The sequence below is a fragment of the Thermoflexibacter ruber genome (genome assembly GCF_900113045.1).
GTDB lineage: Bacteria > Bacteroidota > Bacteroidia > Cytophagales > Thermoflexibacteraceae > Thermoflexibacter > Thermoflexibacter ruber.
In genome coordinates, this window is record NZ_FONY01000033.1 from 1 (window position 1) to 57,671 (window position 57,671).

The following is a 57,671-nucleotide window of genomic DNA, read 5'->3' on the forward strand; positions in this document are numbered from 1 at the left end:
GTAGCTTGTGCGGTGAGGCTTGTGCCTGCGGGGTAGTTGCCAGCGATGTTATTGACTGTACCTCCATTTTCTGCACTGATTTGTAAGGTATATTGGGGTGGGAGAGAGTTTTCTATTCTTATGATTTCTATGGCTGATACAAGAGGTCTATCTACGCTGGCACTAAAAGTAATGTTTAATGTACCATCACTTAGGTTTACAGTAGCTTCTCTTACTATAGCCGTAGGAGGCGAAGCAATAGCATTAAGGTCAATATTTTGCAAATTAGTAGGATTCGTTCCTTCTATACTAACACTAAATACTCTTTTGCCTGTACTGCCAGTAACTTGTACTCCCCAGTAAACCTCTGCAAAATGTAGTCGGACTTTGTATGTGCCATTCGGTAGATTAGGGTAGGCAAAACTAAAAGGGGTAAGGTTTGCACTTCCTGTGTAATAGCTAATAAAAAGCGCATCGCCGTCAGTAGCAAGAATATCTCCGGCTATGGTAGTGCTTTGATCTGCTCCTCCAGAGAAAAACTGACTTGCAGACCAAGACTTTCCAGATGCTATGATTGCCGTTCCGCTTGCGTTGATTCTTTGAATAACTTTGCCTTGTAAGATTTCCCAAGTAAAATTAACGGTATCTCTCAAATTATGATTAGCCGCATCTTTGGCAATGATTCTAACCTGATACGGGCTATTTAGGTAAGTATTTTTTGCAATAGTACCGCTTATCTTTCCCGATAAAGTATCGATAGATAAGCCGTTAGGTAGATTGATAGCCTGATAGACTACAGTACGATAATGATAAGCATTTACTTGGAGGTCAATATTTTCTTCTTCTTGATGAGTCTGATTAGCTATTGCTTCCAAATTTGGAGCGAAATCACCGACACTTAAAGAAATTAGCAATTTGGCTGTTTTATAGCCCTGAGCGGTAGCTATAATTTCATAAGTATAAATGCCTTTACTTAGCCCTTGTGTGTTAAAAGTTAATTCAAACTCAACTGCACTTTCATCTACCATATTTCCTGCATCTTTTTTTACAGAAAGCCAAGAGGGGAGGTTAGATAAATTAACTTCATAATTGGCGGTGCCTGTTACAGTCCATAGCCAAGCAGATTTTTTGCGAATAATTCCAGAGTCTAAGCCGATATTTATATTTTCAGGAAGAAAACCTAATTCATAGACGGGAGTTCTATTAAAATTTTTGATGTATGTATTTTTAATTGGGGCAGAGCCACCTGACGTTGTACTTCCATTTGAAACAATTAGCTTATCTCCTATTACTTTGGCAGAAGGAGCAAGCAGTTTCATGATGGCATTATTTTCATTGCGAAGTGTATCTATCTGCTTCCATGTATTAGTCTTAGGCAAATACTCCATGACAGTTTCTCCTGAAAACTCACCTCCTACGGTAATAATTCGCCCATCAATAGTAAAGGTACCTGGTTCTGCATGAGAATTTGCTTTGGGAAAATCTGCTAAACGAGTCCATTTATTGAGGTAAGGGTCATAAGAAAAGACCCAAGCAATATCATTATTATTGCAATCATGTCCTAATTGACCTGCAATAGAGTAAATCTTGCCTTTGGCAGTAGTTACAGCTCCGTGGATTCGCTCAAAACCGCTTGGGAAAGGAGCTCGCACGCTTTGCCAACCTGCACTTTGATTGTCAAGGTCAAGTATGTAGTGGGTTTGCGTCATTATACAAAACTGATTGACATTGTTAGGCAAATGCGTGCCTCCAGCAAATAAGTACAATTTACGCCCTAATTTAGCCAAAGAACCAGAAGCTAATTTGATAGGCAAAGGAACTCCCTCAGACCAAGTATTTGTACTGATGGAGTATCTCCAAACTTTATCGGTTACTGCTTTAGTACCTTCTAATCTGCCTCCCACTATCCACACTGTATCGCTTACTAAGGCTATTCCGTAATGTGTAAGCCCAGAAGGTTTCCCGTTTTGGTTGGGGATAGAGGCAATCTGAGTCCATTGATTGGTAAAAGGGTCATAGACTTCTGAAGTATTATTGAGTGTCAGATTTTCTAAAAGTCCATTAAAGATATAAATTTTGTTTTGATAAACGATGCTGGCAGCCTCAAAGCGATTACTTGCTGCATCAGCCCTTCGAGTCCACTTCGGATAATCACCAGGAGGGGAGGCTATTTCAGGAGAAAACATTTCCATGGAGGTAAGCTCGGGACTACCTCCTCTATTGCCTGAACCTGCTGCAATAAAGACTTTCTCTGCGTGAAGAATGGCTTGCGTGCCATGTCTTCCACGCTTTAGAGGAGCATACTGTTTCCAAGTAAGATTTTCTAAATCTAAGGCTTCTACTTCACTATGTGCAGTGGTTTGAGCAGTACTTTCTCCACCAATGACCAATAAATCATTTCCTACAACCACATTTGATGCTCCTGCTCTTTGAGTAGGTATGGGTGGAATACTCAAAAACTCCTCTGGGGGTAGATTGCTGTCAGTGAGCCATTTATTTTGAGCAAAATCATATACATCTACCTCGGGGACTGTATTGGCAAAAACATTAGCATTTCTATTAGTCCTACGCCCTCCCACTACAAAAAGTTTGTTATCTTTTACGACGGCGTGAAAGTGGTCGCGGGCACGTGGGGCGTTGGGTAGAGTTTGCCATGTATCTGTGACGGGGTCGTATTCATCAAACCAATTTACCCAACCTCCTGTATGTCCCTGCGTTTGTCCACTGACAAGGTATATTTTATTGTTGTGTAAGACTGCCCCTGCCGAGCCTCTTGGTCGAGGAATGGCTGAGCCTTTCTGCCATGTATTGGTAGTGGGGTTATAAGTGTAAATAAATCCTACGGGTTTTTCTCCTATAAAACCACCACTATTATCCGTATAGCTTCCTGTGAATGCTCCTATGACATATATGAGGTTATTCCAAGTAACAGCTTGGAAGTGATGTAGTTCTATAGGAGGTGCTGCGCCTTGACTCCAGCTATCTGTTTGCGTATCATAGATGCGTATCGATTTGATTCCTCTACCCCCCAATAGATAAAGTTTATTGCCTACTTTGACAAAAGCATTTTCATGGCGTTCCGCACCAGTAGGCGCAGCTGTACGCATGAACCATGTACCTTGGCAAAAAAGTTGGTAGGGGTTATAAAAAAATGAAATACAGAAAAGGCATAATAATAGCCTATTATTTCTAAGCATAATACTGATAATTTAGGAAGTGTAAAGAAAGTTTTGAAAAGTGATATAAAGTTACAAACACAAGGGGCATACAAAAATAAAGTAAAAAATTTTCATAATTGCATAAATAAATCATAAAAATCTAATTTTTAGTCAAGTACAACTACTGCTATCAAGTAGTATGGTTTTTTCTTTTGCTATTGTCGGTTTTTTGAGCAGACTGCTGCCAATTTGTGTCATTGGACACTTCATTGTAGTTAGTAAATATACTTTTAACATAAAATTTTACTCTTATTAATATTTTTTCTTTAATTTGATATTCAATAACATTTTTTTTAATTTAAAACTAAAAATCACATGAGAAATCTTATCAAGAGTGAATCTTCATTCATTCATTTGCTATACTTTTGCTGATATTTTTCTTGTCAGCGTGTCAAAATCAACGAGAGGTTAGAGAAACTATGCAAACTGTTTCTAAAAATGACAAAGATATTGCTTTGACAGCTTATATGAAACAGAACGGCATTGGTTTTCTTTTTATTTCACAGGAACAGAGGGAATTAGCAAAAAAAAACTTGACTTTATAGCAAAATTTTTAGCACCATTTTTAAAAGATGAGCAGTTTGTTGATTTATTTATTAGCGAATCAAAGAAAAATTTAGTAAAAGAGGGAATACCTGGTATATTAGTGAGTGATTTTCTTAAATTTTATGAAGCAAAAACTGGTAAGTCACTGATTTATGTAAATACTCAAAATAAAGTTAATAATGTAGATACAAATAAGTTTCTTGCTTTAGTAGAAGGTTTTGAACTGCAATCAGATAAAGAAACTATTATCATTAAACCTCAAATGTATATGGCTGTCTTAGATGATAGATTTTTTAAAACTTATGAAAAACCGAAAGGAATATTTGCTGCTCATTTTATTGAAACTAATGAAAGTATTAATTTTTATACTATTAATGATAAAGGATATTTACCTACAAATTTTAAATTTAAGAAAGACTTGTCTTTTACTTCAAATATATTCGTAGGAGGTTTTTATGACCAGCGAGATAGATATTTCCTATTTAAAGAGAGTGAAGACAATATCATAAATATGATGAATGCTACGTGTAGTTGTTTTAACAGCCGTCCGAGTCCTATTTGTTTTAATGGGCATTGCTTACCTGGGGCTCAAGTTCAGGATGTGGTTATGTAGAAGAAATTATTCCTCCTGATGGAGGAGAACCTTATGAAGAATGCATACCTTATTGTTGTGAAATCGCTAGATAAATTGTTTTGATGGGTAAATAAGGAGCTAACTCAAAGCTTCTATTTCCCTTCTCACTCATAAATATAATATTCTAACATTTCTTATGAAATTATTATTGATATTGCTTGTCCTATCACATCTACACTGTTTAGGTCAAAATAATAATAATGTGATAGTTTTAGACTCTCTACTAATCCCACTTAAAGATAAATTATTTAGCAATATTCCTCTTATTCAAAAGAAGAATGACAAATTTTTTATTTATGACTTTGTAAGTGAAAGGTTATTAATAGCAGATATAAATCTCAATCCTCTGAAAGATGCCATTTTAAGTCCTGGTAAGGCTCTATTAGTTAATAGTAGTAAGGAGGTAAAATTGTTATATAGAAATATGTACGTAGGCGAAAAAACAATTTACCTATTAAGTTCAAGTATAGATAGATACTCCTACGAATTATTTAAGCAGCCACGTCATAAACTTTCTTATAAAAATCCTAATGATTCTTTCAGGACTATAGCTGTGCCTGATGTGGGTTTTTTAGTGCAAGAAAGTAATAAAAAGAATTATTATTTGGTTAGAATTTATACTCCCTCAACTAAATCTAATCTTGTAGATGTATGTAACAAAGACTTTTACCAAAGACCTATGTATGCGATTTTTGAGAAAAATATGGTAGATACTGCATATACATCTATAGAGAGAATGATAATCCCTCACGATAAGATTTACCAAGAAAAATTGCCTCTTGGGTATACTTATATGCAAACTATTACTTTTGGGAAAAAGGGTCATCTTATCACTACAGAAGGAGCAAGTGAAAAAATACGGATTTATAATATCGAGGGCAAGGAAATAGAAGTATTGGGAGAGAAAGGTAAATATATGACCAAGAATGATACTTTTCCATATTTATTTTATACACAAGATACAAGCAGAGGTTTTTTGCAAAAGGTTGAGAAATTCATGGAACGTAACGCATCCAGGAACCCTGTATATGGTCAAGCCTACTATGATGCCCAAAGTGATAAGATTTATAGGGAATACAGCCCTTCAGTTGTAGAAGAAGAAAGAAGGAGGCGATATATGCAGATTTATCAAAAGAAAAAACTAAGGACAGATATTCCATTTCCCACTGAATACAGGATTATTAGCATAGAAAATAATATTATTTGGACGTATAAAGTAAATCCTGATGGTGAAACTCCACCTCAATTCATCTACAAACTGAAAATTTTAGGAATATGAAAGAATTAATAACTTTGCTCTGTTTGTTTTTATACTTGTTGATTTCAAATAAATCATTAAGCCAATCCAAAATCAATTTTTTAAATTATGAACCAGATAGCATTGCCTACCAAGCTCAAAAACAAGGTAAATCAATTTTCTTATATGCAACTTTAAAAGGCTGTATGCCTTGTAAAGTATTAGAATATCAGGTATTTAGTGATACAACCCTTGCTAACTTTGTCAATCAAAATATGATTGCTGCTAAGTTAAATATTACTGACAAATTTGGCAAGGAAGAATACTTAAAGTGCCTTGATATAGCTAAAAGTCATCATATTAGAGTATATCCCACTATAGTCATTCTCGATAAAAATGGAAAAGAAGTACAAAGGGCTTTTGGTATAGTTACAGCCCAAGGAATTATCAAACTTTTGCAAGAAACTTTTTAATATTAGCTTTTCCAATAAAAGAAAGCCTATTTTGCAAAATAGCACGTTAAGACATCACAAAATTAAAACTCTTTCACTGCCTTAAAAATTGCATCTTTGACTAATTTTTCGTGAGTCCAAGGAATGAAATGGTCTGTATTGGGGATTCTGATCATCTCTACTTTGGCATTGACAAGCATTTTATGAGCAAAGTCAGCGTTGGCAATAGGCACAAGCGAGTCTTTTTCCCCATGAATATAAATCACAGGTTTATTAATATTTCCCCAATAAGGAATGATTTTTTCCAAATCTTCTTTTAAATGTCTAATTTCTCGATTAGAAACGAGCAATCCTCTCGGAAGTAACCAATTAATCAGTAACCACTCAGCAGGATATTGAAACCATTTTGTTTTCTCTAACTCTGGAGCTATGGAGGGGGCTAAAAATATAAGCCCTCTGACTAAGTCAGGATAATCCATAGCTAAGCGTGCTATGACGGGACCGCCGTAAGAATGCCCTACTAAAATCATAGATTTGCCTGATTTGTTAGTTTCTAAGATAGGTTTGATAAGTGCGGCTTGTTTTGCCAAATCTCTTTCTGCTTTCCCAAAATTGGACTTTCCAAAACCCGGTCTATCTACCGCAATGAGCCGCATTTTTTCTACCATACTTGAATCTCCTAAGTAGTCAATGAAAGCGTCCCAAGCCCCTGGAGAGCCATGAATAAGCAGTACGGTGGGCAAGGTATCTGCTCCAATACTTACATAGTGCATCGTTCTTTTCCCTACTTGGTAGGTATGGAATTCTGGCTTGTATTGCTTATTTTGAAAGTATTTAGCCACCTTCTTATCACTCATACGAAATTGCAAACAAGAGGAGAACATTTGCGTAAAAGCAAGAAAAATAGAAAAAACGACTAAATTTTTTAAACTTAGAAACTGTTTGATGTAAGTTTTAAAAACCCTATGGATTAGCATTGGATTTGTGTATAAAAACTGAATGAAAACAAATATACTGATTTTTTATCAAAACAAACCTATTTTAATTCTGAACAAAAAATGATTTTTCTAAAAGACTTAGAATGTGTTTGTGAAATACTTTATACCTTTGTAACATTAAGTTTAACATTAAAAAAACAAAGCATAAACAACGAAAAAATATGATAGTAGGCGTTCCAAAAGAAATTAAAAATAATGAAAATCGCGTGGCACTTACGCCCGCAGGTGCAGATGAGTTAGTAGAACGAGGGCATACGGTATATGTGCAAACTGGAGCAGGCGAAAACAGTGGATTTACTGATGAGGAATACAAAGAAGTAGGAGCAGAGATTTTGGCTACAGCCAAAGAAGTATTTGATATTGCAGAGATGATAGTCAAAGTAAAAGAGCCTATCGAGCAGGAATATGATTTGATTAAACCCAACCAATTGGTTTTCACCTATTTTCACTTTGCCTCTTCGGAAGAACTCACTCATGCCATGATTAAAAGCAATGCAGTTTGCTTGGCTTATGAAACCGTAGAACGTCCTGACCGTAGCTTGCCCTTGCTAATCCCCATGTCAGAGGTGGCAGGAAGGATGTCTGTACAACAGGGAGCGAAATACTTAGAAAAGCCCATCAAAGGACGTGGGATTCTTTTAGGAGGTGTACCGGGTGTAAAAGCGGCAAATGTATTGATTTTAGGCGGTGGAATTGTAGGGACTCATGCTGCAAAAATGGCAGCAGGTTTAGGAGCCAATGTTACACTCATGGACATTAGCCTTCCGCGCCTTCGCCAGTTGGACGACATCATGCCTGCCAATGTAACTACTGTAATGTCAAGTAGATATAATATTATTCAAGAAATTAAGCAATCAGATTTGATTATTGGAGCGGTGCTTATACCAGGTGCCAAAGCCCCTAAACTCATTACGCGCGATATGCTCAAATATATGCACGCAGGTACGGTTATGGTAGATGTAGCGATAGACCAAGGGGGGTGTTTTGAAACAAGCCGTCCTACCACTCACGAAAACCCTACTTACATCATAGACGATGTAGTTCACTACTGCGTAGCTAATATGCCCGGTGCGGTGCCTTATACCTCTACTGTTGCCCTTACCAATGCTACCTTGCCTTACGTAATCCAACTGGCAAATAATGGCTGGAGAAAAGCTTGCAAAGAAAGTAAAGATTTACTGTTAGGTTTGAATGTAGTAAATGGAAAAGTGGTTTACAAAGGAGTAGCAGAGGCATGGAATTTGCCCTATACAGAGGTAAGCGAAGTTTTGGCTTAATCTACTTTGATTTGACCTTATAGTGTTTTCAAACTTTATAAGGTCAATTTTTTACAGATTAATGATTTTTTAGTTTGTATATTAAGTCTATTTTGCAGCATCAAGTAAAGTCATCTCATGCCTATCGTCATTTTATTAGCTTTTTTACTTTCTATATCTCTCTGTCCTAAACCTATCAAGGCGCAAGATAGACCTACTAAAAATCCTATAATTGATAGCCTTTCTGCTTTGCTTACTACTACCAAAGCAAAAGAAAGGGTTGAGGTATTAAATGCCCTGGCATGGGAATGGAGAAACATAGACCCTGCCAGAGCTGTAGGGTATGTTGATGAATCTATTATTCTGAGTCAAAAAATAGGGTATCAAAAAGGATTAGCGTATGCTTATCGCACTAAGTCAAGCATACATTGGAATAGAGGAGATTATACTTTGGCTGTGGAGAATGCTTTGGAGGGACTTCAACTATTTGAAGACATCAATGACTCCTTGGGCATAGCAAATACTTACCTGACTTTGGGAAATATATACAATCGACAACGCAACATACCATATAGCTATGAGTACTACCAAAAAGCTTTAGCAATCTTTACCCCTCTTGGCGAAAAATTGAGAGCTGCCGCCTGCTTGAATAATTTGGCTAACTTACTCTCTTCCAAAGGAGAATACAAACAAGCATCGGAGTATATTGCACGTTCTTTGGCAATTAACAGAGCGATTCATTCACCACAAGGTAAAATCAATCTGGCACATAACCTGAACAACTTAGGCTTTTTGTATTATAAGAGAGAAAAACTTGATTCCGCTCTGTTGGTAATGAAAGAATTTGAAAAAGTAATAGACGAAATTGGTTACAACACCTCAGAAATTCTTATACAAGAAGCTTTTTTAACCTTATCATTTATTTATTTGCAAAAAAAAGAAATAAAGCAAGCCCTGGAATATGCTCAAAAATCCTTGCAAACTTCTGAAAAAATTGCACATAAGTCAGGTATGAGAGATGCCTATAAGCAGTTAGCTACTATCTACTCTGCCCGAAACCAAATCAATCAGGCGTATTGGTATCAAAAAAAATATATTGCTATGAGTGATTCTATTTTGGGCGAAGAGAGTATAGCAAAAATAGCAGAAGCACAAGCCCAATACGAGATGAATGCAAAAGAAAGGCAAATCTTAAACCTAAGAAATGAAAAAATTATTCAAGATGTAAAAATCAGACAACAACAATATTTAGGATATTTTTTAGCTCTATTCTTAGTTTTTATAGGCGTTATTGCTTTTTCATTTTATAGAAATCACCAACAGCAGAAAAAAATCAATCTACTCTTGAATGAAAAAAATCAAGCAATTAGTGAGCAAAAACAAGAGTTAGAAAAAATGAATAAAACCAAAGATAAGTTCTTTTCTATCATAGCTCACGACCTAAAAAGCCCTATTAACTCGCTTAAAGGATTTACAAGTATGCTGGCGAACTATGCTCAAGAAATGAATCCAGAGGAAATTAAGAAAATAGCATCAGACCTTCAATACGCTGTTAATCACACACTTGAACTTGCTGATAACTTGCTGACTTGGGCAAGATTACAAATGGAAAACGTAGCCTATAAACCCGCAGTCATTGACCTTGTAAAAGTAATCGATGAGCAAATCATGCTTTCCCTACCTGCGGCTCAAGCCAAAGCTAATCAATTAGAAAGCCACATTTCTGCTAACTTGAAAGTTATAGCAGATACAGACCATTTACATTTTGTTCTTAGAAATCTCATCAATAATGCCATCAAATTTACTCAAAATGGAAAGATAGAGTTGAGTGCGGAAGTAAAAGATGGCAAAGTACAAGTTGCTGTCAGGGATACAGGGGTAGGAATAAGCCCTGATTTTATTCCTCATATTTTTGATGTAGGCTATAAAAGCAGTACCAAAGGAACAGCAGGAGAAAAAGGCACAGGTTTGGGATTACCTCTTTGCAAAGAATTTATAGAAAAAAATGGAGGAGAAATTTGGGTAGAAAGTACACCCAACCAAGGTAGCACTTTCTTTTTTACACTTCCTGCTTCCTAAAAAATTGAAAACTTTACCTTTCTATCCAAACTTCCCCTGCACGTAGTTTTTAGTACGTTCATGTTGAGGGTTTTCAAAAAGTTGTTTAGTGTCAGCATATTCTATCAATTCTCCTAAGTAGAAAAAAGCGGTTTTGTGGCTAATGCGATAGGCTTGTTGCATATTGTGCGTAACAATCACTACGGTAAAAGTCTTTCTCAGTTCTTCTATGAGTTGCTCTATTTGTAAGGTAGAAAGAGGGTCTAAGGCAGAAGTTGGCTCGTCCATGAGTATAATCTCGGGTTTTACGGCAATAGTGCGGGCTATGCACAGGCGTTGCTGTTGCCCACCAGAAAGGGCTAAAGCACTCTTTTTCAAGTCATTTTTTACCTCGTCCCAGAGTGCCGCTTGCTTCAAAGATTGTTCTACTGTTTCCTCTACCTCAGCCTTTTTATGAATGCCGTTTACTCGCAAGCCATAAGCCACATTTTCAAAAATGCTTTTTGGAAAAGGAGTAGGTTTTTGGAAAACCATGCCTACTTTTTTTCGTAATTCATTGACATCTAATTTTTTATCATAAATATTTTGCCCATCTATGATGATTTCGCCTTTGATGCTTGTGCCATCTATCAAGTCATTCATGCGATTAAGGGTACGCAGGTAAGTCGACTTTCCACAGCCCGAAGGTCCTATCAGAGCCACCACTTCGTTGCGACCAATCTCAATATTTACGTCTTTTAACGCATGAAAATTGCCGTAGTGCAGATGTAGATTTTTTGTTTGTATTAGGCTCATTTTGTACTACTTACTTTAAGTCTTTTTCTAAGAAAATTTGCCAATAAATTCAAAATAAAAATAAGGCTTACTAACACCAAAGCTGTTCCAAAAGCTACATCACGAGAGGCTTGCAAGTTGATGCCACTCGTAGAAAGCACGTAAAGATGATAAGGCAAAGCCATGACAGGTTTGTCTATTGAAAAGTCAATAGTAGGGAGAAAATACGCCACTGCCGTAAAAATAATAGGAGCTGTTTCCCCAGCTACCCTACCCACCGACAAAATTAGTCCTGTAATGATATTAGGCATCGCTGTAGGCAAAACGATTTTCCAGATAGTTTGCCACTTCGTTGCTCCCATAGCATAGCTTGCCAAGCGAAAATTATATTCTACTTGCTTGAGAGATTCTTCTGTAGTCCGAATGACAATCGGCAAAATCATAATTGCCAAAGTAAATGCTCCAGAAATTACGCTTACTCCCCAGCCCAAAGTATTCACAAAAATAGATAAGCCAAATAAGCCGAAAACTACCGAAGGAATACCCGCTAAGTTGTTGGTAATAATAGTGATAAATCTTTTTACTTTTCCGTCTTTGAGGTACTCGTTCATGTAAATTCCTGATAAAATTCCCACAGGAAAGGCAATCAAGGCACTGTAAAATATTAAGAGAAAAGTACCAATAATTGCCGTTACAATTCCCCCTTTCAACATTCCTTCTTTGGGGGCAGCAGTCAAAAACTCCCAGCTGATAATGCCAATGCCTCTCAAGAAAATGAAAAGAAAAACGGTCAATAAAATACCTACTACCAAACCCGCTAAGATTCGGAAAACAGTAAAAGCAAGAGCTTGTTTGATATTTTTTGCGTTTTGCATATCCTATTTTTTCCTTGTAACTAATTCAGCTATCCAATTGATTAAGAAGGTAATGATAAAAAGAATACTCCCTAAGAGAAACAGTGCCTCGTAGTGTATGCCTCCTTGCTGTGCCTCGCCCAGTTCCGAAGCAATCGTTGCGGTAATGGTACGTACAGGTTCTAAAAAACTTGTAGGAATGACTGCCGCATTGCCCGTAACCATGAGTACAGCCATAGTTTCGCCGATTGCCCTACCTATGCCTAAGATACAAGCAGAAATAACCCCCGATTTAGCATAAGGTACGATTACCCTTGCAATAGACTGCCAGTGATTGGCTCCTAAGGCAAAACTTGCCTCTTTCAACTCTTTAGGTACACTGCGAATCGCATCTTCGGAAAGAGTAATAATAGTAGGTAAAGCCATGATTCCCAACAAAATACTTCCTGCTAAGGCAGTTTCCCCTACAGGAAGATTAAATAAATTTTGCAAAAGAGGAACGATATACACCAAGCCAAAAAATCCAAAAACCACCGAAGGAATCCCTGCTAACAACTCAATAAAGGGTTTCAATAGCTCTCTTACTCGTTTTTCTGCAATTTCTGCCATGTAGATAGCTACACCAATGCCAATAGGTAAGGCAAAAAGCATCGCTCCCAAACTTACCCAGAGCGTGCCTAAAATGATAGCTAATACGCCCAACTGAGGGGAAGGGGTAGCCGTAGGATACCAGTCTTTTCCGCTGATAAAACTCCAGAAAGAAATAGGAGCGATTTCCAAATGCACTAAAGAAGTAGCTAAGTATTTTTCAGGAAAAACAGCGATTACACCTTTGTTCTCTTGGACAAACTCTTTAATTTTTTCAGGTAATAAGCTAAAAGATTCACCTAAGTCCTTTTCTGTGAAGTATTTATCTATGTTAGAAAGACTAAAAACTACAATTTTTTCATCTGCTCCCCCCAATTCTTTCCAATTAGTAATGTCTTTTTCAAAAATTTGTCTTATCTCTTGGGCAGTAATTTCCCTTACCTTATTCTCGGCATTAATAACTATGCCGTAACCTTCTTCTAAGGGTTTTTTATTAAATAGTCCACTTCCTTCACGAAACAAAAAAACCACTATCACTACTACCACAAGGGTAGTAATCCAACCACTTCCATAAATGAATCCCTCTATGATTTTTTCTCCTAAATACTTGATTCTCATTCAATACAATTATTTTGCTTTGATGACAGCAGGAATATACCCCTTGTGGGCTAAGGCTTTTTGCCCAATGTCTGATAAAACAAAAGTAGTAAAAGCCTTTACCTTATTTTCATCATTTTTGGTATGAAAGAAGTATAACTCTCTGATAATGGGATATTTCTTATCAACTGCATTTTTGAAACTTGGTGTAATAAAATTAGTCCCATCAAAAGAAACGGCTATAGGCTTTACAATGTCTTCTAAATAAGCCAGTCCTATGTAACCTATCGCTCCTTTGGTTTGGCTCACAGACTGCACAATGCCCGCCGTAGCAGGGGAAGAGATTGCCGTATTAGTAAATTCTTTTCCGTCTAACACATATTCTTTCATGAACTCATAAGTCCCTGAACTTGATTCTCTTGTATAAGGCACTATTTTCAAGTCCTCGCCTCCTACTTCCTTCCAATTGGTGATTTTCCCTGTAAAAATTCCTTCCAACTGCTGCCTTGTCAAGTTGCTTACTTTGTTGGAAGGGTGAACGATAATAGAAAGTGCATCGAAGCCTATGACAATTTCTTTGATTCCTTTTTTTGCTTCCTCGAAAGAGATTTTTTCCCCCATTTTCATTGCTCTCGAGGACATCGCTATATCGGTAGAGCCGCTTTTGAGGGCATTAATACCTGTCCCACTTCCTCCACCAGTAACAGCTACGGGTACGCCTCCTTGCTTAGTGGTAAAAATTTCCGCTAATTCCTGTACTAAGGGAAGCATAGTATCACTTCCTTTGACTTTGATTTGGGCAAAAGACAGGTTAGCTGTATATAGAAAATATAAAATAGCTACAAATTGGAAAAATTGCTTCATTTGGTAAACTAAAATTTGATAAAATAAAAATGAAAATTTTTGGGACATCAATTAAAATGCAAAGTTAGGGAAGCAATAAAAGATGGAGGTAAAGAAGGCATGAATAAACCTTTAAAAAAGCCCATCTAATGTTAAGAAATTAAGAATTTTTTAAAAGATAAAACTGCCTTAGAGAGCCTTCTGAGGGGTATTTGTCTAAAAACACATACCTTTATATTCACCTAAACTAAAAATTAATTTAATTTTGACAAAATATCTATTTAGCTTTGCAAGGTTTTTGTCTTAGCAAACCAACAAATAATTAATAACCAAAAACTTACAATATGTTTGAGTTAGAAACTACTCTCCTCATTCTTTTACTTATTACCCTTCTTGCCGCTTTCGGTTTTGAGTTTGTCAATGGATTTCACGATACTGCTAATGCTGTAGCAACAGTTATTTATACTAATTCTCTTTCTCCTGTGCCTGCGGTAGTGTGGTCGGGCTTTTGCAACATGATGGGAGTGCTTTTAGGTGGGATTGGAGTAGCTATGGGCATAGTAGATTTATTACCTTCTGACCTCCAAGTAGGGCTAAGTGCGAGGGAGGGCATCCTTATGGTTATGGCTTTACTTACAAGTGCCATTGCTTGGAACTTAGGAACTTGGTATTATGGAATCCCCTGCTCAAGTTCCCATACTTTGATAGGCTCTATCATTGGCGTAGGCTTAGCTTACTCTATGTTGCCTAACCAAGCCTTTGGTTCAGGAATCAATTGGAGTAAAGCAGGCGAAATAGGTATTTCTCTACTTGTTTCTCCTCTCATTGGCTTTACTTTCTCGGCTTTGCTACTTATTTTAGCTAAAAAATTTATTAAAAATCCTGCTTTGTTTAGAGAACCCGAGAAGGACAAACGCCCCCCAGCTTGGATTAGAGGAATCTTGATGCTGACTTGTACAGCCGTAAGTTTTGCGCATGGGAACAATGATGGTCAAAAAGGCGTAGGTTTAGTCATGCTTATTCTTATATGCAGTTTACCGACCATTTACGCTATCAATTTACAATCAGATAATTACAAAGAGCTACCTGCTTTGGTGCAAACGATAGAAAAAAAAGTAAATAAGCCTGATTTGCAGATAGAAACCCATAAACTGACCGCAGTAAATAAAAATCTTTCTAACCTCAAGGAGTTATTGAAAAGCGAAAGCAATAAAAATGCTCAATTCATTCGTGTAGAAATAGCTAATTTGATAAAATCGCTCAAAGGGTCTAAAAATCAATCTCCAAAACTTAAAGAGGCAAGTGAAAAAGTGCAATCCACCATCCACTATGCTCCTTTTTGGGTAATTCTTGCAATTTCGCTTTGCTTAGGTATAGGCACAATGATAGGTTACAAACGAATAGTGGTTACTATTGGGGAAAAAATAGGAAAAACACACATGACCTATTCGCAAGGGGCGGCGGCAGAAACCGTAGCGGCAGGAACGATTGCACTTTCTTCCTTCTTTTCTGTACCCGTTAGCACTACCCAAGTGCTTTCCTCTGGCGTAGCAGGAACGATGCTTGCCAATGACGGCACACAAAACTTGCAGATGGGAACGCTTAGAAGTATTTTCTTAGCTTGGGTACTTACTTTTCCTGTTACTGTGGCACTTTCAGTTACTTTTTTCTTTGTCTATAGATTGCTGTTTTTATAAGATGAAAACCTGTCAAATTTCCAAAATCTGACAGGTTTAACTTTTGAGAAATTTGCTTATTTTTTTAAAACTCAGCACTCTTTGGTGTACGAGGGAAAGGAATCACATCGCGAATATTGCTCATACCTGTTACAAACATCAGCAATCGCTCAAAACCCAAGCCAAAGCCTGAGTGGGGCGCACTGCCAAATCTACGCAAGTCTAAATACCACCACAGCGACTCTTCAGGCATATTCAATTCCTTGATTCTTTGTTCTAATTTTTCTAATATTTCCTCTCTTTGCGACCCCCCTATGATTTCTCCAATACCGGGGAACAGTACGTCCATAGCTCTTACCGTTTCTCTCCCAACTTCCTCATTTTCATTTTGTTTCATGTAAAAAGCCTTAATGTTTTTGGGATAATTGTAAAGAATGACAGGTTGTTTGAAGTGCTTTTCTACCAAGTATCTTTCATGCTCAGATTGCAAGTCTATGCCCCATTTTACTTCGTATTGGAACTTGCCTTTTTTATGGTGATTAGAAGAAAGCAAAATGTCAATCGCTTCAGTATAAGTAATTCGTTTAAAGTCATTTTCTACCACAAATCTGAGCTTTTCTACCAAACCCATTTCGCTTCTTTCTTCTGCTTTTTTTTGGCTTTCCTCTTTGGCAAGTCTTTCATCTAAAAACTTTAAATCATCAGGATAGTTTTCTAAGGCAAAGCGTACCAAATACTGGATAAACTCCTGAGCTAAGTCCATATTGTCCTCTAATTCATAAAAAGCCATTTCGGGTTCTATCATCCAAAACTCGGCTAAGTGGCGTGCTGTATTGGAGTTTTCTGCCCTAAATGTAGGTCCAAAAGTGTAAACTTCGCCCATTGCCAAAGCACCGATTTCTCCTTCTAATTGCCCAGAAACAGTCAGGTTAGTTTGACGACCAAAAAAGTCTGCGGAGAAATCCACTTCTCCTGTTTCTGTCAAAGGTGGATTTTTGGCATCTAAGGTAGTTACCCTGAACATTTCCCCTGCCCCTTCGGCATCGGAAGCGGTAATTATCGGGGAATGAAGATAATAAAAGCCTTTCTGATGAAAAAATTGGTGAATGGCAAAAGCCAAGCCATGACGCAGACGCAAGACAGTGCTAAAAGTCTTGGTACGAGGGCGGAAGTGAGCATTTTCCCTTAAAAACTCCATGCTGTGGGCTTTGGGTTGCATGGGATATTTTTCAGGGTCTGCTGCCCCCAGAACCTCTATGCTTTCTGCCTGAATCTCTACACTTTGCCCAGAGCCTTGCGATGGAATCAGTTTGCCATCCACAGAAAGACAAGCTCCTGTATGTACGAACTTGATGCTGTCTTCGCCTAACTTTTCTAAGTCCACGACTATCTGCATATCGTGAATGGTAGAGCCATCGTTGAGTTGGATAAAAGCAACCCCTTTGCTTCCTCTTTTCGTTCTTACCCAACCTTTTACGTTGATTGCTGACTGATACGCCTGACTTTTTAAGGCTTCTACTATTTTTGTGCGTTTCATGTTTTTTGCTTTGTATTTTGAGTTTGTGTATATCAAGTAGGTCTTTTTAGTTTTAACCCATTAAATGCAATTTTTGAGTACTTCTATCATTTTTTCCATTTCTTCTTTATTCCTTAGCCTAATTTCATAGCGTTCAGAACCCAAACTACCCTTTTTCTTTTGTCCCTCTCTTACCCTATCTTCTACCAAAAGACCATTAATATTTGTTAAATCAATATTTGTATTAATCTGCAATATTTGTTTACTCGCCACTTTTCCCGCATAGCCTATGGCAGAGAAAGTATGTTCTTTAAATTCAACTTTCAACAAAACTTGTTTAGGAGTAATTTTTACCTCCCCTAATGTTTTAAGCCAATGATAAAAAACGAGAAAAACATCTTTACTTTCCTGTTTCAAGTTGAAAAAACGGTCAATTTCATATAAGTCAGGGTCTTGATTGACTATTTCTTTTACTAAACGAACTTTTTTGCTATCAATATTCTCTATTTTCTCATCGTCAGGGTCGTTATTGAGGTAGTCAATAAAAATCAAATCTTCTTCGAACCAGAAATATTTAATAAGTGTAATGTTGTTTTCTTTATTTTTCTTAACCCTATCTATCTGTGTGGTGGAAAATTTTTTAGCAATTAGCACAATTTCTATTTGCTTTAAATCCATTTCTTGAAATTTGGGCAAATCAATATTGTATTGCTGTGTAGTTTTAAGATATACGTCAGCGAAATTATCTTCTATATACTCTTTATAATCACCTACTTGTTCGGTTATATTTTTGTCATACTCTTTTTTGAGTTCAAAGACAACAAATCTTTTAGATTTTGGATTATAAGCCAAGATGTCAATTCTTCCACCTGTGCCAATGCTTCTTACTCCCCCTTTTAAAGGAAATTCGCTTGATATGAGGGTAAGATTGGGAAACAAAACCTTCCAATTTTCACAAATAAATTTATTCAGCTCACTTTCAGGCTTATTAATTTGTTTCAAAAATTTTTTCCCAACAGATGAAAATAATTTAGGCATCTTTTTCTTAGTAATCAATTATTTATGTACCCAATTCCTTCCAAAAAACTTGCAAAACAAGTATTTTTCTTGGACTTTCGCAAATTTGCAAAATTGACAAATCTTTTTTATCTTGCTATTTCATTGAATTTGCGAAGATAATGAAACAAGCAGAAGTCATAGATATTCAGACTATACAAGATACTTCCCTTCCTGAAATAACCATGCTTCCTTTGCCCTCGCAAGAGGAATTGGCCGCTCAGGAGCGTGCTGAGAAAGAGCGAAAAGAAATATTGAAGCGGTATAGGCTTATTTTGCGTCATGCTCGTCCTCGCTTAAAAGAAGGAGATGCCAAGAAAATCAAAAAAGCCTTTGAAATTGCCTTAGAAGCACACAAAGACGTAAGGAGAAAGTCTGGAGAGCCATACATTTATCATCCTCTGGAAGTAGCGCGCATCGTGGTAGATGAGATGGGTTTAGGGGCGACTTCTATCGTTTGCGCTCTTTTACACGATGTGGTAGAAGATACAGAAATGGAGTTGAAAGACATTGAGGGGCAGTTTGGGACAAAAATCGCCAAAATCATAGACGGGCTGACCAAAATCAAAGATGCCTCAGATAAAAGTCTTTCGATGCAAGCAGAGAACTTCAAAAAAATGCTTTTGACCATTTCTGAGGACATCAGAGTAGTATTCATCAAAATTGCTGACCGCTTGCACAATATGCGTACTTTGGAGAGTATGCCCAGAGATAAGCAGTTGAAAATCAAGTCAGAAACAGAATATGTCTATGCTCCCTTAGCCCATCGCTTAGGACTTTACACGATTAAATCTGAGTTAGAAGATTTGTGTTTAAAATTTTCAGATAGTGCTACTTATCATGCAATAGAGGACAAGATTAAGAAAACCCAAGCAGCGAGAGACCGATTTATCAAAGAATTTATCAAGCCCATAGAGGAAGCCTTGCATAGGTACAATTTTAACTTTACTATCAAAAGTCGCTTAAAATCTATCTTTTCCATTTGGAACAAAATGCAAAAGCAAGGTATTCCCTTTGAGGAAGTCTATGATTTGTTTGCGATTCGCGTAATTGTAGATGTGCCTTTGGAAGAGGAAAAAGCGGCTTGTTGGCGTATTTATTCTATCATCACGGACTTTTACCAGCCCAACCCTAATCGGCTCAGAGATTGGATAAGTTTTCCAAAATCAACAGGCTATGAATCCTTGCATGTTACTGTCATGAGTAATATAGGGCAATGGGTAGAAGTGCAGATTCGCACCAAACGCATGGACGATATTGCAGAAATGGGCTTGGCGGCGCATTGGAAATACAAGGAAAAAAATGGGGTAAGCAATCACGAATCGGGCATAGAGGAGTGGCTGAAGAAAGTACGAGAAACCTTAGAGCAAAACGATGTCAATGCCTTAGAGTTTTTAGATGAGTTTCGCCGCAATCTTTTTACCGAAGAGGTGTATGTTTTTACGCCCAAAGGAGATTTGAAAACCCTGCCAATGGGCGCAACCATTTTAGATTTTGCTTTTGAAATCCATACGGAAGTGGGCGCGCGATGCTTAGGTGCAAAGGTAAACCAACGCTTAGTTCCACTTAACTACCGCTTAAAAAGTGGCGACCAAGTAGAGATTTTGACTTCTACAAAAATCAAGGCGAATGAAGACTGGCTCAAACTCGTAGTTACGACAAAGGCACGCAATAAAATCAGAGAATACATCAAGGAAGGGAAAAAAGAAATCATCAAAGAAGGCAAAGAGATAGTAATGAGAAAGTTGAAGCAAATGAAACTCGCTTTTTCTCATGAAGTTTTATTACAATTATTAGATTATTTTAATAGTAAGTCAGAATCAGAGTTTTTTTATGCTGTAGGGAAAGGTACGATAGACCACACCCTCATCAAGAAATTCCAAGACAAATCTGAAGAAGAAAAAGTAAACAGAACTCTTCCTCAACCTAATACAGATGTATTCAAAGCAGATAAAAAAACAGGAAAAAAGGAACTTAAAGAAATAGTAATAGGTAGGCAAGGCGACAAGATAGCATATTCATTATCGCAGTGTTGCAATCCTATACCCGGCGATGAGATTTTTGGTATAGTTACTGTAAGCAAGGGTATCAAGATTCATCGTACCAACTGCCCCAATGCCGTCAATATCATGGCTTCCTTTGGCGACCGCATCATCAAGGCGCGGTGGGCAGACGATAAATCTCAAGTATTTGATGTAACACTGAAAATCATTGGTACAGACCGCTTAGGTTTAGTTAGTGATGTTACAAGGGTAATTTCTAATCAACTCAAAGTCAATATTACTTCGCTTTCTTTTGAAGTACATGCAGGAGTATTTGAGGGAACTATCTCGCTTTCTGTTTATGATACTAAGCAAGCCGATGACATGACCGAACAGCTCAATAAAATAGAAGGCGTAGTAAAGGTTACAAGGTATAATTATTAAACTTTTTTAACTCTATAAACCAATGAATCAACAACTTGCAAATCAATTCGCAGAATTTGAAAGTAAACGAAAGACTTTGCTCTCTCAACTGCAAGCAGTAGCAGAAAAAAAACTACATGTAGAGCCTCACGGGAAATGGTCTATTATTCAAAATATGAATCATTTAATTCTTTCTGAAAGTGGCATACTTACATATTTGAAAAAGAAAATACAAGGAGTAGATACTTTGAAAGAGGCAGGTTTGGCAAGTTGGTTTGCCTATCAGTTAGTTCTTCTTTATTCTGCTTTGCCTTTCAAAAGAAAAGCCCCCAAAGGCATTGACCAGCCCTCTAATGAAGAAGATTTGGCGACCATCTCTGCAAAGTGGGATAAACTAAGGGAAAGTTGGAGAGAATTTATCAGCCAAGTGCCAGAAAATCAATTGAAAATAGCTATTTTCAAACACCCATTCCTCAGTACTCGCTTAAACATTTATCAAACAATCGGCTTTATGGAAGCACATTTTGAAAGACATTCCAGACAGATAGAAAATATTTTAAAATCCTAATCCTAACTTCTTATGAAGAAAATAGCATTTTTATTTGTATTTATTTTTTGCTTTCAAATGAGTTACGGGCAGAAAGTAAAAAATGAGAACATTCCCTTAGCTGTAAAAGATGCTTTCCAAGTACTTTATCCCAATGCTGACAAGGTAAATTGGGGAAAAGAAGGGCAAAATTATGAAGCAAGTCTGAAGATGGATGGAAAAGAAATCTCTGTCGTTTTTGATTCTGCTGGTAAGCTACTTGGAAAAGAGGAAGATATTGAAATAAGTGAACTTCCTGCTAATGCGAGAGAGTACCTTAGCAAAAGCTTTCCTAAGAGCAAAATCCGTGAAGTAGAAAAAAAGACAAATGCTCAAGGAATCATTATTTACGAAGTAGAGATAAAAGGAAAAGAGTTAATTTTTGATGCAAATGGTAATTTTGTCAAAGAAACCAAAGATTGATATTATTTATCAATTTACGACATAATTTAATATAAATCATTCATTTTAAACATCTTTACATGAAAGCACTCCTTTGCAAAGAGTTTGGAACTCCCGATAAACTGCTCATAGAAGAAATAGCCTCACCGAAGGCGGGAGCAGGTCAAGTAGTCATTAGTGTAAAAGCGTGCAGTGCTAACTTTCCTGATGTGCTGATGATTCAGAACTTGTACCAATTCAAACCACCCTTGCCCTTTTCTGTGGGTGGAGAGGTAGCAGGTATTATCAAAGAAGTAGGTGAGGGTGTCAAACATCTGAGTATAGGGGATAAAGTCATTGCGCTTTGTGGTTGGGGCGGCTTTGCAGAAGAAGTAGTGGTAGATGCTCGCCGATGCGTTCCTCTGCCTGTTTCTATGGATTTTACTGTTGGGGCTTCATTATTGTATAATTATGGAACTTCTTATCATGCCTTGAAGGATAGAGCAGGTTTAAAATCAGGAGAAACTCTGCTGGTACTTGGTGCGGCAGGAGGAGTAGGGCTGGCGGCTGTGGAGTTGGGCAAACTCATGGGGGCAAAAGTTATTGCAGCGGCAAGTACAGAGGAAAAATTGGCAGTTTGCAAAGAAAAAGGAGCAGATTTTCTGATAAACTACTCAAAAGAAGATTTGAAAGAAAAAATCAAAGAGATTACAGAGGGTAGGGGAGTAGAGCTGGTATATGACCCTATTGGCGATAGATATACTGAACCTGCCTTGCGTTCTATGGCTTGGAAGGGACGTTATTTAGTAGTAGGTTTTGCAGGGGGCGAAATTCCGAAAGTTCCTCTGAACTTAGCTTTGTTAAAAGGATGTGCGATTGTGGGGGTATTTTGGGGGAGTTTTACAGAAAAAGAAACACAGAAAAGTAGAGAAAATCTTATCGAGTTAGCCAATTTTTATGCAGAAGGAAAAATCAATCCACACATCTACAAGACGTATAGCCTAAACGAGGCACCGCAAGCCTTGTGGGATTTGATGAATAGGAAGGTGATAGGCAAGGCGGTAATCTTGATAGACCAGCCTTCTGTTGTTGCTGCAAATCTTTCTGCTCCAAAGAACGAAAAGCAAGAAGTTCCCTATACGCAAACCGAAAAAGGAGTGATTTTTCATCAACTTTCAGGTCTCAAATCGTTCAAAGGCAAAGCGTTAGGAACATCTGATTGGCTGGTAGTAAGTCAAGAAATGATAAATAATTTTGCTAAGGCTACCCTTGACTCCCAGTGGATTCACTTAGACGAGGAGAGAGCCAGAAAAGAATCTCCTTTTGGGAAAACTATTGCACACGGCTTGCTTACTCTTTCACTTATGCCTCAGTTTTTGTATCAACTATTGCAAATCGAGGAGGCAAAAATGTCAGTGAATTACGGTTCAAATAAGGTTCGCTTTATTACCCCTGTGCCTGCGGGAAGTCGTATTCGTATGAAAGCTACTTTGAAAGAAGTGGAAGAAGCAGCACAAGGTATCAAACTATTTATTGATGCAAGCATAGAATTAGAGGGTGCGGAAAAACCTGCTTGCGTGGCGGAACTCATCAGTTTAGTCTATTAGTATGTTCCTTTGTACTTATGGTCGCCATGTTTGTGCATAGTTCTTTTCAATGGAATTTGCATACCGTTAGTACTTTCTAACCAGTCATAAATCTCCCCTGTAAGTTGCTTAATCAGCGGTTCGTGTTCAGGACTTTTGATGAGGTTATTCATCTCCTCTGGGTCTTTTTCCAAGTCAAAAAACTCATTGGTATCCCAAACTCCATGATAGCGAATGAGTTTGTAGCGGTCAGTGCGGACAGCGTGCATCGTTGGGGTTTGAGGAAAACTGTATTCCCAATAGTATTCGTAAAAAATCTTTTTTCTCCAATCAGAAACCTCTTTGCCTTGCACTATGGGCAATACAGAACTACCGTGCATCTGTGTAGGCTTTTTTATTCCTGCTAACTCGAGGATAGTAGGGGCGATGTCAATATTTTGAATCATTTGTGGGGTTTTGCTTCCTGCTTTGATGAGTTTTGGGTATCTCATAAGCAAAGGAACACGCATAGACTCCTCGTAAGCGTGTCTTTTGTCTATCAAGCCATGCTCGCCAAAACTAAAACCATTATCGCCCATGTAAATTAGGAAAGTATTTTCTGTTAATCCATTCTTATCTAAATAGTTTAATACCTCTCCTATGCTTTCGTCTAAACTATGCAGAGTTTCGCAATAATCATATACGAAGTCCTCAAAAGTAGTAGCCCCATGATAAAGGTAATCTACCCCATGCCAACTGTATCTTTGGTTTTTTACCCATTCTGGAATAAGCATATTTTGTTGGTTCTCGGCACTTTTTAATATCTCGGGTTTAGTCAAACTAAAAGTGGTGGGGTAATTAATTTTCTGACCATGATATTTGTTTTTATGCTTGCGGGCAGGGCGGAACTCCGAGTGAACTGATTTGTGAGAAAGGTAAAGGAAAAAGGGCTTATTTTTATCTCTTTTATCTATCCAGTCCAATGCGTACTGATTCAATACATCTGTGATATAAGCACTATCTCCATGTGCTACTTTTTTCCCATCTACATTGAGTGTTGGGTTGTAGTAAACGCCTTGCCCTTTGAAACTTACCCAATGATTGAAGCCTTTGCGTGGCTGGTCGTCGTCATGCCCCATGTGCCATTTCCCTACGAAAGCTGTCTGATAGCCTGCCTTTTGCAGGTATTGAGGAAAATAAGTCAAGTTAGGAGGTTCAGGGGCATAATTGTCCACAATGGTATGGGCATGGGTAAACATTCCTGTCAAGATACTTGCACGAGAAGGGGAACAGAGTGCCGTAGTTACAAAAGCATTTTGACAGTGCGTTCCTTCTTTGGCAATGCGGTCTAAGTTAGGTGTTTGTAGCCAAGGTACACTATTGTTCATAAAACTCATGAAATCATAGCGATGGTCATCGGATAAGATAAAGATAACATTACAAGGTTTTTCTATCTTTTTAATTTGCGCTATTTTGTTATTTTCCTTAGCTACAAAGGCAAATTGTGAAAAAATAATGAGCAAAAAAGTAAAGTAACGCATAGAATTTTTGAGTTTAGGTTTTCTTCTTATGTTAGTTTTTACACAAGTTAGCTGGTGGTGCTTTCAAATGTATGATAATTTTATGTGTTGAAAAAATCTGCTCTCATCGGTATGATTCTGTGTCATCAGTGTTCCAAAATAGAATACCAATCATACGGATTTAGCTGATAAACACAGGTTTTTATTAATAAGTATGTCCAAAAATTTTATTTTGGTAAGTTCCATATTTGCTTGCTTCCTTATATACCCAAATAATGCAAGTTAGTATTTTTTTGCCTATTAAAGAAGTTTGTTTGCTTTATCTAAAACTAATATTTTCACAAAAATTATACGCAAAATTAGTATTTAATTTTTGTATTTTTGGCTTTGGTTTAAAGCATATTATTAAAACAATAGTACACATGAAATATATTTACTCATTGGCTTTCTTGTTTTTCTTACTTCCCTTCACTCCAAGTAAGGCTCAGGTAGTAAGTACAAAAAAGCACAAAATTGTGATGCAGTTAGTAAGTAACGATACTTCGGTTTATCGCATGCTTATCAGGCAGTTAGGCAATATTAAGAAAGCTGCCCCCAACGCCAAAGTAGAAGTGGTGTGCCATGGTGGAGGCATTTATATCTTAGACAAAGAAAAAACAATTTATACCTCTGAAATAGAAGAATATGCAAAAAATGGTGTAACTTGGGTGGCTTGCGAAAATACCATGCGAGAACGCAAAATTCCAAAGGAAAAATTGCTATCTATCAGTTCTACTGTTCCCTCAGGAATTTTTGAAGTAGTATTGAAACAAGAGGCAGGTTGGAGTTATCTAAAAATAGGATATTAGCTTAAATTACAAGTTGCTTATGCTCAATAGCACCATTTTAATCATAGATGATGAACAAAGCTACTTAGACATCATTACCAACACACTTAAAAGCAAGAATCACAGGGTTTTACAGGCTTTGAATGGGCGAATGGGGTGCAAGGTAGCAGAGCGATTTCTCCCTGACATAATCATCATGGACTGGGAAATGCCTGAGATGAACGGCATTGAGGCAATAAAATATTTGAAACAACAGCCTGCCACCCAAGAAATTCCTATCATCATGGCTACGGGAGTAATGACGGCTGTAAAGCATTTGGAAACTGCCTTAGAAGCGGGAGCTATAGACTATATTAGAAAACCCATAGATCCCATAGAACTCTATGCACGCATCAATGCTACCCTAAAACTCTCCCGCTCTTATAAGGAAATCAAAGACCAAAAAATAAGTCTGGAAGACCTCAATCGCGAAAAAGACGGCATGATAGGCATTGTTGCTCACGACTTGCGCGCACCCCTGAACCGCATCATGGGCTTGACTGAAATTCTCAAAATGAGTAATACCTTTGAAAAAGAGCAAGCGAATTATATAGAAATGATAGAAAAAATGTGCCATTCAGGAATTTCACTGATTCGCGACTTGCTGGTTATCAACAATGTAGAATACGAAAGCCAAAAGCTAAACCTTAAAGAAATTGCTCTTTATGACTTTATAGCTGATTTATTGAAAAACTATGAGTCCCACGCACAGCAAAAGCAAATTAAGATTCATTTAGAAAAAATAGATATTTCTATCTTTTTAGAAACTGACGAGTCTTTCTTAGGTCGTATTCTGGACAACCTCATTTCCAATGCGTTAAAGTTTTCTCATAGAGGAAAAAATGTATATATCTCTATAAAAAATACAGACACCAAAGTTCAAATTGCTATCAAAGACGAAGGGCAAGGCATTAGCCCGGAAGACCAACAAAAGATGTTCAAGAAATTTCAAAAACTCTCCGCAAGACCTACGGGGGGGGAAGAGTCCACAGGTTTAGGTTTGGCTATCGTCAAATCTTTGGTAGATAAACTAAATGGTAATATTCAATTTATCAGCAACTTAGGAGAAGGGACAGAGTTTATCATTGAATTTGATAGAGTGTTTGCAAAAGGATAATATAGTTTTTAATAGATTGTAAAATCTGCTATCAGAAAAGAAGGAACTTAACAACTTCTAATTCCTTTCTAATCCAATTTTCGAGGTAATTTATAAAATCTGATATAACTTTATCACAAGTTTTTAGGTGGATGCAATAGTAAAGGAACGCAAGGACTTCGACAACAAGCTATGGGTCTTTGCGTTTACCTTTTTATGGATTGTGTGATTGATTTTTCAGAGATTACCTTTTCGTAAAAATAAATTTTTCCAGTATATTTTTTTGATTTTCAGGTATTTTCATCAAATTAGAAATGAGCCAGCCCGTGTTATTCCCTGTGCGATTAAAGTTGGACACTTCAAAATACCAATTATTGATTTGCAAAAAATGAAACTTTACTTCTGCTACAGTTTCAAATCTCAGCGTATTTTTTTTCATTTCATAGAAAAAAATACTTAGCATATCAGGCTGATAGCCTTTTTTGGTATAAAGTTCTACATCTCGGAGTGTTTCAAATGCCCTAATCAGGTTCATAAAATCTATTTCATGGCTTTGTGGGTGTAAGAATTTCTTACTTGCCCCAGTAGTATCACCAAGAAAAAGATTGTTAAATGCAGGGAAATACACATTAGAAAGTACCCACTTGCTTCCTAAACCTTCTTTTTGTAGTTCTAAGAAAAGAGTAACTACTTCAGGTTTACCCAAGTAAGTAAAATTGGCACGAACCTCAGCAAACCATCTTCCTCCATGAAAATCTAAAAATTGACCTGACTCTTTGGAAGTAACCGCTTGGATAAATTCATTGCGAAGATTAGTTGTAAATGATTGATTTTCGTTATTGAATAGCAAGTTAATGTACTTTTTTCTTTGTTCTGTTTCGCGGTACATTTTGTCTGTACTAAAATAGGGTTTGCCATTCCTGTCTTCCTCATTATTGAAGCGGCGGAAAAATTGGCTCATTTGCTTGGTAGCGGCATAAAACGGGGTTTCATCTCCTAAATAGGTGCCTAATTGCTGGGCATGACTTTCTAAATGAAAAGTCAGTAATATAAGCACAAAATAAGCAATGGGGTTTATTTTCATACCTTGGATTATTTTCAGTAATGAGTTACTTTGTCTAATTTTCTACTTTATTGTATAAAAGTGAAAATGTAAACGTAGCAAGTACTTACTTATGCAAAGTTAAATCAAATTAAGCAAAATTGTGCTGTAAAATTTTTATTTTATCTAAGTATTTGTTAATCATGTAGATATGCTTCTGCTTCTATTTCTACCAAATACTCCTCACCAATGAGTTCTGCCTTAACCAAAGTATTGACAGGTCGAATATCTTTGAACCTTACCCCGTGTGCTTTGGCTACAGCTTCCCAATCATTGATGTTACGAATAAAAATACGTGTGCGAATGACATCTTCTAATTTACTTCCTAAGGATTGCAAAGCACCCTCTATTTTGTCTATGATAAAATGAGTTTGTGAGGCAGGGTCTTTGCCCCCAATGACTTGATTCCCATGTGTAGCGGTAGTTCCTGAAACGACTATTCTGTTACCTTGTTTGATAGCGCGACAGTAACCTGCCATGTCCTCCCAAACAGTTCCACTCATTACTTGAATACGTCCGTCTTTTCCTATCTTAGTGGTGTAGGGTAGGGGAGAGTCTTGCCCTATGTGATGACTTAAATCCCCTGAGGCAGTCAAGAAAGGAGGCTTTCTGTACTCGTCCCCACAATCCCCTGCAATTGGACGCAAGTTTTGCAATGTAGCTTCTATTTTTTGTTTTTCCTTTTCAGATAAAGTATTTTCTAAAATTCGCAAGTTAGATTGGATATGCTCTCTTTGGCTCGGTCTTGCCCCGATGATAACTCCACCTACTCCCTCTTGCTCTAATATATAAAGGCTTGCTATGTTGGCTATATCCAAAGACTTGCCTCCAGCAATATCATCTAATACTTGAAGTAAATCTTGAAAATCTCCCCAACTTCCTGCTTGGTCTATGAAACGCTTGTATTTCATTTCTGACCATGTAGAGAGCGTAGTACTGGTAGGTTCAGGTTTGTTTAGCCATTTTTCGCTCAAAAAGCCACCTGCTATTGTGCCAAAAGCCAATACTTTTACTCCATATTGCTGGCATAAACTTAACATTGTTTGTTTGGCTCTTTGGTCTAAAAGGGAGAAAGAAATTTGATTAGAAACAACTTGAATCCTGCTATCCAAGACCATTTTCAAATGTGCAGAATCAAAATTAGTCAAGCCAAGTTCGTTGATAAGTCCTTCTTTTTTAAGTTCTTGTAAATAAAATAAGTGGTCTAACCAAACAGGATTGGCATAGTTCCACGCATGATATTGCAGTAGGTCTAACTGCTCCACCTGTAATCTTTTCAAAGAGGTTTGCACAGCCTCTCTTACCTCCTGCTTATTAAACCTACCTAACTGAGGCACCCATTTGGTTAGGAGTTGTATTTGATTTTTAGGAACATATTTTTTATGTAAAGTACCCGCAATGAGTTCGGCAGAGCCGTAGTGGTCTGCCATATCAAAGGTAGTAAGACCTGCCTCCACATAGGGAATCAAAGCCCGTGCTGCTTCATCTATGTCTAACTTGTTGCCGTTTCGCTCCATGTCAGCGACTTGCCACAAGCCTGTAATTACATTAGAAATAGAAAGATGGGGGGATAGTGATGTGATTTTCATATTATTAGATAATTTAACTTCAACAAAAAATGGAATGTAATTTATTTACATTCCATCGCTTTTTATGTATTTTAATTTCCTTTCTCTATCTTATTTTTGAAGTACTCATAGGTGAGCTTTAATCCTTCTGCTCTATCAACTTTTGGCTCCCACCCCAAAATTTCCCTTGCTTTGGTAATATCGGGACATCTTTGTTTAGGGTCATCTTGTGGGAGCGGGTGGTAAACCAATTTCTGCTTTGTACCTGTCAGTTTGATGATTTCTTCTCCAAACTCTTTGATAGTAATTTCACTTGGGTTGCCTATGTTCATAGGTAGGTGATAATCAGATAATAACAATCTATATATTCCATCAATAAGGTCATCTACATAGCAGAAAGAGCGGGTCTGGCTTCCATCTCCAAATACAGTCAAATCTTCTCCTCTAAGTGCCTGAGCCATAAACGCAGGAAGTACACGCCCATCGTCCAAACGCATACGAGGTCCGTAAGTATTGAAAATACGAACGATACGCGTTTCTAAGTTATGATAGGTATGGTAAGCCATAGTAATTGCTTCTTGGAAACGCTTGGCTTCGTCATATACCCCTCTGGGTCCTACTGAGTTTACGTTGCCCCAATATTCCTCTGATTGGGGGTGAACGTGAGGGTCGCCATATACCTCTGAGGTAGAAGCAACCAAGATACGTGCTTTCTTTTCTTTGGCAAGCCCTAAAAGATTATGCGTTCCCAAAGATCCTACTTTCAAGGTCTGAATAGGCATTTTGAGGTAATCTATAGGACTGGCTGGGGAGGCGAAGTGCAAGATGTAGTCCAATTTGCCCGCTACGTGAACAAATTTACTAACATCGTGATAGTAAAATTCAAATTCTTTAAGAGGGAATAGATGCTCTATGTTTTCTATATTCCCTGTAAGCAAGTTGTCCATGCCAACTACCTGATACCCTTCTTTAATAAATCTGTCGCAAAGATGAGAACCAAGAAACCCTGCCGCACCCGTGATGAGAACCCTTTTCATGTAGTATTTTGTATTTTGAAAGATGATTTTGAAAAGAAATTTGCTTTTAAACCTTGCAAAATTAGAGATATTTTTAAAATGTCAATAACTTTTCTAAGTTAGTTTTTGTTTAAATCGTAAATAAAAACACTAAGACCATGAAACATCTACTACGTTCCCTACTTTTTCTGGTGCTTGCTTTTCCCTCTTTTGCCCAATATCATCTCATAGGTGATGCTACTTATATGAATCCTGACTGTATCCAACTTACCCCTGACATAGAATACAGCGAAGGAATTGCCTATTATAAGACCAAACTCAACTTGGAGAACTATTTTCAGGTTGAGTTTGATATTTATTTGGGCGACAAAGACGAGGGAGCAGACGGAATTACCTTTGTAATTCATGACGATGAGCGGCAGTTTGAGGCTTATGGTACTTGGGGTGAGTGCATGGGCTATGGAAGGTGGAGCAGAGATATTTTTTATGGCACTTTTATTTATCCTTCTATTGCCGTAGAGTTCGATACCTACCAGAATTGGCGACAAAATGACCCAGCTTCCGACCATGTAGCCTATTTGGAGAATGGCACCAATTTCCATACTACTTATTGGAACAATAAAGATGAAAATTTTGACTTAGAAGATGACTATATGCACAACTTTAGATTCCGCTGGGAGCCTGACATCAAACAGATTAGTGTATATTTGGACGATAAATTGGTGTATAGAGGTATTAGGGATTTGATAAAAGATATTTTTCAAGGGCAAAAATACGTAATTTGGGGATTTACTGCCTCCACAGGTCGCAAGCACAACCTCCAATACTTTTGTTTGAGAACTTTGACGCTAAACAAGTAAAATAATACTTTATGTAAGTAATTGATAATAAGATACTCACAAGAAAAATACTCTTTTTCCAAAAATTTCTCCTGTAAAAATAAAAAATAAGGTCGTAGCGATTTTGCCTTATTTAAATCCTATTTTTGCACCAACTTATAACTTAAAACTCATAACTCCCATGTTTAAACCAACTCAGGGGAAAACCTACCCCACTATTACGCAATCTCGTGCCATCATTCGCTTCCAAGACTGCGACCCCTTTCAGCACTTAAATAATACCAATTATTTCAACTATTTTTTCAATGCAAGAGAAGACCAAGTAGGTCATCTGTACGATTTTAATGTATCAGAACTTTACAAAGAATATCATACAGGATGGGTAGTCTATAACCACCAGATTTCTTATATTCGTCCTGCTATGCTGGGCGAGTGGGTACAGATTTTCTCAAGCCTGATATATTACGATGAGGATACCGTAGTAATAGAATATTTTATGACTGATGATGAGCGAAAGCAGCTGAAAACCTTGCTTTGGACAACCATGAAGTATATAGACATGAAAACAGGCGGGAAAACGCCTCACCAAGAAAAAGCGGTACAATACCTACAGGCAATTCTGCACGATGAATTTGACTACAAGCAAACAGATTTTTTTACTCGGATTCGCCAACTCAAGGAAAAAGTAAAAAATTCACTACCTTTGTAAAATAGTTCCGATTTTCCAAATTGGGTAGTATAAAGTAGCTCTGACTTTCTAAATCAGATAGCATAATCCAAACCAGAAACAAGTAACTATAAACCATAAAAATACAAAAAACTATGATGGACATGATGAAAATGCTTGGAAAGATGAAGGAAATCCAATCCAAGCTCAAAGATGCTCAAGACCAATTAGCCGATATTATTGCAGAAGGCGAGTCGGGCGGGGGAATGGTCAAAGCAGTAGCCAATGGGAAAAAGCAAGTCCTTAAAATAGAGATAGATAAAGATATTGCTAAACCTGAAGACGTAGAAATGCTACAAGATTTGGTAGTTGCCGCAGTCAATCGTGCCTTAGAAGCCGTAGAAGAAAAATCTAAAGACTTTATCCAAAAAGAAACAGAGGGGCTGCTCAATATCCCTGGTATGGATTTGAATAGTTTGATGAAAGGATAGATGCAGACCAAAGTTGCAGTAGTCATTCTTAACTACAACGGAAAGAAATACTTAGCCCAGTTTTTGCCTTCGGTCATAGCTTATACGCAGGAGGCAAAAATTATTGTAGCGGACAATGGCTCTACAGACGATTCCCTTGTTTTTCTTTCAGAGCAATACCCTGATATAGAGGTAATTGCAATGAGTCAGAATACAGGATTTAGCACAGGCTACAACTTAGCTTTGCGGCAAGTAAAAGCGGAATACTATGTTTTGCTCAACTCCGACATAGAAGTAAGTCCTCATTGGCTCTCTCCTTTGCTCAGACTTATAGAAGGGAATCCTCAAATTGCCGCTTGCCAGCCTAAAATCAAGGCTTTTCATGCCAAGCATCAATTTGAACACGCTGGAGCAGGTGGGGGATTCATAGATATTTTTGGCTTCCCATTTTGCAGAGGTCGGATATTAGACCTGACCGAAAAAGACCTTGGACAGTACGACGACAACAAGGAAGTTTTTTGGACTTCGGGGGCTTGTATGCTCATTAGGGCAAATTTGTATCATGAATTAGGAGGTTTGGACGATGATTTTTTTGCTCACATGGAGGAGATAGACCTTTGCTGGCGGCTAAAAAATGCAGGATATCATCTTTTTTACTGTGGGGAAAGCGAGGTTTTTCATGTGGGAGGTGGCACGCTTTCCTACCAAAGCCCTAAAAAATTGTACTTAAACTTTCGCAACAGTTTGGTCATGCTGGTAAAAAATACGCCTTTCCCTGCTGTGCTTTGCCTTACTTTTTTACGCATGGTCATAGATGGAGTAGGGGGGATTTGGTTCTTATTTAGGGGAAATTGGCGAAATTTTTACGTAGTTTTGCAATCACATTTTTACTTTTATAGACATTTTTTTAGCATTTTGCAAAAAAGAAAAAAAGCCCGAAGCGTAGCGAAAACAGACGTACACCCGCAAATTTTCAAAGGAAGCATTGTTTGGGAATATTTTATAAAAAAGAAAAAAAAATTCTCTGAAATTATTAATTCTCAATGAAATGGAAAATGAAAAAACACCTATCCAACTGCCTTTTCTCCTCAATGCAGTCTTAGTTTTAGTTGGACTCATTGCCTTTTTTTTTGTCTTAGACATTGGGGCAGGTATCCTGATTCCTTTGGTTTTTTCCTTTATTTTTTCGCTTTTTCTCTACCCACTTTGCAGGAAATTAGAAGGTTACAAAATCCCAAGAGCCTTAGCTATTTTGATTTGTTTGCTTTTAGTGATTGCAGTACTTTCTTTGGTTTTTTGGATGATATACGAGAATATTCTCTCCTTTTCTGCCGACCTCCCCAAGATGCAGGAAAGAGGTCAGGAGCTGGTTACTTCTCTGCAAAAATTCATAGAAGAAACCTTCCAACTCACTTCTGAAGGACAAATCGAGTGGCTAAGACAAAACCTACGTAGTTTTGTCAATACTGGCGGACAAATGCTCAATGGAGTGATTAATACTACCACTAACTTCCTTGCTCAAATTTTTCTGATTCCTGTTTATACTTTCTTTATTTTATTATATCGCCATGTGTTCAAAGGTTTTTTAGACCGAGTTTTTGATGTAGAACACCATGAGAAAGTAGGGCGTATTTTAGTGCAGATTGAAACCGTTATACAAAAATACATCGTAGGGCTAATAACTGTAGTTTCAATTATTGCAGTATTGAATGTAATTGGGCTGATGAGTATTGGTATCAAACACGCTGTATTTTTCGGCGTTTTTGCTGCATTTCTGACCATTATTCCCTACATAGGGATTTTCATAGGTTCGCTTTTACCTATTTTGTATGCCTTAGCCATGACGGATAGCCTTTTTTACCCTGTAGCAGTGCTAATCTGGTTTCAAATTGTACAGGTATTAGAGGGCAATGTCATTACGCCCAATATAGTAGGCTCTCAAGTCAGTATCAATCCCTTAGTAGCTATGCTTGCCTTGCTGCTTGGAGGGAGTTTGTGGGGCATAGCGGGAATGATTATTTTCGTACCTTTAACTGCCATGCTTAAAGTCGTTTTGGACAATATCCCTGCTCTTTCGCCTTATGGTTTCCTTCTTAGCGAGGGCGAAAACAAAGTACCTAAGTTCAAATCTAATCTATTTTTGAAAAAACTGTTGTTTTGGGAAAAGAAGAAAACTGAATAATAGATAAAAGTGCTAAGACAAGGATATTATGTGAATTGAAATTGTTATATAATAGTATTTATGTAAATTATACATAATATAAATTATATAACTAACTTATTCTTTAAATAATATATAACAAATCTATCAGTACAAATTGTCCAAAGACATACGCAAATAACGATTAGTAGCAAAATAAGCACTTAAATAACAAATAGATGTACCCACAATTAGTAAAAAAGAAAAAAGAAAACTAATTTTTAAATAGCTTTGTACTATTTTTAACTCTTTAAGATACAAGTTGAAAAAATAAAGCAAAACAACAAGCAACAAACATGCTATCAGACCTCCAAGAAATCCTTGAGAAGCGGCGCGCTTTAAAAAAGGTTTCTTAATAAAAGAATCAGTAGCCCCTACTAACTGCATGCTTCTAATAAGGAATCTTTGTGAAAATAAAGCTAATTTGATAGCATTGTGAAGCAGCAAAACAACAACGCATATAAGTATCGAGGCAAAAAGCATAATTAGCAAGCCAATAGTGTTAAGGTTTTGATTAATTTTTTCAATGACACTTTCCGAGTAAACTACCTCATAAATACCTGCAATAGCTTCTAACTGTTTGCTTATTTGATTGAGCTTTTCTTTACTGTAATAATTCCTTTTGATATTAACTAAGTAAGCATCTCTCAAAGGGTTAGCACCTAAAGATTCTATGAAATTTTCTCCTATATCCTCAGCGAGTTTTTTTGCTGCTGCTTCTTTGGATAAAAACTTAATGAGTGGTTTTTGACCTTCTCTGTCTATTTCTACAAAATCTTGTTTACTAAGATTTTCAAATATTTGCGATTGAGAAACGGAATCTATGTCGCGTTCCAAATACACTTGAATTTCGACATTTCTTTGTAAAATATCTACAAGCGTAGTAGTGTGTATAGCAAATAAGCCAAACGCCCCTATCATAAATAAGGCTGTTGTAATAGTGATAAGTACGCTTGCTGTGGGGTAACTTCCTAACTTCTTTGTGTTCATCTATAAATAAGACTATTATTTCATCTATCTGCAAATATCAATCAAGTCAATCAGTAATTCTACTTCTTGTTATAGATTTTTAAGAGAATAACTTATTCAATTTGATAAAATATTTGCGAACTTTACAAAAATAAAAATAATTACATTGTTATGAGTCGCCAAAGATTGATTTTTATTATTGCATTAATGAGTATAGCCTTACTTGGATTGATAGGGTTGCAATTCTATTGGATAAATAATGCAATACACTTAAATGAAGAGCGTTTCAAGCAAACTGTACACGACGTTATGAACAACGTGGTAAAGAGTTTGGAACGCAGAGAAGCTCTCATGATTGCCCAAGAAAATATAGACCGTTACACAAGTGTAGTTAATAAGCGTACACTCAAACTTGATTCTACAGGTACAGCACGTTGGCAAGAAGATAAAATCATTAAAAGTAAGCGGATTTTTAATAATGATATGCTGGAGCAGAAAGGTTTAGAGGTTCAAGTGGAAGAGGAAGCGGTAATTAGCAAGACAGGATTTGCAAAAAGGTTGCTTCATGGACAACCAATTATCTCTGAGAACTTTAAAGATATACAAAATAAACTGCTCAATGACTCTCTGAATTATACCAAAAATATGCAAAATAAGCAGTTATTGAGGTATATGAATAAATCAGAAATGGTTTCGGTGGTATTAGAGCATTTAGTAAACTTTGATAAACCTATTGAGCAACGCATTAATGCACATTTATTAGATTCTCTTATTCACTTAGAGTTAGTAAATAAAGGGCTGTCCCTCCCCTATTACTTTGGCGTAGTAGATACCAGAAATTATGCTCTTTTATTTATAGATAGCGTTGCTAATAATGCTGAGATGTTACGAGCTGGCTTCCACACGCAGTTATTTCCCAATGATGAGTTTGCTCCTCCTTCTATTTTATATTTACATTTCCCTGATAAAAGAGGTTATATTTTAGGGGAAATGATAACAGTATTAGGTTCATCAGTAGTTTTCGTATTAATTATTATTTTTTCTTTTGCCTCAGCGGTCAATATCATTATTAAACAACGCAAACTTTCTCAAATGACCAATGATTTTATCAATAACATGACTCATGAATTTAAGACTCCTATCTCTACCATTTCTTTGGCTTGTGATGTGATGCAAGATACTGATATTCGCAAAGATGACCGACAGTTAGACCGTTATTTGACCGTCATCAAAGATGAGAATGAACGATTAGGGCGACAGGTAGAAAAAGTATTGCAAATAGCCTCTTTGGGCAAAGGAGATTTTAAACTTAAAGTGCAAGCCTTAGACATTAATGATGTGATAGCCAAAGCAATTCAAAATATCGCTATTCAGATAGAAAATAGAGGAGGCAAAATCGATGTAGATTTCAATACAGAGGAAAGTATTATCGAGGCAGATGAAGTACATCTTTCTAATATCATTTACAATCTTTTAGATAATGCCAACAAATACTCCCCCAATGCTCCCAATATCAAAGTAAGTACTGAAAGTACGAAAAACGGAGTAATTATTACAGTTTCAGATAAAGGTTTGGGCATTTCTAAGGACACTATCAACAAAGTTTTTGAGAAGTTTTATCGAGTTCCTACGGGTAATGTGCATAATATCAAAGGTTTTGGCTTAGGGCTAAGCTATGTAAAAACTATGGTTGAGGCACACTATGGTAGTATTAGTGTACAAAGTGAGTTGGGGAAAGGAAGTGATTTTACTATTTTCCTTCCTTTTAAACATGAGCCACAGGAAAAACAGTAAAGACACAACTTACTGTTGCATATACTTTACAAATTCAGGAAATGCAAGTTCGGGAGCGGGAAGTTCAGGGTGCCAGCGTTTTTCCCACTCAAAGCTGTAATAACCTTTGTAATGATTTTCTTTCAAGATTTTTATTACCTCAGTTATTGGTGAATTACCCTGTCCTAAGAAAGTATATTGGAAAGAACCATCTGCTTTCACTATACCATCTTTGAGATGCACATGGGCTATATGGTCTTTTAAGGCTTGGTACATGGCTATTGGACTTTGGCGTGTAATGATAAACATATTGAAAAAGTCCCAAATCAAGCCTACATTCTTTCTGTTCACTGATTTCATAATTACCAGCAAATCATCAGCTTGTACCACATCTCCATGTGTTTCTAACAAGATTTTTACCTTGCTTCCTTTGGCGTATTGGCTTAGTTCTAAAAGCGCAGAAGCTATTTTTTCTAAGGTGGCTTCTTTGCTGTACTCCTTTGGGAGATTATTAGGGAATACCCTAATGTATGGGCAAGCTAATTTCTCAGCCAAATCTATGTATTTTTTGGCATGGTCTAACTGTTCCTGTCTTTTGTTTCCTTCGTGAAAATGTAGATTGGCGGAAGAACCCAAGTTAATGATTTTCAAATTACTGTCTTTTGTTTTTTGGAGTGTAGTTGCAATATTAGAAGGGGAAAATTCAGAACACTTAGTCAAGTCTATTTCTTTGCCTAATCCTCTTATTTCTATGCCCTGATACCCTAAATTTTTTGCATTCCGTAAAATATCTTCCCACGTCCACTCAGGACAACCTAAAGTGGAAAAAGATAGCTTTAAAGGTTTAGGTTTCATTTTCCAAGCAAAATGAATCGCAGGAAGTGCAAGTAAAAAATCACGCCTATTCATAAAAGATAATATGTTTTTATGTCTGACTTACAGAAGAATTGCCATTAAAATTAGAAAGTATATTTAATTCAAACGTATTTTTTACAGTAAAAAAATTTTTTTATCTTTGAAAAAATTTACCAATAAACAATATGGAGTTATACGGAAAAATCTTACTGATTGCTATGCCTATATTTTTGGCGGCAGTTTTATTTGAAAAATGGCTTGGTTGGTACAGAGGAAAAGATACCTACCGCAATATGGACATGATTTCGAGCCTCAGTTCAGGCATTACCAATGTAGTCAAAGACGTACTGGGACTGAGCGTTTCTATCCTTACTTATGATTATATGGTCAAAAACTTAGCCATTTTCCAAATCCAATCTACAGTTTTAGTTGTTCTCATTGCCTTCATTGCCCTTGATTTTCAAGGTTATTGGGTGCATAGAATAGCCCATCAGATTAATTTTTTCTGGAATAAACACGCCATTCACCATAGTAGCGAGGATTTTAATTTGGCTTGTGCCTTGCGACAAAGTATTTCTTCTTTTATAAATTTATTTACTTTTTTCCTGCTTCCTGCGGCTATTCTTGGTGTTCCAACTGATGTAATTACCATTGTTGCTCCTATTCACCTTTTTGCCCAATTTTGGTATCATACCCAGCACATTGGGAAAATGGGCTTTTTAGAAAAAATCATCGTTACGCCTTCGCATCACAGAGTGCATCATGCTATCAATCCAGAATATTTGGATAAAAATCACTCACAAATATTCATCATTTGGGATAAGTTATTTGGCACATTCCAAGAGGAATTGCCTAATGTGCCTCCTGTCTATGGCATTACGCGCCCCGCAGAAACTTGGAATCCTATCAAAATTAACTTCCAACACCTTTGGCTACTTATCAAAGATGCTTGGCGTACCAAGAGCATAAAAGACAAGTTTCGTATATGGTTCATGCCTACTGGCTGGCGACCTGCTGACGTGATAGACCGCTACCCAGTAAAAAAAATAGACAATGTTTACGAATATCAAAAGTACGAGCCTGTAAGTTCTTCTCTATTAAACGCTTGGGCTTGGGTACAGTTTACTTGTGTTACGCTTTTAGTATTTTATTTTTTTGGAAACTTAGGTAGTATCGGCACACCCAATATTTTTATTTATGGTGGATTCATTTTCCTTACTGTCTATAGCTACACCGAACTTATGGACAGAAACCCCTTAGCTTTGGCATGGGAAACAGTAAAGAATATACTTGGCTTAGGCTTTATCCTTTATACAGGCGATTGGTTTGGTATCAGCAATGTATTTAGTTGGGGAAAATATTGGGTGATGGCTTACTTCATTACGGCTACTTTTGCTACTGCTTATTTTGTACTTTTTGAAATTCGCAATGATGTAAAATCAACAGGAAAACTTGCTTGGAAATTATAAGTAAATCAATTAGATAGAAGGATTTTTACCCAACTGATTCATAAACAGTTGTTGTAAAAATCCTTCATTGGGAACTTCTTTAGGGACTATGACAGGTGCTTTCTTGACAAACTCCTCTGCCTCTTGCATGATTTTTCCTAATACTTCATGGTATTCTGGAAATTTTTGTAAGTTATTATGTCCACCTCCATTGATAAGATAGACCATAGTTTGCTCTGGTTTGATATTTGCCAAATCTCTGCTTGCTTTTGGAGCGATAAGCCTATCATGCGTACCGTGAATGATGCGTATGGGGCATTTAACGAACTGCATCCATAAATAAGTGCGCAAACGAAAACGCAAGATGAGGTCTATGGGTAAAATGGGCAAAATCCTTTTTGTAAGGCGTGCCAAACTATAATAAGGAGATTCCAAAATAAGCATAGCAGGATTGTTCTTAGAAGCAATCTTAGTGGCAAAGCCAGAACCTAAGGAACGCCCATAGACAACTATCTGATTTTCAGGATACATTTTAGTTAGTTTTTTATAAATTCGTTGGAAATCATTTTTCATGCCTATCTCGCTACGCCTTCCTGTGCTTTTGCCAAAACCTCTATAATCTACCATAACTACATCAAAGCCATGCTTAGTAAAGTCGGTAGAAAACTTACCCCACCCTTTGATGCTCCGACTATTACCGTGAAAATAAAGCACTACGCCTTTGGCATTAGTTGCAAAAAAGCGTAGTGCATTGATAGTTACTCCTTTTTTTATATGGAAAAATATTTCTTCAAACGGGAAAGAATATTTATACTCAAAATCTTGCGGTAATTTCTCGGGCTTAAATAGGAAGCGCTCCTGAATCTTAAAAACGATAAAATTGATTATGACATATACGCATAAAAGCAAAGCAAGAAAAGTATAAATATCCATAAATCAATATTTTATCAATCTCTTTTAATTACATCTGTAGAATCTTTTTCACGATCTTCCAAATACTTTACAGGCTCTGCATAAATAATAGATTGCAAAGTATCACTTTCTTTGAAAGATAAGTCATCGCTGAACTCTTGTTGCCAAGATATAATTTTCTCTTTGATAGGAAGATGATTGCGATGAGTCAGAAAGTCAAATAAGATACTTAGCATAAGATAAAGAAACAGGAATACCACAGAAGGTATTATCATAGCGAGTGTCTTGTCACTATTTTTCATGTTTCCTCCTTTCTTAAAAATATTATTTTGATAGAGTATGTATGAGTAATGTTTTGAAAGCAGATGAAAGGTAGATATTTTTACTGTAAAAAGCAAAAAATACATCTACTTTATTTGTCAGACTTCTTTACAAAAAGTTTTTTACACTGTTTGTCCCCTACCCTACTCCTTTGCAAGAAGTCCACTGATATTCCTTTCATATTACAACTTATCTATTAAAAAAGTTCTACAAAAAATACTTGCTTACCTATTGGACTTGTTTGATAAAATTGATAACTCCTTGCATATAAGTTTGTTGGTCGTCATACATACTCATGTGGCTACCATTAGGACAAAGTAAGAAACTTCCGTTTTGCACTTCTTTTGCCATCCATTCCATGTGTTTAGGGTCCATAGTGTCATGCGTTCCTCCTATGATTAGCGTAGGAACTTTGATATTTTTGAGGTCATTTTTCCTGTCCCATTTTTCCAACCTGCCTGAAATTCCAAACTCACTGGGTCCTTGCATGATTACATAGATTTGCTGATTAGTCTTGCTTAGTCCCCTATTCATTGGGTCAGCCCATTGTTCTACAGGCATACGGCAAACGTGTTTAGGATAAAAATGCGTCATGAGAATATCCATGTATTTAGGATTTCCGAAATCGCCTTTTGCTTCTAACATTCGGATAGAATCTACGGCAGAGGCAGGCATTTGCTTTGCCAAAACTTCTTCTGCATATTTGTCATAGTCTATACAACTTGACATCATATTAGAGATAATCAAGCCTTTGAGGTTATCTTGGTATTTCAAAGCATATTCCATTGCCAAAATTCCACCCCAAGAGTGTCCTAAAAGGAAGAAATTGCCTTTGGTTAGCCCTAAGGCAGTTCTTACTTGCTCTACTTCCTCCACAAATCGCTCAATAGTCCACAAAGAAGTATCGGTAGGCTGGTCGGAATAGGTAGAGCCTAACTGGTCATAGTAAATAAACTCTATGCCTTCCTTTGGCAAAAAACTTTCAAAGCACTCAAAATATTCATGGGTAGAACCCGGACCGCCGTGCAACAAAAGTACTTTTTGTTTAGGGTTGTTCCCAAAACGCTTTGTCCATACTTTAAACTTTCCAATAGGAGTTTCAATAGGGATAAGTTGAATTCCACCTGTTTGCACACCCTCAGTACGTACATTGAAGTAATCGCTTTCTTTAATCGTAACTTGCTTGTTTTCCTCATTTTTTACACAAGAAAACATCAATACAATAGCAGAAAATGCCAGTAAAAATTGTTTCATTTTCATACAGAATTTAAAGTTTGTAAAATCAAATCAGCAAGTAAACATTTTTATTTAATTTTTGTTTATTTGTTAATATTTTTGTTCAAATAAAGGTTTTGTTGTTCTCCCCTACCCTTGCAATTTATTACTTTAATTAACAAAAAATTATCTTAAAACAAGATTGCTTGATAAAATTGGAAAGAATTTTGCCAACTTATTTATCATTTATTACAAGTGTATTCAATAAACTTAAATTTTGAAAAAATGAAAAACATTAAAAAATTTGCCTTATCTATGATAGCAGTATTGGCTGTACTAAGTGCAAAGGCACAGACAGCTGATGAAATTATCAATAAATATTTGGAAAATATAGGAGGTAAAGATAAGTGGAAAGCGGTTACTTCTGTCAAAATGGCAGGAAAAGCCAAAGCACAAGGCATGGAAATACCTGCAACCTTTTTGCAAGCAACAGGAGGAAAACAAAAAATTAGTATTTCAGTTCAAGGCATGGAAATTACCCAACAGGCTTTTGATGGCAATACAGCGTGGGCGACTAATTTTATGACTATGAAAGCGGAAAAAATGGAAGCAGAGGACAGTGAGAACATGAAAAAAGCGGCAGGAGATTTTCCAGACCCATTCATAGATTATGCGACAAAGGGGTATAAAGTGGATTTAGAAGGAAAAGAAAAAGTAGAAGGAACAGAATGTTTTAAAATCAAACTTACTAAAAAGCCTGAAATCGTAGAAGGTAAAGAAGTCGAGAATGTGGTTTATTACTTTTTTGATACACAGAACTACGTTCCTATAGTAGTTAAAAATACTATCAAAAAAGGTCAGTTTAAAGGAGCTACGCAAGATATGGTTTTCAGTGATTATCAAGAAGTGAATGGACTGTTTTTCCCATTTTCTATGACAATAAAAATCAATGGACAAGCAGCACAATCTGTAACATTTGAAAAAATAGAAGTGAATGTACCTGTCGAGGACAAGGACTTTGCTCTTCCAGCAGGAAACTAAGGGTAATCCTGTTTGGAAGTAAAATTATGCCTTTACTTCTTGTTTAATTCAAAAAATAATTTTACCTTTGCTAAACATTTTGAAAGAGCATATTAAAAATGGGGAAGTGATTCCCCTTTTTTATTCTATTTACTCTAAATACAATGGATTTGAAGCAAAAGATACGCACTCTTGTTGAGGAGATACTTCCTGAGGATTTATTCTTGGTAGATTTGAAAATCCACGATAAGAATAATCGGTCAAAAATAGTGATTGCACTTGACGGCGATAAAGGAATAAACCTTGACCAGTGCGCAGAAGTAAGCAGAAAAGTCGGAGAAATACTTGAAAATCAGAATATTTTTACTGAGAGCTATGTATTGGAAGTTAGCTCTACCGGCATAGACCAACCACTCAAAATGAAACGTCAGTATCTGAGCAGAATAGGCAAGAAACTGAAGGTTGAGTTGTTGGACGGTTCTATTGCTCAGGGGATTTTGAATGCCGTTACAGAGGATAAGATAGTGCTTTTGAAAGAAGAAGAAAATAAAAGAAAAAGTAATAAAAAAGAGAATAAAAAAGCAAAGCCAGAAGACTTGCTCATAGGGATTGCTTTTTCGGAAATTAAACAAACCAACGTGTTAATCAGTTTTAATTAATTCATTTTTAATTATATGGACGCAAGTACATTAATTGAATCTTTTACAGAATTTGCCAAGCAAAAAAACATAGACCGTCCCACGATGATACGTATATTGGAAGACGTATTCAGAACGATGATTAAAAAGAAATATCATTCTGACGAAAACTTCAATATTGTCATCAATGTGGACAAAGGGGACTTGGAAATTCTTAGATATAGGCAAGTTGTTGCTGACGACGCTGAGGATATAGACCCCAATACACAAATAACCCTTTCCGAAGCTAAGAAAATAGCCCCCGACTTTGAGGAGGGAGAGGAAGTAGCTGAGAATGTAAGCATTGACGGTGATTTTGGACGCAGACTGGTACAAACTGCTCGTCAGACTTTGATTCAGAAAATTAAAGACCTCGAGAAAGAACTACTTTTCCAAAAATATAAAGACAAAGTAGGCGAAATTATTACGGGAGAAGTTTATCAAATCTTGCCTAATAAAGAAATCCTTTTGTTAGATGCAGACAAAAAAGAGTTGATTTTGCCAAAATCCGAGCAGATTTATAAAGACCGTTTCCGCAAAGGTGATAATGTAAAAGCTATTATCCACCGCGTAGAAATGATAAATGGTACACCCAAAATCATTCTTTCTCGTACTTCTCCTCTGTTTTTAGAAAAACTTTTTGAAAATGAAGTTCCTGAAGTTTTTGACGGTGTAATTACTATCCGCAAAGTAGTAAGGGAGCCAGGCGAAAGGGCAAAAGTAGCTGTAGAGTCTTATGATGACAGAATAGACCCTGTAGGGGCATGCGTAGGCATGAAAGGTTCTCGTATCCATAGTATTGTGAGAGAGTTGGACAATGAAAATATAGATGTCATCAACTATACGGACAATGTAGAACTGTTCATTTCCAGAGCATTAAGTCCTGCTAAAATCACCTCTATCAAGATAGATGCGGACAAGGGACGCGCCTCTGTTTTTCTCAAACGTGACCAAGTTTCTTTGGCAATAGGCAAAGGAGGTCAAAATATCAAATTGGCAGGCAAGTTAGTGGGTTTAGAAATAGATGTATTTAGAGACCAAGAAAACCCAGAAGAAGACGAGGAAGATGTAGATTTGGAAGAGTTTGGTGATGTCATTGACCAATGGATCATAGACGAATTTCATCGCATAGGTTTGGACACAGCCAAAGATGTGCTCAATATGAGCCGTGAGTTACTCATCAAACGCACTGATTTAGAGGAAGAAACTATTGATTTTGTGTTAGATATTCTGAAAAAAGAATTTGAATAAGCCTATAAGACATCTTATTAGTCAAACTTTGGTAAGGGGAAATAGAAACTTTACCAAAGTTTTTGTTTTTTCAGATTTTCCTCTAATTTTGGAAAATTAACAAGCGGAAAAATTATGTAAGCATGAAAAATTTACTTTTTATATTTATCGTATCTGTGCTATTTTCTTGTGGAGCAAAACAAGCACAAGAGTCTTCTGCTATTCCCGAAGTAGAGGAAATTTCCGTAAAAAAGAAAAAAAAGAGAATTTTTATTGCTGAAAATACCAAAGAAATCCTTACAGAAGGAGATGCCATTGTAGAAATTAGTTATCCGCTTTTTAAAAATACAGCAAACTTTGTGGCATTAGATTCGCTCAACAATGAAATTAAACTTTTCATAGAAACCACCGTCAATGTTTTTGAATCAGCAGAAGACGGCATAGGCATAGATACTGATGAAAAAGTAGATACTATCAATGTAAAGGCAGATGAAATAACTCTTTACAAAGGCAATGCAGGCACAGCAACAAGGAGTTTATTCATAGACTATAAAATCAACCATCGCTCTCCCGAATATGTAGAAATAGACTTTGGTATATCAAAGTACTTAGGAGGAGCGCATCCTATGCACAGTACCATTATGTTTCACTACGACCTCAGCAATAACAAATACGTCGAGATTACTGATTTATTTGGCAAATATGAGTATTGGGATACACTAAGAGCGATTTGTAAGGCAGATTTACTGGCAAGGCGAGAGGAAATAGGAACCAATGAGGAACATATCTTATCGTACTTGAATAGTGAAGACTTGCATTTCAGAAATTTTACAGTAGCCAATGATACATTATCTATTTATTTTGAACCTTATGAAGTCGCTCCTTATGCCGCAGGACCTCAGGTAGTCAAAATTCCTTTTTCAAATTTATCCTCCATGATTGATAAAAGTAGTTTACTTTTCCGAGTAGGAAAAAATAAACTGTAAAGTACCTATTTCAGTGAACTCCAAAAAAGTCATAGTATTTGTATTTTTTCTTTTTACTTGGGTAGAGAAAAGTCTTGCTCAGCAAGTATTTTTTTGTCGCAATTATCATTCAGAAATCACTTATAATGAACTACTTAGTACTCATTCAAACACTTTCAAAATAGACCCTATCAAAGGAGATAGCATTTTTCTTATTTTTACCTCTTCTCAACATATTGTTAAGCCTAAAATATATGTATTTATTGACAAGAAAAATGCACAAGGAAAATTTGAAGAGTTTGATAGCCAACGAATTAGTATTGAGGAAACCGAACAGAAAATAGCGATACATAAGTACCTTTTTAACAAAGAAGGTACTTACAAAATTATTTTTGCCAATGCAGAAAAAAAGGAAATTATCTCTGCTATGCTTAATATCAACTTTGAAACGAATCTTATCTTTTGCGAGCAGGTGGACAGAAGCGATTATCCTGTTGACTATGAATCTTTTTATAAAGGCAAAAATAAGAACTTATTTAAACTCAATGAGAATGCTCAGACTGATTTATACGTCTATTTGAAACTTTCTAAGCCTATTGGAAGTAAAGAGGTGTTTTTAGAAATTTATCAACATGACGGAAAGGGTTACAATCATTTAGTGGGTAACACTCGCTTTTCTATCAATCCAGCATGGGAATATACTTATTTCAAAACCAAATTGGGCAAGATTGGTAAATATAGAGTAAGGATTAAAGATGATAAAGGTAAAATATTGGGAATGAACTATTTAGAAATAATTGATTAATGTTTTACTCAAATAGCATAATGAAGGTTTCTATTACATAAATTAAGCCCAAAAGTAGTAACATTCCTACTGCAAAAATAAAAGGAGAGATACTGATATAGAATGATTTACGATATTTTTCTTGTTTGTATACTTTCCACGTTTGAAAAATAGACCAGATGGTAATGATAGGAAAACCTATTCCCCCAATAGCCCAAGTCATATTCCAAGCAATATTTTCCCCACCACTTGTATAAATCTGTATAGGTTTGATTATCAAGGCAAAAAATCCAAAAAATAAAGTAGCGGGAACAAATAGCCCCAACATGATATTGATAACTACTAAGGCAGGTTTAATTTCTTTATTAAAAAAAGGATGTTCTTCTTCCATGTATTAAATTTTTGATGTAAACTTAATCTACTTTGGCATCAAATATACCTGTTAGGATTCTGCCATTGCGTTTTACCTGCACCCATATCCGATAGTTGCCTGCTTTGGGAAAAGTATAAGGGAAAGAAACACTTGCATGGTCTTGGTGCAAAGAATCTTGAGCAGTGTGCCTCATGCTGGTCATAAAATACTCGTTCCTCTTATCTTCACTCAGCGTTTCCAAATAAGTCAAAAACTTATCAATGCTGTCTTTGAAAACTTTGCTATTAGGGAATTGGGTAGTAAACTTTTTGTCATCTGTATTGATGCGTGCTTGCAAAATTTGCTGTGCGGCTGAGGAGTAACTGCCCGTTGGGTGTAGGTGAATATACACCGTTCCGTCATCTTTGACTACGGCGGCGTGTCCCATCATACCTAAGTACGGTTCTAATTGGGTTTTTTGTCCTTGTGGAGCTTGCACAGAAAATTTCAAAGGGTACAGTTTTCCTGCCTCTAACTTAGGATTCTCTTGCCAAATGATGGAAGAACTGTCTTGCAAATAGGTTTTTACACCGGGACTACCGCAAATCGTTATGCTCTCGCTTGTTAGGATAGGAGATGTAGCGTTCAGAGGATTGGTAATCACGTAAGTATCATCTTGGTCTGTATTTTTTTCTGCATAGGAGTTTGCCGACAACCTTTTACTTTCGCTTTCAGATATTTCCACAGTATCTGTAATTGTGTGTGTTTGACCGGGATAGCGAACTATATCTGCATAGACCAAATATTTTCCTGCGGGGAGTGGCGGTAAAATGCTCTCAAAGGTTAGCGTATCCTTGCGAACAGGGTGCAAGTGCGCAAAAGCGTCCATAGTCCCCTGCCTGACTAAGAATAGGTGCATGAGTTTTCCATGGTCAGGAATGAGATAACTTGTCCACCTATTTCTTACGGAGTTCGAGTCTATTTTAAACTCTAAAATGAGTTGGTCATCAACTTGTTTAATTTTGGAATCAGCTTCATAGGGCTTATACATAAATCTTTGATAGTTTGATGCCCAGCTATCCCACCAGGATTTCCCACCCCAAAGGATTAGAAGGAGAACTACTCCTGATACAGTCATACCGACTATTCGCTTTCTTCTTAGCTTTGCCGTAAGTTCTTCATTAGGAGCAACTAAGCCATCGCTCATACTTGCCCCTATGATAGTAGCCATGAGCACAAATAGCAATGCTCCTAAACCAGCTAAAACCCAGCCTAAACCTGCGTCCATAGTTTTTTTTGCAGTAGAAACCGCAACTAAAGGAACTATTACCTTTTCTTTGCCTAAACTTCCCTTTATCTCTACAGCGATGCTTGTTGTACCTGGTTCCATAAGCCAAACCTGTCCCTCATAAGTATTGGCTTGAGTGGGTAAAGCCTCATCTACTTTGGGGGCACCTTTCTCCCCTGCATACCAATACACAGGGAAAAGTGTAATTTTCTGAATTTCGCCTGACTCTACAATAACACTTACTTTGGCAATCCCTGGAATTACATCAGGAGGCAAAACATTAACCAGTACTTTATATTTTCCCGCCATACCTTCATAGATGACACTTGGACTACCTATGTGGGCATGGACAAAATGAACGCTAATCAAGAAAAGAAAGTAAAATAGTATTATAATTTTATTCATAAGAAAATCCATGATTAAGATGTGTGAATTTACAAAGAATCCCTTTTCTGCAACTGTTGCAACTGTTCTTCTTTTTGCTTGCGAAGTAAATCTAACATATATTGAGGAGATTTCTTGTACTCTTCGTATTCTATTTTTCGTACTACTCGCCTGATGTCTGCCGCAATCTGCTCATTCTCTTTGTCCATAAGTTGCGCCCTCTGGTAATGCCTAAGAGCATCTGTAAGTTGTTTGAGATGATACTCATAAATAGCAGCAAGGAGGTAATGCCCTTGTTCTATGTCAGGTTTTTGCACTAATACTTTACTGAGGTATTGCTCTGCTTTTACGTAGTTTTTTTTGTTTACGCAGTAAAGTCCTAACTGATAGCCTGCCTGCCATATCGTAGCGTCTAAGTCAAATGCTTGGCTGTAAAGCACCATAGCAGAGTCAATACTTTTCAAATTCCACAAGGCTCGCCCGTGGGCATAGTAAAAATAAGCGTCTTTCTCGCAGTTTCTGATTGCTTCTGAGGTATAGCGCAAGGCTATCTTATAAGCTCCATAGTTATTGTACAAGTCTATCAAAGCACGATAGGCTTCTTTGTAATCTTTTTTTAACTCTATTGCTTTGTTGAGGTAACTTACCGCATTGGTAGTGTCTTGAGTTTGAAAGTAAGTAAGTCCACGATAGTAATGCACTTCAGCTAAGTTGGGTAATATTTCCTGAACTTTCCCAAGATAAGTCATCGCCTTAGAAAAATCTTTGGCATGGTAATACATTTTTCCCATGAGCATATCCGCCTCTATTTGCACAAAGCCCTTTTCTTCAGCTTTTTTGACGGAGGTAAGTGCCTTGTCATATTCTTCTTTTATTTCGTGAGTTTTGGCTTTTACAAAATAATATTCTGCTTTATTAGAATCTAAGGCTATGGCTTGGTCGATGTCCCTCTGTGCCAGATTTTCTTTTTTTGCTTCTAAGTTTAGCACCGCTCTGCGAAAGTAATAATCTGCTACATTAGGGTAGTCCTCAATGACTTCGTTCATGTAGCTGATTTGCTTTGCCAGTCTCTCTTCCTCTTGAGTAGGCAGAGGGGCTGCCTGCTCTTGCGTTTGTGGTTGGCAAGAGGTAAGGAGTAAATATGAAATATGAATTAAGACGATGAATTTTACAAGTTTTTTCAAAGCCATAGCTACCAATTTTACTGCTAAGATAGCAAAGTTTTCTGTATCTATTACAATTTTTTTTAAAGGCAAAACTTCTTTTCTATACGGTGAGTTTATTGAATGTAAATTTTAGTATCTTTGCGACCAAATAACGACACTATGCACAATACTTATCGCAAATTTGGAATCATTACGATTGTAGCGGTGTACTTACTCATTTTAGTAGGTGGAATAGTTCGTAGCACGGGGGCAGGCATGGGCTGTCCTGACTGGCCTCGGTGTTTTGGGCAGTGGATCCCCCCTACCGACATTAGCCAACTACCAGCTAACTACAAAGAAGTCTTTAAAGTACAAGGGAAGGAAATTGCTGATTTTGATGCTTTTAAAACTTGGGTAGAATACGTAAACCGTCTTATTGGAGTATTAATTGGCTTATTCATTTTCATTACTTTTGTTTTATCTTTTGCTTTTTTCAAGAAAGATAGATTGGTTTTTTATCTATCGTTTTTGTCTTTCTTCTTAGTGGGTTTCCAAGGTTGGTTAGGCTCGGTCGTGGTGGCTACTAACTTGAAGCCTGTTACCATCACGCTGCACATGATTTTGGCTTTAGTCATAGTAAATCTGCTTATCTACACTGTTACAAGGTCTTATAATACCGTTTTTCATACAGAGCAGGTTACAAAAAAAGGATTACTGAACACAATTTTCATTATCTGCATGGGGCTGATGTTAGTGCAAATCGTATTAGGAACGCAAGTACGAGAAACGATTGATGAAATCTCAGCATCTTTAAACTACACAATGCGAGATACTTGGATAGAAAAAATGGGGCTAAGTTTTTACATACATCGTTCATTTTCCCTGCTTATTTTAGCACTGCATATTTATCTGTTGTATATCTTGAAAAGAAATGTGCAAGCACAAAGCAGGCTAACGGCTTGGACAAATATTTTGGTGATTTTGATAGTAGCGGAAATTACAAGCGGGGCAGTAATGGCATATTTTGCTATTCCTGCGGTTATGCAACCTGTGCATTTATTGCTTGGTTCGCTCATTATTGGAGTACAGTTTTTGGCTTTGCTAATGATAAATTATCAGCGTGTTTTCAAATCTCAAATAGAGGAAGTGCCTGTGTTGATTTGAGAAAATCAGCCTATTATGACAATTAAATTTTATATTATACGTTTAAAATCTTTTTTTGTTTAATCAATGTCAAGCATAGCAACTAAAATATCGGTAGAAGAATACTTGCAACAAGAGGCGAAAGCCAAGTTTAAAAGTGAATATCACGGAGGCAAGGTAGTAGCTATGGCTGGGGCTAACTTTAATCATAACATATTGGTTAGTAATATTATAGGGCTGTTGTGGCAATGTATGCAAAAAGAAGATTGTTTCGTGCTTCCGAGTGATATGCTTTTAGCTTTACCTGAATGTGACAAGTTTGTTTATCCTGATGTAACGATTGTTTGTGAAGAAGCAAAATTCACTGAACAAAGATATGGCTTAGATGTTCTTGTCAATCCAAACATTATTATAGAGGTGCTTTCAGACAGTACAGAACTATATGACCGCTCTGACAAGTTTCGCTGTTACAAGACTTTACCAAGTTTAAAGCAGTATGTATTGGTTGCATCCGAGGAAATGTTAGTAGAAAGTTATGAGCGTACAGAGGATAATTTTTGGTTACTTCAATCAGAAGAAGACGCACATAAATCTATCAAAATCGGAAAATGTGATATGTTGTTGTCTAATATTTACAGAAAAGTAGGTTTTGGCACTCAAAATAAAAAGAAATAATGACCAATAATTTTAACCGTTCTTCATCTCACGACTCGGTGCATGAATCTGCCCTGAGCTTAAATTCTTTGGCTTTGAAAGCAAAACAGTATCAAATTCTTTTAAAATTTCGCCTTACTGCCTTAGTCATTTTTTCTGGCATCTTTGGCTACTTATTGGCAGGAAATGGCACTATCAATTGGGCAAGTTTTATAGCCTTCATCATAGGCAGTTTTCTCATTACAGGCTCAGCCAACACTATCAATCAAATCATTGAAAAAGAAACAGATAAGCTGATGAAACGCACTGCCAACCGCCCTTTGCCTACAGGAAGATTAAGCATTTCTGAAGCCACTACTTTTGCCATTTTGCTGGCTTTGGTAGGTACGGTACTCATGGTAAGTTTTGTCAATGTACTTGCCGCTTGCTTGAGTCTGTTTTCTTTGATTTTGTACGCTTTTGTCTATACTCCACTCAAACCCAAAACACCTTTTGCTGTTTTAGTCGGGGCGTTCCCTGGTGCCTTGCCTCCCCTTATCGGTTGGGTAGCGATGACAGGGAATATCTCCATAGAAGCAATGCTTATTTTTTCTATCCAATTTGTTTGGCAGTTCCCTCATTTCTGGGCAATAGCATGGGTAGCGAATGATGAATATGCTAAGGCAGGTTTTAAACTTTTGCCTTCTGAAGGAGGTCGCAATTTCAACAGTGCTTTCCAAATTATGATTTATACTATGTTTTTGATTCCTTTGGGGATTTTACCTGCTCGTTTTGGCATGGTGGGCATCGGTTCAGCTATCGTAGCTACTATTTGTGGGATTTTATTTCTGTTCCAAACCTTTTATTTGCTCAAAGAAGGTACGAATAAGGCGGCACTGAGGCTGATGTTTGGCTCGTTTTTTTATCTCCCTATCGTGCAAATTGCCTACTTGATAGATAAGTTATAAGTAATTGAAAAAGATACTTTTGTACCTCAAATTGCACCTTTCTGAACATTGGGAATATGGTTGGGAAGGTGTAGCTTTTTTAGTAGGTTTCCCTATTTTTGTTTTTACTTGCTTATTTTACAATTTTGCTACTGACCTCGATATTTACTTTCACGGCTCTCCTTTTCAGTGGTGGTTCAAAGCATTTTTTTATGTTTTCCCATTTTTCACTGTTACTTTCTCATATCTCTTTCTTTTTAAAAAACAAGCAATACTAAAAAAGCCTGATTTTTGGTTGCTCTGCCTGCTGATAGTTTTTATCTTATTTTTAAATCAATATGCCTCTCTTTTTGATGCTAATAGCTTTGATTCCGCTTTGCGTTATTTTTTCAAAAAGTTGTTTTTCAATATAGATTGTTGTATTTTTTACCTTTTACTTCCTCTAAGTTATTGGTTTTTAGTACATAAAAAATCAAATCCTGAATTTCGGTTTTATGGAATGAGCAAGGAAGGTTTCGAGTACCAAACCTATTTATTCATGCTTTTGGTGATGTTGCCTTTGCTGTATGGGGTTTCTTTTCGTTCTGATTTTTTAGAAACCTACCCGCGCTACAAAGCAGGCATGGCAGAACATTTTTGGGATATTTCTCCTTTTTGGACGATAAGTGCCTATGAATTAAGCTATTCTATGCAGTTTGTATGCTTAGAAATCTTCTTCAGAGGCTTCATAGTCATGGCATTAGCCAGATACTTAGGGAGTGGCTCGGTTTGGGTCATGGTAGCTGTTTATGTTTTTATCCACTTCAATAAGCCTATGTTTGAGGCAATAGGCTCTTTCTTTGGAGGCTACATTTTAGGTGTCATTGCCTACTACTCAAGGAGTATCTACGGCGGAATGTTCATACACATTGGGGTAGCTTTGGCTATGGAGTTTTTTGCTTTTTTGCAGCAGTAAAGTGAATATCCTCAAAAGAGTATAATCTTTTACAGCTGACAGGTTTGCGAAACCTGTCAGCTGTGAGTATAGTTGCGATTCAATTTAGAAAATCAGAATTAAAATCAATTTATATCTAAAAATTAAAACTTTATTTCACCTGTAAAATACAAATAGGCAAAAATTGCCGCTAAAGCTGCTAAGATAGCCAGAGTAATCTTAATCCAGCTATAAGGTCTTTCGCCCTGAACTTCGCCTGTACGTGCATTGACCAAGAATCTATATACTTTATCATTGTATTTGTAAGAACTAATCCAAATAGGCAGGAGAATATGCTTAAACGTAATATTATCATATTCGGTATTTAAGGAGTGAATACGCTGATGGTCGCCTCCAATTTTCCTACGTACTGCTTCACGAATAGCACCGTCCATAATACCTTTGGCATACTCAAATCCTTGCTCTAATTCTATTTGGTACGCCTCTGTTTGAAAACCGCTCAAAAACTGCTCATCATACGGTACTAATTTTTCTAAATCCCAAGGTTCTAAGGCTTGGGCATAGCTTCTTGGCAAGGAGTTGCTGGCAACTACTAACACATCATCAAAATTTTTATACACACTCCCCGATACATAGTGCCATCTTGTTTTTATCACTGCTCTTGTTTGCCTATTGCCGTTGCTATCTGTATAGGTTTCCGTTTCTGTATAGTTATCTCCTCTTTCACCTGTATAAGTACTATAAGTATTGGAATCATACGTCCAATAGGGTATATACATTCCTTTCAGTGCCTCTGTATGGCGAGCAATACGAGAAAGGTTATTAGGTGCAAACCAAAGAGAATTTAGCCATTTCTTGAATAAGTCGACTGCTTTCTTATGGTCTATGAAAAAGGGAAGCAATGCTTTGGGCTTAATAAGGGAGGATATACTTTGTTTGTCTAAAATCAAACTTGTGCCACAAAAAGCACATTCATCTGAGGTAACATTGGGTTTAAGCGTAGAAACTGCTCCACACCCAGGGCATTTTACCGTAGCTACTTCTATCTTTTGTCCTTTGCCTTTGTTATGTTTTAAAAAAGAAAGATAATCTATCTCTTGAATAGCCTCGAGGATTACCTCTTTTGGCTTTTGTTCTATTTTATTATGCACACCACAATACGGGCAAGCAATAGCATCAGTACCCGGTGCAAACTTTAAAATTGCCCCACAGTTAGTACAAGAGAGTTGTTGGTTTACGCGGTGCTTAGGTTCAGAAAACTCTTCCATAGTATAGGACTTTGTTAGTTAGAACATAAAATTAGTATTATTCTTGAAAACTAAGCCACCTATTTCAAATTTTTAATAAAGATAGCGTTGCCAATCATTAGAATTTTAGCAACGCTATAAGTTTTGCTTTACAAAATTATACCTCTATCCTTTTTTAGGCAAAGTCCCAAATACCCAGTCCCACAATGGAGAAGAAACACCAAAAGCTACGTCATCATCTTTATAATGGTGAATGCTGTGATTTATCCATAAAATACGAAGAAAATTCTTAGGCGGAGGAAAAGCATGAACTATATAATGCACTCCTAAGTAGCTTCCGTACCCTAAACCAAAACCTGCGGTAAATCCGAAAGCATATTCGCCCATGATTAGATAAAATAGCCCAAATAACAAACTAATAATAGTAGCACTTAGTACTGGTGGCATTGCTAATCTATCTTTGTCTTTGGGGTACTCGTGGTGAACTCCATGAAATTTATACTGAATATCTGCTTTGACAGGAGTATCAGGAAGCATGTGAAAAACGTAACGATGCACCAAATACTCTACTAAGGTAAATACTAAAATACCAACTAAAAAAGGTAGCACAATAGATAGTAATGTCAATTCCTTAAATACAGCCCCGTAGTATATTAAAGCAATAGCGAAAGTAGTAAAAATACCAATAGGGACTAAGATGTGTGTACGAGTTAGCCTCTCTAAAAATGAATTTTCAAATAGCTGTTTGCGACCATTGTGTTTCGGTGAAACTGGCATAGGTTTCACATAAGAAGATGCTTGTTCCATGTTAAAAAAATGTTTGATTTAAATTGTTTGAATTAACTTATTGATTATTAAAATACGAATAAAAAAAATGTATTTGTTTATAGGTCAATAGCCACGCAACAATAAAAACTTCACATCTGTAAAGACAAAATTTTTCAAAAAAAGTTTCACTTTTCTAAGAAAATTTATGAATAGACTAAGCCTTATCTACTAATTCAGTAAAATCAGCACTACAAGCAAAAAATGGATAGTTGTCGAGACTCAATTCCAAAATAAAAATATAAAAAGACCAAAAAGTAATAGTATTATCAAAGGAGGAAGGGCGACCGTTTTTTCAAAATGCCAAAATCGTAAATCAAAAGTACGATAAGCACGATAAGCACAATACCAAGAATAAAAAAGTAAACCACTGACTAACAGTGCAATAGGATAGCTATAAAGTGGATTTATTTGATACATGCTAAAAAAGACCAGCAAAAACAAACCTCCTGTGATAGCATTTACCTTGTGCCATACAATCTGGTTAGTAGTAGAAAAAAAGTGCAGGTGCATCGCTCCAAATCTTTGGAAAAAGTAAGCTATACCAAAACAAAACCATAACCTAATCTCAGGAAACTGAGTTTTAGAACCTATAAAATGCAGCATTATATCTCCTATTAGGCTTGCTAAGACAAATGTTCCCACAAAAATCCAATGAGAACGCATCATGCCTTGCTTAGCAACCCCTACCAGCACTGCCTTATTACCTTCTGCATACAATTTGGCTAATCTTGGTAACTTGCTGTAAAGAGGAGCTTGTGCAAACTCATTGATGATTTCTATTATTCTCAAACCTAATAAAAACATTGCTGCTGACGCTCCTGCAAAAGCACCACCAATGTATAAAGAAGCAAAACGCAAAGTCCCAAAGGAAATCAATACACCCAACCCACTTCTCCAAGCTGTTTGCCAAATAATAGGGAAAATTGATGAATAAGACTCTGTTTTTTGAAAAGTATTAGTAATGTTACTATCTTCTTTCTCTTTCTTCAACATTCTATTGGCTAACCAATGATTTACACCTATTCCTATCATTACCCATACTTGGCTGGCGACTATCATTCCCAACAATCCGCCATTCAACAGCAATACAGATAAACTACTCAAAATCCCCCCCAGTGCAATCAAAACCTCCCAACGCCGTAGTATAGCTACTTGATTCAATCCTTGCAAGCAAGCACTGTATTGATTGGTACGCAAGTAAAAGAGAGAGGCAAAAACTATCACACCCCAAGCCCACCAGCCTTGATTAGCTTGATTTTGTAACTTTTCAATAGGGACATAGACAAAGTATGTGCCTACTGTAAGCAGCAAACCAAAGGAAATCAAGGTCATGCGTGTATATACTTTTTGCATTACCTTGATTATCTGTGCTATCAAAGCCCAATTAGACGTTTTTCTAGCATCATTTTGATTATTCACTAAATTGGAGAAAGAGTAGAGGTCTTTGGCACCTCCTTTGGCAAAAGCTATTAAACGAGCGAAAGTAGGTGTAAATCCCATATCTACAAGCAGTTGAAGGCTCACCACTTGGGCAAACATAAACCAAAGTGTAATTTCTTCTTGGCTAAAAGTTCGCAATACCAAAGGTAAAACCACTACTGCTGAGAGAGAACGAGTAAGAAAACTCCCCCAAGTCATTAAGGTTGGAGATTCCCACAAAAATAAGAAAAAACCTTTGAGCGAGGAGAAAGAAGTAAAATTTTGTAAACTCATTAAAATAAAGTCTTGTCTATGGATATACAGTCCCCTACCCTACCCTTTTGAATACCAATACTACCCTGTTAGGGATATAAATTTGAAGGAAATTTTCCGTGCCGCTTTCTGTTGCCTCGGGCAGGGTAAAGTATTCTACTTCTGGTTTTATGCGATTAAAACCACCAAACTGCTCATCATCAGAGTTCAATACTATTTCATACTTACCTGCTTGGGGCACCCAAAATTTGTAATCAGGGATAGAGTGAGTAGTATGAAAGTTAAATACAAAAATGAGTTCCGCCCTTTCAAAAATCACAATTTTATTTACCTCGTCCATATTTAA

Annotated in this window: 53 protein-coding genes (1 of these 53 running past the window's edge); 29 read left to right on the forward strand and 24 right to left on the reverse strand. The window is 36.8% G+C overall.

Annotated elements, in window-relative coordinates:
* A partial coding sequence (locus BM141_RS16520; RefSeq protein WP_091548578.1) for a Kelch repeat-containing protein occupies positions 1 to 3,086 on the reverse strand: 3,086 nt, incomplete at its 3' end.
* Between the two features lie 530 nt (positions 3,087 to 3,616).
* Between BM141_RS16520 and BM141_RS23685 the strand changes: the two genes are divergently transcribed.
* From BM141_RS23685 to BM141_RS16535, 4 genes are all read left to right on the forward strand, one after another.
* Positions 3,617 to 3,742, forward strand: coding sequence for a hypothetical protein (locus BM141_RS23685; protein ID WP_262509464.1), 126 nt, complete (start codon positions 3,617 to 3,619; stop codon positions 3,740 to 3,742).
* A 101-nt stretch (positions 3,743 to 3,843) separates the two neighbouring features.
* Entirely contained in the window at positions 3,844 to 4,356 is a 513-nt protein-coding gene (locus BM141_RS16525) for a hypothetical protein (RefSeq protein ID WP_091548579.1), read from the forward strand.
* Between the two features lie 223 nt (positions 4,357 to 4,579).
* Positions 4,580 to 5,656, forward strand: a complete 1,077-nt coding sequence (locus BM141_RS16530; protein ID WP_091548580.1) for a hypothetical protein — start codon at positions 4,580 to 4,582, stop codon at positions 5,654 to 5,656.
* Positions 5,653 to 6,087, forward strand: a complete 435-nt coding sequence (locus BM141_RS16535) for a thioredoxin fold domain-containing protein (RefSeq protein WP_091548581.1) — start codon at positions 5,653 to 5,655, stop codon at positions 6,085 to 6,087. The genes BM141_RS16530 and BM141_RS16535 overlap by 4 nt, the downstream gene beginning before the upstream one ends.
* Before the next feature lie 62 nt (positions 6,088 to 6,149).
* Here the strand turns inward: BM141_RS16535 and BM141_RS16540 are convergent, their stop codons facing one another.
* Positions 6,150 to 6,923, reverse strand: coding sequence for an alpha/beta fold hydrolase (locus BM141_RS16540; protein WP_177217421.1), 774 nt, complete (start codon positions 6,921 to 6,923; stop codon positions 6,150 to 6,152).
* Positions 6,924 to 7,225: 302 nt separating this feature from the next.
* On the opposite strand from BM141_RS16540, the gene ald reads away from it, so the two are divergent.
* Positions 7,226 to 8,341, forward strand: coding sequence for an alanine dehydrogenase (ald, locus tag BM141_RS16545; protein WP_091548583.1), 1,116 nt, complete (start codon positions 7,226 to 7,228; stop codon positions 8,339 to 8,341).
* Positions 8,342 to 8,458: 117 nt separating this feature from the next.
* The gene (locus tag BM141_RS16550) at positions 8,459 to 10,399 is read left to right on the forward strand and encodes a tetratricopeptide repeat-containing sensor histidine kinase (RefSeq protein ID WP_091548584.1); all 1,941 of its coding nucleotides are present in this window, start codon (positions 8,459 to 8,461) and stop codon (positions 10,397 to 10,399) included.
* 21 nt (positions 10,400 to 10,420) lie between these two features.
* Here BM141_RS16550 and pstB read toward each other — a convergent pair whose 3' ends face one another.
* The 4 genes from pstB to BM141_RS16570 are packed head-to-tail and all read right to left on the reverse strand — an operon-like array spanning position 10,421 to position 14,055.
* Positions 10,421 to 11,173: a phosphate ABC transporter ATP-binding protein PstB gene (pstB, locus tag BM141_RS16555; protein ID WP_091548585.1), complete on the reverse strand. Its 753-nt coding sequence runs from the start codon at positions 11,171 to 11,173 to the stop codon at positions 10,421 to 10,423.
* Positions 11,170 to 12,027 carry a phosphate ABC transporter permease PstA gene (gene pstA / locus BM141_RS16560; RefSeq protein ID WP_091548586.1) on the reverse strand — a complete coding sequence of 286 codons (858 nt, stop codon included), beginning with the start codon at positions 12,025 to 12,027 and terminating at the stop codon, positions 11,170 to 11,172. The genes pstB and pstA overlap by 4 nt, the downstream gene beginning before the upstream one ends.
* 3 nt (positions 12,028 to 12,030) lie before the next feature.
* On the reverse strand, positions 12,031 to 13,212 hold the full coding sequence (pstC, locus tag BM141_RS16565; RefSeq protein ID WP_221407697.1) for a phosphate ABC transporter permease subunit PstC: 1,182 nt from the start codon (positions 13,210 to 13,212) through the stop codon (positions 12,031 to 12,033).
* 9 nt (positions 13,213 to 13,221) lie between these two features.
* Positions 13,222 to 14,055, reverse strand: coding sequence for a phosphate ABC transporter substrate-binding protein (locus tag BM141_RS16570; RefSeq protein ID WP_091548627.1), 834 nt, complete (start codon positions 14,053 to 14,055; stop codon positions 13,222 to 13,224).
* Between the two features lie 323 nt (positions 14,056 to 14,378).
* Here BM141_RS16570 and BM141_RS16575 point away from each other — a divergent pair, with 323 nt between their 5' ends.
* Complete coding sequence (locus BM141_RS16575) at positions 14,379 to 15,731, forward strand: inorganic phosphate transporter (protein WP_091548587.1); 1,353 nt, start codon at positions 14,379 to 14,381, stop codon at positions 15,729 to 15,731.
* Positions 15,732 to 15,795: 64 nt separating this feature from the next.
* Here BM141_RS16575 and asnS read toward each other — a convergent pair whose 3' ends face one another.
* A complete protein-coding gene (gene asnS, locus BM141_RS16580) occupies positions 15,796 to 17,247 on the reverse strand; it encodes an asparagine--tRNA ligase (protein ID WP_091548588.1) in 1,452 nt (483 codons plus the stop codon).
* Positions 17,248 to 17,307: 60 nt separating this feature from the next.
* Positions 17,308 to 18,228, reverse strand: a complete 921-nt coding sequence (locus tag BM141_RS16585) for a PDDEXK family nuclease (RefSeq protein WP_221407698.1) — start codon at positions 18,226 to 18,228, stop codon at positions 17,308 to 17,310.
* A gap of 239 nt (positions 18,229 to 18,467) precedes the next feature.
* Between BM141_RS16585 and BM141_RS16590 the strand changes: the two genes are divergently transcribed.
* From BM141_RS16590 to BM141_RS16605, 4 genes are read left to right on the forward strand one after another with little or no spacing between them, the layout of a single operon-like run.
* A complete protein-coding gene (locus tag BM141_RS16590; protein ID WP_091548628.1) occupies positions 18,468 to 20,708 on the forward strand; it encodes a RelA/SpoT family protein in 2,241 nt (746 codons plus the stop codon).
* A 22-nt stretch (positions 20,709 to 20,730) separates the two neighbouring features.
* Positions 20,731 to 21,255 (forward strand): DinB family protein, encoded by a 525-nt coding sequence (locus BM141_RS16595; RefSeq protein ID WP_091548590.1) that lies wholly within the window; start codon positions 20,731 to 20,733, stop codon positions 21,253 to 21,255.
* Positions 21,256 to 21,267: 12 nt separating this feature from the next.
* Positions 21,268 to 21,696 (forward strand): PepSY-like domain-containing protein, encoded by a 429-nt coding sequence (locus BM141_RS16600; protein ID WP_091548591.1) that lies wholly within the window; start codon positions 21,268 to 21,270, stop codon positions 21,694 to 21,696.
* A gap of 59 nt (positions 21,697 to 21,755) precedes the next feature.
* On the forward strand, positions 21,756 to 23,261 hold the full coding sequence (locus BM141_RS16605; RefSeq protein WP_091548592.1) for a zinc-binding dehydrogenase: 1,506 nt from the start codon (positions 21,756 to 21,758) through the stop codon (positions 23,259 to 23,261).
* On the opposite strand, the gene BM141_RS16610 is transcribed toward BM141_RS16605, so the two are convergent.
* A complete protein-coding gene (locus BM141_RS16610) occupies positions 23,258 to 24,760 on the reverse strand; it encodes a sulfatase family protein (protein WP_091548593.1) in 1,503 nt (500 codons plus the stop codon). The genes BM141_RS16605 and BM141_RS16610 overlap by 4 nt on opposite strands.
* Positions 24,761 to 25,161: 401 nt before the next feature.
* Here BM141_RS16610 and BM141_RS16615 point away from each other — a divergent pair, with 401 nt between their 5' ends.
* Positions 25,162 to 25,587 carry a DsrE family protein gene (locus tag BM141_RS16615; RefSeq protein WP_091548629.1) on the forward strand — a complete coding sequence of 142 codons (426 nt, stop codon included), beginning with the start codon at positions 25,162 to 25,164 and terminating at the stop codon, positions 25,585 to 25,587.
* A 19-nt stretch (positions 25,588 to 25,606) separates the two neighbouring features.
* Complete coding sequence (locus tag BM141_RS16620; protein WP_091548594.1) at positions 25,607 to 26,722, forward strand: hybrid sensor histidine kinase/response regulator; 1,116 nt, start codon at positions 25,607 to 25,609, stop codon at positions 26,720 to 26,722.
* A 223-nt stretch (positions 26,723 to 26,945) separates the two neighbouring features.
* On the opposite strand, the gene BM141_RS16625 is transcribed toward BM141_RS16620, so the two are convergent.
* From BM141_RS16625 to BM141_RS16635, 3 genes are all read right to left on the reverse strand, one after another.
* Positions 26,946 to 27,785: a hypothetical protein gene (locus tag BM141_RS16625; protein ID WP_091548595.1), complete on the reverse strand. Its 840-nt coding sequence runs from the start codon at positions 27,783 to 27,785 to the stop codon at positions 26,946 to 26,948.
* A 155-nt stretch (positions 27,786 to 27,940) separates the two neighbouring features.
* Positions 27,941 to 29,392, reverse strand: a complete 1,452-nt coding sequence (locus tag BM141_RS16630) for an aldo/keto reductase (protein WP_091548596.1) — start codon at positions 29,390 to 29,392, stop codon at positions 27,941 to 27,943.
* Between the two features lie 71 nt (positions 29,393 to 29,463).
* Positions 29,464 to 30,408 carry a UDP-glucuronic acid decarboxylase family protein gene (locus BM141_RS16635; protein WP_091548597.1) on the reverse strand — a complete coding sequence of 315 codons (945 nt, stop codon included), beginning with the start codon at positions 30,406 to 30,408 and terminating at the stop codon, positions 29,464 to 29,466.
* 137 nt (positions 30,409 to 30,545) lie between these two features.
* Between BM141_RS16635 and BM141_RS16640 the strand changes: the two genes are divergently transcribed.
* The 5 genes from BM141_RS16640 (at position 30,546) to BM141_RS16660 (ending at position 34,545) form a co-directional block, all read left to right on the forward strand.
* Entirely contained in the window at positions 30,546 to 31,247 is a 702-nt protein-coding gene (locus tag BM141_RS16640; protein WP_091548598.1) for an L-type lectin-domain containing protein, read from the forward strand.
* A gap of 160 nt (positions 31,248 to 31,407) precedes the next feature.
* Complete coding sequence (locus BM141_RS16645; protein WP_091548599.1) at positions 31,408 to 31,935, forward strand: acyl-CoA thioesterase; 528 nt, start codon at positions 31,408 to 31,410, stop codon at positions 31,933 to 31,935.
* Positions 31,936 to 32,057: 122 nt separating this feature from the next.
* The gene (locus BM141_RS16650) at positions 32,058 to 32,384 is read left to right on the forward strand and encodes a YbaB/EbfC family nucleoid-associated protein (RefSeq protein WP_317039482.1); all 327 of its coding nucleotides are present in this window, start codon (positions 32,058 to 32,060) and stop codon (positions 32,382 to 32,384) included.
* Entirely contained in the window at positions 32,385 to 33,410 is a 1,026-nt protein-coding gene (locus tag BM141_RS16655) for a glycosyltransferase family 2 protein (protein WP_091548601.1), read from the forward strand.
* 1 nt (position 33,411) lies between these two features.
* Complete coding sequence (locus BM141_RS16660) at positions 33,412 to 34,545, forward strand: AI-2E family transporter (protein ID WP_091548602.1); 1,134 nt, start codon at positions 33,412 to 33,414, stop codon at positions 34,543 to 34,545.
* 126 nt (positions 34,546 to 34,671) lie between these two features.
* Here the strand turns inward: BM141_RS16660 and BM141_RS16665 are convergent, their stop codons facing one another.
* Positions 34,672 to 35,553, reverse strand: coding sequence for a cell division protein FtsX (locus BM141_RS16665; protein ID WP_091548603.1), 882 nt, complete (start codon positions 35,551 to 35,553; stop codon positions 34,672 to 34,674).
* Positions 35,554 to 35,703: 150 nt separating this feature from the next.
* Between BM141_RS16665 and BM141_RS16670 the strand changes: the two genes are divergently transcribed.
* Positions 35,704 to 37,326: a sensor histidine kinase gene (locus tag BM141_RS16670; RefSeq protein ID WP_091548604.1), complete on the forward strand. Its 1,623-nt coding sequence runs from the start codon at positions 35,704 to 35,706 to the stop codon at positions 37,324 to 37,326.
* Positions 37,327 to 37,335: 9 nt separating this feature from the next.
* Here the strand turns inward: BM141_RS16670 and BM141_RS16675 are convergent, their stop codons facing one another.
* Complete coding sequence (locus tag BM141_RS16675) at positions 37,336 to 38,214, reverse strand: sugar phosphate isomerase/epimerase family protein (protein WP_091548605.1); 879 nt, start codon at positions 38,212 to 38,214, stop codon at positions 37,336 to 37,338.
* A 131-nt stretch (positions 38,215 to 38,345) separates the two neighbouring features.
* Here BM141_RS16675 and BM141_RS16680 point away from each other — a divergent pair, with 131 nt between their 5' ends.
* Positions 38,346 to 39,629 (forward strand): sterol desaturase family protein, encoded by a 1,284-nt coding sequence (locus tag BM141_RS16680; RefSeq protein WP_091548606.1) that lies wholly within the window; start codon positions 38,346 to 38,348, stop codon positions 39,627 to 39,629.
* A gap of 9 nt (positions 39,630 to 39,638) precedes the next feature.
* On the opposite strand, the gene BM141_RS16685 is transcribed toward BM141_RS16680, so the two are convergent.
* From BM141_RS16685 to BM141_RS16695, 3 genes are all read right to left on the reverse strand, one after another.
* Positions 39,639 to 40,541: an alpha/beta hydrolase gene (locus BM141_RS16685; RefSeq protein ID WP_091548607.1), complete on the reverse strand. Its 903-nt coding sequence runs from the start codon at positions 40,539 to 40,541 to the stop codon at positions 39,639 to 39,641.
* 14 nt (positions 40,542 to 40,555) lie between these two features.
* The gene (locus BM141_RS16690) at positions 40,556 to 40,822 is read right to left on the reverse strand and encodes a hypothetical protein (protein ID WP_143090967.1); all 267 of its coding nucleotides are present in this window, start codon (positions 40,820 to 40,822) and stop codon (positions 40,556 to 40,558) included.
* A gap of 247 nt (positions 40,823 to 41,069) precedes the next feature.
* Positions 41,070 to 42,101 carry a proline iminopeptidase-family hydrolase gene (locus BM141_RS16695; protein ID WP_091548609.1) on the reverse strand — a complete coding sequence of 344 codons (1,032 nt, stop codon included), beginning with the start codon at positions 42,099 to 42,101 and terminating at the stop codon, positions 41,070 to 41,072.
* A gap of 240 nt (positions 42,102 to 42,341) precedes the next feature.
* Between BM141_RS16695 and BM141_RS16700 the strand changes: the two genes are divergently transcribed.
* The 5 genes from BM141_RS16700 (at position 42,342) to BM141_RS16720 (ending at position 46,753) form a co-directional block, all read left to right on the forward strand.
* Entirely contained in the window at positions 42,342 to 43,097 is a 756-nt protein-coding gene (locus BM141_RS16700; protein WP_245764088.1) for an outer membrane lipoprotein-sorting protein, read from the forward strand.
* Positions 43,098 to 43,240: 143 nt separating this feature from the next.
* The gene (locus BM141_RS16705; RefSeq protein ID WP_091548610.1) at positions 43,241 to 43,735 is read left to right on the forward strand and encodes a ribosome maturation factor RimP; all 495 of its coding nucleotides are present in this window, start codon (positions 43,241 to 43,243) and stop codon (positions 43,733 to 43,735) included.
* Positions 43,736 to 43,750: 15 nt separating this feature from the next.
* Positions 43,751 to 45,004: a transcription termination factor NusA gene (gene nusA / locus BM141_RS16710; protein ID WP_091548611.1), complete on the forward strand. Its 1,254-nt coding sequence runs from the start codon at positions 43,751 to 43,753 to the stop codon at positions 45,002 to 45,004.
* A gap of 122 nt (positions 45,005 to 45,126) precedes the next feature.
* A complete protein-coding gene (locus BM141_RS16715) occupies positions 45,127 to 45,969 on the forward strand; it encodes a DUF3298 and DUF4163 domain-containing protein (protein ID WP_091548612.1) in 843 nt (280 codons plus the stop codon).
* A 13-nt stretch (positions 45,970 to 45,982) separates the two neighbouring features.
* Positions 45,983 to 46,753, forward strand: a complete 771-nt coding sequence (locus tag BM141_RS16720) for a hypothetical protein (protein WP_091548613.1) — start codon at positions 45,983 to 45,985, stop codon at positions 46,751 to 46,753.
* 4 nt (positions 46,754 to 46,757) lie between these two features.
* On the opposite strand, the gene BM141_RS16725 is transcribed toward BM141_RS16720, so the two are convergent.
* The 3 genes from BM141_RS16725 to BM141_RS16735 are packed head-to-tail and all read right to left on the reverse strand — an operon-like array spanning position 46,758 to position 50,012.
* Positions 46,758 to 47,123, reverse strand: coding sequence for a hypothetical protein (locus BM141_RS16725; protein ID WP_091548614.1), 366 nt, complete (start codon positions 47,121 to 47,123; stop codon positions 46,758 to 46,760).
* Between the two features lie 22 nt (positions 47,124 to 47,145).
* Positions 47,146 to 48,777 carry a hypothetical protein gene (locus tag BM141_RS16730; protein WP_091548615.1) on the reverse strand — a complete coding sequence of 544 codons (1,632 nt, stop codon included), beginning with the start codon at positions 48,775 to 48,777 and terminating at the stop codon, positions 47,146 to 47,148.
* Positions 48,778 to 48,806: 29 nt separating this feature from the next.
* The gene (locus BM141_RS16735) at positions 48,807 to 50,012 is read right to left on the reverse strand and encodes a tetratricopeptide repeat protein (protein WP_091548616.1); all 1,206 of its coding nucleotides are present in this window, start codon (positions 50,010 to 50,012) and stop codon (positions 48,807 to 48,809) included.
* 69 nt (positions 50,013 to 50,081) lie between these two features.
* On the opposite strand from BM141_RS16735, the gene BM141_RS16740 reads away from it, so the two are divergent.
* The 4 genes from BM141_RS16740 to BM141_RS16755 all read left to right on the forward strand — a co-directional run bounded on the left by BM141_RS16740 (position 50,082) and on the right by BM141_RS16755 (position 53,579).
* The gene (locus BM141_RS16740; RefSeq protein ID WP_091548617.1) at positions 50,082 to 51,065 is read left to right on the forward strand and encodes a COX15/CtaA family protein; all 984 of its coding nucleotides are present in this window, start codon (positions 50,082 to 50,084) and stop codon (positions 51,063 to 51,065) included.
* A gap of 66 nt (positions 51,066 to 51,131) precedes the next feature.
* Positions 51,132 to 51,719 (forward strand): Uma2 family endonuclease, encoded by a 588-nt coding sequence (locus tag BM141_RS16745; RefSeq protein ID WP_091548618.1) that lies wholly within the window; start codon positions 51,132 to 51,134, stop codon positions 51,717 to 51,719.
* Positions 51,719 to 52,645: a heme o synthase gene (gene cyoE / locus BM141_RS16750; RefSeq protein ID WP_091548619.1), complete on the forward strand. Its 927-nt coding sequence runs from the start codon at positions 51,719 to 51,721 to the stop codon at positions 52,643 to 52,645. The genes BM141_RS16745 and cyoE overlap by 1 nt, the downstream gene beginning before the upstream one ends.
* Positions 52,646 to 52,649: 4 nt before the next feature.
* Positions 52,650 to 53,579, forward strand: a complete 930-nt coding sequence (locus BM141_RS16755; RefSeq protein ID WP_091548620.1) for a CPBP family intramembrane glutamic endopeptidase — start codon at positions 52,650 to 52,652, stop codon at positions 53,577 to 53,579.
* Between the two features lie 122 nt (positions 53,580 to 53,701).
* Here the strand turns inward: BM141_RS16755 and BM141_RS16760 are convergent, their stop codons facing one another.
* The 4 genes from BM141_RS16760 to BM141_RS16775 all read right to left on the reverse strand — a co-directional run.
* Positions 53,702 to 54,826 (reverse strand): TFIIB-type zinc ribbon-containing protein, encoded by a 1,125-nt coding sequence (locus tag BM141_RS16760; RefSeq protein WP_091548621.1) that lies wholly within the window; start codon positions 54,824 to 54,826, stop codon positions 53,702 to 53,704.
* Positions 54,827 to 54,970: 144 nt separating this feature from the next.
* Positions 54,971 to 55,612, reverse strand: coding sequence for a sterol desaturase family protein (locus BM141_RS16765; protein WP_245764089.1), 642 nt, complete (start codon positions 55,610 to 55,612; stop codon positions 54,971 to 54,973).
* 240 nt (positions 55,613 to 55,852) lie between these two features.
* A complete protein-coding gene (locus BM141_RS16770) occupies positions 55,853 to 57,346 on the reverse strand; it encodes a hypothetical protein (protein WP_091548622.1) in 1,494 nt (497 codons plus the stop codon).
* Between the two features lie 34 nt (positions 57,347 to 57,380).
* A protein-coding gene (locus BM141_RS16775) for an alpha amylase C-terminal domain-containing protein (protein WP_091548623.1) crosses the window boundary here: on the reverse strand, positions 57,381 to 57,671 show its 3' end. Its footprint extends 1,773 nt past the window's final position; only the last 291 of its 2,064 coding nucleotides appear in the window; its start codon lies beyond the right edge, outside the window — the gene reads right to left on this strand; the stop codon is at positions 57,381 to 57,383.

Bases quoted from the DNA above. Each gene is read 5' to 3' on its own strand.
- BM141_RS16540 (WP_177217421.1), bottom strand. From the start codon at position 6,923: ATGAGTGATAAGAAGGTGGCTAAATACTTTCAAAATAAGCAATACAAG.
- BM141_RS16650 (WP_317039482.1), top strand. From the start codon at position 32,058: ATGATGAAAATGCTTGGAAAGATGAAGGAAATCCAATCCAAGCTCAAA.
- BM141_RS16745 (WP_091548618.1), top strand. From the start codon at position 51,132: ATGTCAAGCATAGCAACTAAAATATCGGTAGAAGAATACTTGCAACAA.
- BM141_RS16680 (WP_091548606.1), top strand. From the start codon at position 38,346: ATGGAGTTATACGGAAAAATCTTACTGATTGCTATGCCTATATTTTTG.
- asnS (WP_091548588.1), bottom strand. From the start codon at position 17,247: ATGAAACGCACAAAAATAGTAGAAGCCTTAAAAAGTCAGGCGTATCAG.
- BM141_RS23685 (WP_262509464.1), top strand. From the start codon at position 3,617: ATGCAAACTGTTTCTAAAAATGACAAAGATATTGCTTTGACAGCTTAT.
- cyoE (WP_091548619.1), top strand. From the start codon at position 51,719: ATGACCAATAATTTTAACCGTTCTTCATCTCACGACTCGGTGCATGAA.
- BM141_RS16590 (WP_091548628.1), top strand. From the start codon at position 18,468: ATGCTTCCTTTGCCCTCGCAAGAGGAATTGGCCGCTCAGGAGCGTGCT.
- BM141_RS16655 (WP_091548601.1), top strand. From the start codon at position 32,385: ATGCAGACCAAAGTTGCAGTAGTCATTCTTAACTACAACGGAAAGAAA.
- BM141_RS16610 (WP_091548593.1), bottom strand. From the start codon at position 24,760: ATGCGTTACTTTACTTTTTTGCTCATTATTTTTTCACAATTTGCCTTT.
- pstB (WP_091548585.1), bottom strand. From the start codon at position 11,173: ATGAGCCTAATACAAACAAAAAATCTACATCTGCACTACGGCAATTTT.
- BM141_RS16705 (WP_091548610.1), top strand. From the start codon at position 43,241: ATGGATTTGAAGCAAAAGATACGCACTCTTGTTGAGGAGATACTTCCT.
- ald (WP_091548583.1), top strand. From the start codon at position 7,226: ATGATAGTAGGCGTTCCAAAAGAAATTAAAAATAATGAAAATCGCGTG.
- BM141_RS16670 (WP_091548604.1), top strand. From the start codon at position 35,704: ATGAGTCGCCAAAGATTGATTTTTATTATTGCATTAATGAGTATAGCC.
- BM141_RS16575 (WP_091548587.1), top strand. From the start codon at position 14,379: ATGTTTGAGTTAGAAACTACTCTCCTCATTCTTTTACTTATTACCCTT.
- BM141_RS16535 (WP_091548581.1), top strand. From the start codon at position 5,653: ATGAAAGAATTAATAACTTTGCTCTGTTTGTTTTTATACTTGTTGATT.
- BM141_RS16550 (WP_091548584.1), top strand. From the start codon at position 8,459: ATGCCTATCGTCATTTTATTAGCTTTTTTACTTTCTATATCTCTCTGT.
- BM141_RS16695 (WP_091548609.1), bottom strand. From the start codon at position 42,101: ATGAAAATGAAACAATTTTTACTGGCATTTTCTGCTATTGTATTGATG.
- BM141_RS16660 (WP_091548602.1), top strand. From the start codon at position 33,412: ATGGAAAATGAAAAAACACCTATCCAACTGCCTTTTCTCCTCAATGCA.
- BM141_RS16665 (WP_091548603.1), bottom strand. From the start codon at position 35,553: ATGAACACAAAGAAGTTAGGAAGTTACCCCACAGCAAGCGTACTTATC.
- BM141_RS16620 (WP_091548594.1), top strand. From the start codon at position 25,607: ATGCTCAATAGCACCATTTTAATCATAGATGATGAACAAAGCTACTTA.
- BM141_RS16700 (WP_245764088.1), top strand. From the start codon at position 42,342: ATGAAAAACATTAAAAAATTTGCCTTATCTATGATAGCAGTATTGGCT.
- BM141_RS16600 (WP_091548591.1), top strand. From the start codon at position 21,268: ATGAAGAAAATAGCATTTTTATTTGTATTTATTTTTTGCTTTCAAATG.
- BM141_RS16675 (WP_091548605.1), bottom strand. From the start codon at position 38,214: ATGAATAGGCGTGATTTTTTACTTGCACTTCCTGCGATTCATTTTGCT.
- BM141_RS16760 (WP_091548621.1), bottom strand. From the start codon at position 54,826: ATGGAAGAGTTTTCTGAACCTAAGCACCGCGTAAACCAACAACTCTCT.
- BM141_RS16715 (WP_091548612.1), top strand. From the start codon at position 45,127: ATGAAAAATTTACTTTTTATATTTATCGTATCTGTGCTATTTTCTTGT.
- BM141_RS16625 (WP_091548595.1), bottom strand. From the start codon at position 27,785: ATGAAAATAAACCCCATTGCTTATTTTGTGCTTATATTACTGACTTTT.
- BM141_RS16645 (WP_091548599.1), top strand. From the start codon at position 31,408: ATGTTTAAACCAACTCAGGGGAAAACCTACCCCACTATTACGCAATCT.
- BM141_RS16770 (WP_091548622.1), bottom strand. From the start codon at position 57,346: ATGAGTTTACAAAATTTTACTTCTTTCTCCTCGCTCAAAGGTTTTTTC.
- BM141_RS16615 (WP_091548629.1), top strand. From the start codon at position 25,162: ATGAAATATATTTACTCATTGGCTTTCTTGTTTTTCTTACTTCCCTTC.
- BM141_RS16630 (WP_091548596.1), bottom strand. From the start codon at position 29,392: ATGAAAATCACATCACTATCCCCCCATCTTTCTATTTCTAATGTAATT.
- pstA (WP_091548586.1), bottom strand. From the start codon at position 12,027: ATGCAAAACGCAAAAAATATCAAACAAGCTCTTGCTTTTACTGTTTTC.
- BM141_RS16570 (WP_091548627.1), bottom strand. From the start codon at position 14,055: ATGAAGCAATTTTTCCAATTTGTAGCTATTTTATATTTTCTATATACA.
- BM141_RS16595 (WP_091548590.1), top strand. From the start codon at position 20,731: ATGAATCAACAACTTGCAAATCAATTCGCAGAATTTGAAAGTAAACGA.
- BM141_RS16605 (WP_091548592.1), top strand. From the start codon at position 21,756: ATGAAAGCACTCCTTTGCAAAGAGTTTGGAACTCCCGATAAACTGCTC.
- BM141_RS16765 (WP_245764089.1), bottom strand. From the start codon at position 55,612: ATGGAACAAGCATCTTCTTATGTGAAACCTATGCCAGTTTCACCGAAA.
- BM141_RS16740 (WP_091548617.1), top strand. From the start codon at position 50,082: ATGCACAATACTTATCGCAAATTTGGAATCATTACGATTGTAGCGGTG.
- BM141_RS16690 (WP_143090967.1), bottom strand. From the start codon at position 40,822: ATGAAAAATAGTGACAAGACACTCGCTATGATAATACCTTCTGTGGTA.
- pstC (WP_221407697.1), bottom strand. From the start codon at position 13,212: ATGAGAATCAAGTATTTAGGAGAAAAAATCATAGAGGGATTCATTTAT.
- BM141_RS16640 (WP_091548598.1), top strand. From the start codon at position 30,546: ATGAAACATCTACTACGTTCCCTACTTTTTCTGGTGCTTGCTTTTCCC.
- BM141_RS16685 (WP_091548607.1), bottom strand. From the start codon at position 40,541: ATGGATATTTATACTTTTCTTGCTTTGCTTTTATGCGTATATGTCATA.
- nusA (WP_091548611.1), top strand. From the start codon at position 43,751: ATGGACGCAAGTACATTAATTGAATCTTTTACAGAATTTGCCAAGCAA.
- BM141_RS16635 (WP_091548597.1), bottom strand. From the start codon at position 30,408: ATGAAAAGGGTTCTCATCACGGGTGCGGCAGGGTTTCTTGGTTCTCAT.
- BM141_RS16725 (WP_091548614.1), bottom strand. From the start codon at position 47,123: ATGGAAGAAGAACATCCTTTTTTTAATAAAGAAATTAAACCTGCCTTA.
- BM141_RS16730 (WP_091548615.1), bottom strand. From the start codon at position 48,777: ATGAATAAAATTATAATACTATTTTACTTTCTTTTCTTGATTAGCGTT.